The organism is Bifidobacterium sp. LH_449, assembly GCF_056356755.1.
In genome coordinates this window covers 1-56,184 of record NZ_JBKEUV010000013.1, presented here as the reverse complement: position 1 = coordinate 56,184, position 56,184 = coordinate 1, and the positions used below count along the sequence as shown (strand labels likewise).

Annotated in this window: 38 protein-coding genes, 2 tRNA genes, 1 rRNA gene and 1 pseudogene; 31 read left to right on the top strand and 11 right to left on the bottom strand. The window is 60.9% G+C overall.

Going from position 1 to position 56,184, the window contains the following annotated elements:
* Window positions 1-80: ribosomal RNA gene (gene rrf, locus AC1AX7_RS09170) — 5S ribosomal RNA — on the top strand; the annotation flags it as partial.
* 580 nt (window positions 81-660) lie between these two features.
* Here rrf and AC1AX7_RS09165 read toward each other — a convergent pair.
* Together AC1AX7_RS09165 and AC1AX7_RS09160 are read right to left on the bottom strand one after the other, a co-directional pair.
* A complete protein-coding gene (locus tag AC1AX7_RS09165) occupies window positions 661-1,692 on the bottom strand; it encodes an alpha-arabinofuranosidase (RefSeq protein WP_476509778.1) in 1,032 nt (343 codons plus the stop codon).
* 173 nt (window positions 1,693-1,865) lie between these two features.
* Window positions 1,866-2,939 (bottom strand): LacI family DNA-binding transcriptional regulator, encoded by a 1,074-nt coding sequence (locus AC1AX7_RS09160; protein WP_476509777.1) that lies wholly within the window; start codon window positions 2,937-2,939, stop codon window positions 1,866-1,868.
* Between the two features lie 349 nt (window positions 2,940-3,288).
* Here AC1AX7_RS09160 and AC1AX7_RS09155 point away from each other — a divergent pair, with 349 nt between their 5' ends.
* From AC1AX7_RS09155 to AC1AX7_RS09140, 4 genes are all read left to right on the top strand, one after another.
* Window positions 3,289-4,653, top strand: a complete 1,365-nt coding sequence (locus AC1AX7_RS09155; protein ID WP_476509780.1) for a glycoside hydrolase family 27 protein — start codon at window positions 3,289-3,291, stop codon at window positions 4,651-4,653.
* A 182-nt stretch (window positions 4,654-4,835) separates the two neighbouring features.
* On the top strand, window positions 4,836-7,226 hold the full coding sequence (locus AC1AX7_RS09150; RefSeq protein ID WP_476509776.1) for an alpha-L-arabinofuranosidase C-terminal domain-containing protein: 2,391 nt from the start codon (window positions 4,836-4,838) through the stop codon (window positions 7,224-7,226).
* Window positions 7,227-7,289: 63 nt separating this feature from the next.
* Window positions 7,290-8,855, top strand: coding sequence for an MFS transporter (locus AC1AX7_RS09145; protein WP_476509775.1), 1,566 nt, complete (start codon window positions 7,290-7,292; stop codon window positions 8,853-8,855).
* A 1,602-nt stretch (window positions 8,856-10,457) separates the two neighbouring features.
* A complete protein-coding gene (locus AC1AX7_RS09140) occupies window positions 10,458-11,831 on the top strand; it encodes an ATP-binding protein (RefSeq protein ID WP_476509774.1) in 1,374 nt (457 codons plus the stop codon).
* 123 nt (window positions 11,832-11,954) lie between these two features.
* On the opposite strand, the gene AC1AX7_RS09135 is transcribed toward AC1AX7_RS09140, so the two are convergent.
* Window positions 11,955-13,379 carry an MFS transporter gene (locus AC1AX7_RS09135; protein ID WP_476509773.1) on the bottom strand — a complete coding sequence of 475 codons (1,425 nt, stop codon included), beginning with the start codon at window positions 13,377-13,379 and terminating at the stop codon, window positions 11,955-11,957.
* Window positions 13,380-13,743: 364 nt separating this feature from the next.
* Between AC1AX7_RS09135 and AC1AX7_RS09130 the strand changes: the two genes are divergently transcribed.
* Together AC1AX7_RS09130 and AC1AX7_RS09125 are read left to right on the top strand one after the other, a co-directional pair.
* Complete coding sequence (locus tag AC1AX7_RS09130; protein WP_476509772.1) at window positions 13,744-14,403, top strand: histidine phosphatase family protein; 660 nt, start codon at window positions 13,744-13,746, stop codon at window positions 14,401-14,403.
* 33 nt (window positions 14,404-14,436) lie between these two features.
* Window positions 14,437-15,387: a hypothetical protein gene (locus tag AC1AX7_RS09125; protein ID WP_476509771.1), complete on the top strand. Its 951-nt coding sequence runs from the start codon at window positions 14,437-14,439 to the stop codon at window positions 15,385-15,387.
* 160 nt (window positions 15,388-15,547) lie between these two features.
* Here the strand turns inward: AC1AX7_RS09125 and AC1AX7_RS09120 are convergent, their stop codons facing one another.
* Window positions 15,548-16,861 (bottom strand): DUF805 domain-containing protein, encoded by a 1,314-nt coding sequence (locus AC1AX7_RS09120; RefSeq protein ID WP_476509770.1) that lies wholly within the window; start codon window positions 16,859-16,861, stop codon window positions 15,548-15,550.
* A 135-nt stretch (window positions 16,862-16,996) separates the two neighbouring features.
* Here AC1AX7_RS09120 and gltX point away from each other — a divergent pair, with 135 nt between their 5' ends.
* From gltX to AC1AX7_RS09095, 5 genes are all read left to right on the top strand, one after another.
* On the top strand, window positions 16,997-18,517 hold the full coding sequence (gene gltX / locus AC1AX7_RS09115; RefSeq protein ID WP_476509769.1) for a glutamate--tRNA ligase: 1,521 nt from the start codon (window positions 16,997-16,999) through the stop codon (window positions 18,515-18,517).
* A 234-nt stretch (window positions 18,518-18,751) separates the two neighbouring features.
* A tRNA-Glu gene (locus AC1AX7_RS09110) sits at window positions 18,752-18,824 on the top strand.
* A gap of 42 nt (window positions 18,825-18,866) precedes the next feature.
* A tRNA-Gln gene (locus AC1AX7_RS09105) sits at window positions 18,867-18,941 on the top strand.
* Window positions 18,942-19,101: 160 nt separating this feature from the next.
* A complete protein-coding gene (locus tag AC1AX7_RS09100) occupies window positions 19,102-22,188 on the top strand; it encodes a glycoside hydrolase family 2 protein (protein ID WP_476509768.1) in 3,087 nt (1,028 codons plus the stop codon).
* 94 nt (window positions 22,189-22,282) lie between these two features.
* The gene (locus tag AC1AX7_RS09095) at window positions 22,283-23,683 is read left to right on the top strand and encodes a metallophosphoesterase family protein (RefSeq protein WP_476509767.1); all 1,401 of its coding nucleotides are present in this window, start codon (window positions 22,283-22,285) and stop codon (window positions 23,681-23,683) included.
* A 99-nt stretch (window positions 23,684-23,782) separates the two neighbouring features.
* Here AC1AX7_RS09095 and AC1AX7_RS09090 read toward each other — a convergent pair.
* Window positions 23,783-24,511, bottom strand: a pseudogene (locus AC1AX7_RS09090) (IclR family transcriptional regulator); the annotation flags it as partial.
* A 297-nt stretch (window positions 24,512-24,808) separates the two neighbouring features.
* Here AC1AX7_RS09090 and leuC point away from each other — a divergent pair.
* Window positions 24,809-26,212: a 3-isopropylmalate dehydratase large subunit gene (gene leuC / locus AC1AX7_RS09085; protein ID WP_476509766.1), complete on the top strand. Its 1,404-nt coding sequence runs from the start codon at window positions 24,809-24,811 to the stop codon at window positions 26,210-26,212.
* Between the two features lie 53 nt (window positions 26,213-26,265).
* Window positions 26,266-26,946, top strand: a complete 681-nt coding sequence (gene leuD / locus AC1AX7_RS09080) for a 3-isopropylmalate dehydratase small subunit (RefSeq protein WP_476509765.1) — start codon at window positions 26,266-26,268, stop codon at window positions 26,944-26,946.
* 598 nt (window positions 26,947-27,544) lie between these two features.
* Here leuD and AC1AX7_RS09075 read toward each other — a convergent pair.
* Together AC1AX7_RS09075 and AC1AX7_RS09070 are read right to left on the bottom strand one after the other, a co-directional pair.
* The gene (locus AC1AX7_RS09075; protein WP_476509764.1) at window positions 27,545-29,170 is read right to left on the bottom strand and encodes a PH domain-containing protein; all 1,626 of its coding nucleotides are present in this window, start codon (window positions 29,168-29,170) and stop codon (window positions 27,545-27,547) included.
* Entirely contained in the window at window positions 29,167-29,664 is a 498-nt protein-coding gene (locus AC1AX7_RS09070; RefSeq protein ID WP_476509763.1) for a PH domain-containing protein, read from the bottom strand. The genes AC1AX7_RS09075 and AC1AX7_RS09070 overlap by 4 nt, the downstream gene beginning before the upstream one ends.
* A gap of 402 nt (window positions 29,665-30,066) precedes the next feature.
* Here AC1AX7_RS09070 and AC1AX7_RS09065 point away from each other — a divergent pair, with 402 nt between their 5' ends.
* Window positions 30,067-31,170 carry a diguanylate cyclase gene (locus tag AC1AX7_RS09065; protein ID WP_476509762.1) on the top strand — a complete coding sequence of 368 codons (1,104 nt, stop codon included), beginning with the start codon at window positions 30,067-30,069 and terminating at the stop codon, window positions 31,168-31,170.
* A gap of 149 nt (window positions 31,171-31,319) precedes the next feature.
* Window positions 31,320-32,645, top strand: coding sequence for a UDP-N-acetylglucosamine 1-carboxyvinyltransferase (murA, locus tag AC1AX7_RS09060; protein WP_476509761.1), 1,326 nt, complete (start codon window positions 31,320-31,322; stop codon window positions 32,643-32,645).
* 153 nt (window positions 32,646-32,798) lie between these two features.
* On the opposite strand, the gene AC1AX7_RS09055 is transcribed toward murA, so the two are convergent.
* Window positions 32,799-34,088 carry an MFS transporter gene (locus AC1AX7_RS09055; protein ID WP_476509760.1) on the bottom strand — a complete coding sequence of 430 codons (1,290 nt, stop codon included), beginning with the start codon at window positions 34,086-34,088 and terminating at the stop codon, window positions 32,799-32,801.
* A complete protein-coding gene (locus AC1AX7_RS09050; protein WP_476509759.1) occupies window positions 34,085-34,795 on the bottom strand; it encodes a TetR/AcrR family transcriptional regulator in 711 nt (236 codons plus the stop codon). The genes AC1AX7_RS09055 and AC1AX7_RS09050 overlap by 4 nt, the downstream gene beginning before the upstream one ends.
* A 197-nt stretch (window positions 34,796-34,992) precedes the next feature.
* Between AC1AX7_RS09050 and AC1AX7_RS09045 the strand changes: the two genes are divergently transcribed.
* The 9 genes from AC1AX7_RS09045 (at window position 34,993) to AC1AX7_RS09005 (ending at window position 45,700) form a co-directional block, all read left to right on the top strand.
* Window positions 34,993-35,895 carry a lysophospholipid acyltransferase family protein gene (locus AC1AX7_RS09045; RefSeq protein ID WP_476509758.1) on the top strand — a complete coding sequence of 301 codons (903 nt, stop codon included), beginning with the start codon at window positions 34,993-34,995 and terminating at the stop codon, window positions 35,893-35,895.
* 163 nt (window positions 35,896-36,058) lie between these two features.
* A complete protein-coding gene (locus AC1AX7_RS09040; RefSeq protein ID WP_476509757.1) occupies window positions 36,059-37,057 on the top strand; it encodes an NAD(P)H-dependent glycerol-3-phosphate dehydrogenase in 999 nt (332 codons plus the stop codon).
* Window positions 37,058-37,239: 182 nt separating this feature from the next.
* Window positions 37,240-38,370 (top strand): D-alanine--D-alanine ligase family protein, encoded by a 1,131-nt coding sequence (locus tag AC1AX7_RS09035; protein ID WP_476509756.1) that lies wholly within the window; start codon window positions 37,240-37,242, stop codon window positions 38,368-38,370.
* A 321-nt stretch (window positions 38,371-38,691) separates the two neighbouring features.
* On the top strand, window positions 38,692-39,855 hold the full coding sequence (locus AC1AX7_RS09030) for an ABC transporter substrate-binding protein (protein ID WP_476509755.1): 1,164 nt from the start codon (window positions 38,692-38,694) through the stop codon (window positions 39,853-39,855).
* A 183-nt stretch (window positions 39,856-40,038) separates the two neighbouring features.
* A complete protein-coding gene (locus AC1AX7_RS09025; RefSeq protein WP_476509754.1) occupies window positions 40,039-40,956 on the top strand; it encodes an ABC transporter permease in 918 nt (305 codons plus the stop codon).
* Between the two features lie 17 nt (window positions 40,957-40,973).
* Window positions 40,974-41,852 (top strand): ABC transporter permease, encoded by an 879-nt coding sequence (locus AC1AX7_RS09020; protein ID WP_476509779.1) that lies wholly within the window; start codon window positions 40,974-40,976, stop codon window positions 41,850-41,852.
* A gap of 2 nt (window positions 41,853-41,854) precedes the next feature.
* Entirely contained in the window at window positions 41,855-43,069 is a 1,215-nt protein-coding gene (locus AC1AX7_RS09015) for an ABC transporter ATP-binding protein (RefSeq protein ID WP_476509753.1), read from the top strand.
* A 284-nt stretch (window positions 43,070-43,353) separates the two neighbouring features.
* Window positions 43,354-44,478 carry a DUF4854 domain-containing protein gene (locus tag AC1AX7_RS09010; protein WP_476509752.1) on the top strand — a complete coding sequence of 375 codons (1,125 nt, stop codon included), beginning with the start codon at window positions 43,354-43,356 and terminating at the stop codon, window positions 44,476-44,478.
* Between the two features lie 115 nt (window positions 44,479-44,593).
* The gene (locus AC1AX7_RS09005) at window positions 44,594-45,700 is read left to right on the top strand and encodes a lysostaphin resistance A-like protein (RefSeq protein WP_476509751.1); all 1,107 of its coding nucleotides are present in this window, start codon (window positions 44,594-44,596) and stop codon (window positions 45,698-45,700) included.
* Window positions 45,701-45,858: 158 nt separating this feature from the next.
* Here the strand turns inward: AC1AX7_RS09005 and AC1AX7_RS09000 are convergent, their stop codons facing one another.
* Window positions 45,859-46,629 (bottom strand): mechanosensitive ion channel family protein, encoded by a 771-nt coding sequence (locus AC1AX7_RS09000; RefSeq protein WP_476509750.1) that lies wholly within the window; start codon window positions 46,627-46,629, stop codon window positions 45,859-45,861.
* A gap of 173 nt (window positions 46,630-46,802) precedes the next feature.
* Here AC1AX7_RS09000 and AC1AX7_RS08995 point away from each other — a divergent pair, with 173 nt between their 5' ends.
* On the top strand, window positions 46,803-48,071 hold the full coding sequence (locus AC1AX7_RS08995; RefSeq protein WP_476509749.1) for an Mbeg1-like protein: 1,269 nt from the start codon (window positions 46,803-46,805) through the stop codon (window positions 48,069-48,071).
* A gap of 60 nt (window positions 48,072-48,131) precedes the next feature.
* On the opposite strand, the gene AC1AX7_RS08990 is transcribed toward AC1AX7_RS08995, so the two are convergent.
* Window positions 48,132-49,322, bottom strand: coding sequence for a DUF2974 domain-containing protein (locus tag AC1AX7_RS08990; protein WP_476509748.1), 1,191 nt, complete (start codon window positions 49,320-49,322; stop codon window positions 48,132-48,134).
* A gap of 177 nt (window positions 49,323-49,499) precedes the next feature.
* Here AC1AX7_RS08990 and AC1AX7_RS08985 point away from each other — a divergent pair, with 177 nt between their 5' ends.
* From AC1AX7_RS08985 to AC1AX7_RS08965, 5 genes are all read left to right on the top strand, one after another.
* Complete coding sequence (locus tag AC1AX7_RS08985) at window positions 49,500-50,690, top strand: pyridoxal phosphate-dependent aminotransferase (RefSeq protein ID WP_476509747.1); 1,191 nt, start codon at window positions 49,500-49,502, stop codon at window positions 50,688-50,690.
* 533 nt (window positions 50,691-51,223) lie between these two features.
* Window positions 51,224-51,934 carry a DNA (cytosine-5-)-methyltransferase gene (gene dcm, locus AC1AX7_RS08980; protein WP_476509746.1) on the top strand — a complete coding sequence of 237 codons (711 nt, stop codon included), beginning with the start codon at window positions 51,224-51,226 and terminating at the stop codon, window positions 51,932-51,934.
* A gap of 86 nt (window positions 51,935-52,020) precedes the next feature.
* Window positions 52,021-52,506: a DNA cytosine methyltransferase gene (locus tag AC1AX7_RS08975; RefSeq protein WP_476509745.1), complete on the top strand. Its 486-nt coding sequence runs from the start codon at window positions 52,021-52,023 to the stop codon at window positions 52,504-52,506.
* A gap of 8 nt (window positions 52,507-52,514) precedes the next feature.
* A complete protein-coding gene (locus tag AC1AX7_RS08970) occupies window positions 52,515-53,978 on the top strand; it encodes a Sau3AI family type II restriction endonuclease (protein ID WP_476509744.1) in 1,464 nt (487 codons plus the stop codon).
* 79 nt (window positions 53,979-54,057) lie between these two features.
* Window positions 54,058-55,800, top strand: coding sequence for a DUF262 domain-containing protein (locus tag AC1AX7_RS08965; protein WP_476509743.1), 1,743 nt, complete (start codon window positions 54,058-54,060; stop codon window positions 55,798-55,800).
* Window positions 55,801-56,184 lie beyond the last annotated feature (384 nt).

Genomic DNA, 56,184 nt, shown 5'->3' with positions numbered 1-56,184 from the left:
TTCCGAACCCGGAAGCTAAGCCCTGGCACGGCGATGGTACTGCACTCGAGAGGGTGTGGGAGAGTAGCGCGCCGCCGCATTGTTCTTTTGGGGGCCGGTCCCGTTGGGGGCCGGCCCTTTTTTTGTTTGTTTCCCCCGGGGGCTTTGACGGTTTCCCGGCCCGTTCGGTCTCCCCGGAGGGGGCGTGTTTCCGTGTTGACGGTTTTGGCCGCCCTCATCGGCGCGTCCCGGCCAAAAGCGTCAGGGGAGGGGCCTGCGTGCCGGTACGCGGCCGCGTTCTCTGACGGTTCCGACCGCTCCCAGCGGCGTGTCGCGGTCAAACGTGTCAGGGGACGGGCCTGCGTTCGGTACGCGGCCGCCTCCTCTGACGGTTTCGACCGCGACACGCCGTTGGATGCGGTCAAAAGCGTCAGGGAGGGGATGCCGGCCGGGTGGGAGCCGGCGTACGGCCGGCCTTTTTGACGTTTTTGGCCGCGGTCATCGGCGTGTCGCGGTCGAAAGCGTCAGGGGGGGGGCACCGGCCGGGGTGTGAACGGGTTATGGTTGGTCCCCCTGACGGTTCCGGCCGGGACACGCCGGAGTCAGCGGCCAAAAACGTCAGTCGACCACAGGCCCCACAGGGCATAGGCACGCGACATGTGCCAGGAGAAAGCAGGGGGTCTACAGCGTGTAGGCGGCTTCGATGGCGTCGTATTCGGCGGCGGTGATCGGCAGGATCGCACCGTGCCGCTTGGTCAGCCCGCCGAAATCAATATCGTCGGCGACCGCCCAATCCTGCGGATCGGCGCTTGCCAGATCGGCGGAACGGAACGGCAGATAGCCCTTCGCCTCAGCGAATTGGTCGCACATCAATCCGAACCGCATCGTGCGCCCATCGATCGTCTTCACGTCCGCATCGTTATAGCGGAACAGTTCCGGGCCTTCCAGATAATGCCAGGAATAGCGTCCATTGCCCAGCAGGCCGGTCAACGTTCCGACATAGCTCCATGCGTTCTCGTCATCCGTGCGCAGTACCTCATAGGTGGTCGCGTACGGGTTGCGTGTGCGTTCGATGGTGATCTCGGAATCCTTCGAAGCGCGGTACCACCAGCCATCATCATCGCGCAGCATCGTCGTGTCGATGATGCAGTTCTTGCGATCGATCCACTTCACCGGATCGGAGAACGTGACGAAATCGGTGGTCGTCGCATAATACATATTCGTCGGATCGCCCAATTCATTGCACAATGGATTGCCTGCTTCGTTCGTATTCGTTTTCGTCGCCCAGAACACGATCCATTGTTCGCGCTGCGGATCCCAGCAGGCTTCCGGCGCCCATGCCATGCCGGCGCCGGGAATTTCGGAGGCGACGTCGACCAGTCGAGGCTCGCTCCAATGCACGAGATCGGGGGAATCCCAGATCACCAATCCGGTGGAGCCTTCGGTGTCGGCGCCGTCATTCGGACCCCAGCCGCCGCGATAATAGATGCTCAGATCGGTGGCGACGATATGGAAGCCGCCACGCGGGTCGCGCACGATATGCGGGTCGCGAGTGCCGCGTTCACCGCCGTCCCACGTCAGTGCGGGAGAGCCCGCCGGGCGTAGATCCTTCCAGGTGACGCCGTCGCGGCTGAGCGCGAAATACAGCTGTTCGTCGGTCGGCGTCTTTTCGACGCCGGTGAAATGCACGAACAGATATGCTTCGGTTTTCATGTGGCTCCTTTGCTGTTTGTTGACTGGAATTGGAGGTTGGAGATTGGCGGGTGATTGCGATTGCCGAACAGTGGCGGGGGACGGCCATTCATTGAAGGCGACTCGTCAGCCGGCCTCGCGCCGAAGCCGCACGGCACTTTGTTGCGCAGCCTCCCGTCATACGGCGCCGCCGATCACATCGCTGAAGATTCCCGCGCGATCAATCGGCATCCGATGGCCATGCGCGCCGGCGGCTCATCCGGCATTCCCGCGGTGCGGCGTTCTATGCGTCGCGTCAGCAGGTCGAGCGTGCATCGTGCGAGCTGCGCGAAGTCGACTTGTATGGTGCTCAGTGACGGCGTGCTGTAGCTTCCGGCGCTGACGCCGTCGAATCCGACGACCCTGACGTCTTGCGGCACGCGGATTCCATGATCGGCCAGCCCGCGGATGACGCCTGACGCGACGTAGTCGTTGGCGCAGAAAACGCCGTCGATCGGCTGCCGGCCCGCCGATACCGCCTGAGCGATCCGCGTCGCGATATCATGGCCCGCCTGTATGCCTTCGACGCCGCCGCCGGCTTCAAACACCAATTCGGGCCGGTATGCCAGTCCTGCGTCCAGCAGCGCGCCGCTGCATCCGCGCAGACGCAGCAGATAGGAGTTTTGCGCGTGGGCGAGGTCTTCTCGTGCGACGTATTTATGCCCGACCAGCGCGATGGAGCGGCATTGCCGCCCGATAAGATGCTGGACCGCGATGCGCGCGCCTTCCTCGTTCGGAAAGTTGACCTGATCGGTGGTCGGCTGTTCTTCGCAGGAATCGATGAGCACGAACGGGCGGCCGCTTACCATGCTGTTGATGGGCGTGCTGGGGTTCAGTCCTGAAGCATGCAGTATTTCGCCGTCGAAAAGCTGGTCGGAGAACGGACTGGATTGCAGTGCATGTTCGGCGGCGTCTGGCGAATAGCTGGTCTGTTCGATGAACGGGGTGAGGCCGCGGGCCATGGTTTCGGCGGACAGCGCCTGCGCGAGTTTGGAATAGAAAGGCGAGTCGAATTCGTTGATGACGATGTGGATGATGTTGCTGCGGCCTGATTTGAGCATGCTGGCCGTGCGGTTGATGCGATAGTCGAGTTTTTTCGCGGTTGCGATGACCTTGTTGCGGGTCGATTCCTTGACTCCTGGCTTGCCGCGTAAGGCGTTGGACGCGGTCATGGGGGAGACGCCTGCCGCTTCTGCTACGTCGCGCAACGTGGGCCTGCGATCGGTCATGACGCCTCCTTTGTATGAAGCGGTATATTACATCGCCGTAAATATATCGATACATATAACGATACCGATTAAAAAGAAGAATGCAAAATCGGTATTTTGTACCTGAAATCGTTGATATTACAAGAAACTCTCCGTAAAGGCGACAAAGTTGTTTTGAGAGCAAACCAGCATAAAATATGTATCGTTACATATTGATTGCGCAGTACAGGACCGCAACGATGTCACGGCAGGTCGCAGCCTTCACGGGCTGATGCGGTAATCGTTGCATGCGTGTGCTGCAGATTCAGCATGGAGAAATGCAATGACGAATTCGACACGCAACGAAGCGATGCAGGCATGGCGTCCGCCGATGGGCTGGAACAGCTGGGATTCCTACGGAACGACCGTGACGGAAGACGAAGTGCTGGCCAACGCTGAATTCATGGCCAAGTATTTGAAGGACGCCGGCTGGGATACCGTGGTCATCGACATCGACTGGTATGACCCGACCGCGCGCGCCCACGGCTACAATACGAACGCGCCGCTGATCCTCGACGGATACGGACGCCAGCTTCCCGACCCGCAGCGCTTCCCCAGCGCCGCGGACGGCAAGGGATTCGCGCCATTGGCCGAAAGGATCCACGCGATGGGCCTGAAACTCGGCGTGCATATGATGCGCGGCATTCCGCGTATCGCCGTCGATGAAAACCTGCCGGTCAAAGACACCGAATATACCGCGCGCGATGTCGTCGATCTTGACCACGTCTGCCCGTGGAATCCGGACAACTACGGCCTGAACCACAACCATCCCGGCGCGCAGGCCTGGTATGACGCGCAGCTCGACCTGTTCGCATCGTGGGGGCTTGACTTCCTGAAGGTCGACGACATGCAGACGCCGTTCCACAGCGAAGAAATCGCCGCATACCACCGCGCCATCGAAAAAGCCGAAGCGAAATACGGCCGCGCCATCGACCTGTCGCTGTCGCCGGGAGGCTGGGTCGCCACCACATATGCCGACTTCCTTCGTGAAAACGCCCAAATGTGGCGTATCTCCGACGATCTGTGGGATCGTTGGGAAGACATCTACCAGCAGTTCGCCCGCCTTGCCCGCTGGGCCCCCTTCCAGCAGGCCGGCCATTGGGCGGACGCCGACATGCTGCCGCTCGGACACATCGGCCTGCGCGCCGAACGCGGCGACGACCGTCAGTCGCGCCTGACCTTGGACGAAAGCAAAACGCTGCTCGCCCTGTGGTGCATGGGACGCAGCCCGCTGATGGTCGGCGGCGACCTGCCCACCAGCACATCCGACACGATCGCGCTGCTCGCCAATCCGGCCTTGCGCGAAGTGACCGCGGGATCGTGCAACAATCGCGAAACCGTCCGCGAACGCATCTTCGCCGAATGGGGGAACGAGGATTCCTACCGCGGCGAGCTGATCGTATGGGCCGCCGACGCCGCCGATTGGGCCGACGGCACCGCAAGCGCCCATGCGGGAGGCCATTACGCCGCATTGTTCTGGACGGGCGACGACGATTTCAAGTTGGGCGGCAACATCGAACTGCGGTCCATCGTCGGCTTGTCCGATCGCAATGATGATTGGACGCTGACCGACCTGTTCGCCGGCATGCCCGGCGCGCCCGCCGACGTGCGCATCGAAGGCGAAGGCGCCGATCGCGTCATCGCCGGCACCATCCCGGCGCACGGCGCGCTGTGGGTCGCTCTGGACCGGCGGTAACGGCAGCGGCGACGCCAATCAGTCGTCATCCGTAAAACGTCACATCGATGCGCGGCGGTCCGTAATACAAGGCGGCAGGCTGCCCGGTTGCAGGCTGCCGCGCATCGGTCATCGCAATGAATAATCAGCAAGCACCGGCAATAGGGTGCACAGCAGCGTATATGAATCAAAGGAGACGCATTATGCGCGACAAACTCGTCGCACGTCTGGACGCCGCGTCCAAGCGCGCCATCAGCACCGACCTGTGGGGCGTGTTCTTCGAAGACATCAGCCATTCCGCGGACGGCGGCCTCAACAGCGAACTCGTCCAGAACGGCGCATTCGAATACAACCGCATGGATCGCGCCGACTGGAGCAACTACACGGCATGGCGCAAAATCGTGCCGGAGGGATCGTTCGCGGCATTCGGCGTCCGCAGCGTCGATCCGGTCGCCGAAGAAAACCCGCACTATGCGGTCGTCGAAGTGGAACATGCGCCGGCGGCCTTGGAAAACATCGGATTCGACGGCATGGTCTTCCGCGCCGGAGAACAGTACGATTGTACGCTGTGGACACGTGCGGAGAAGACGCTGCCCATTGCGGTCGCGCTTGTCGGCGATGACGGCGATGTGCTGGCGCAGACGCAGGTGACGACCGTCCCTGATGGCCGGTGGACGCAGCTGAAGGCCGTGCTGCAGACCGCAGCAGCAGCCGGCGATGTCGGCAATACGACCGCCGTCAATGGCGATGATGACGTATTCGCGGGCAAGCCGGTCGTCGCGAATCAAGGCATGCTGCGCCTGACCTTCCTTGAAGAAGGCGTGATCGACCTCGATTTCGTCAGCCTTGAACCGCGCACCACCTACAAGGGCCTCGCGCATTTCCGTCCCGACCTGGTCAAGGCGCTCGACGACCTGAGCCCGCGCTTCATGCGCTTCCCCGGCGGCTGCATCACCCACGGCCTCGGCATCGACAACATGTACCACTGGGACGCCACCATCGGACCGGTCGAACATCGTCCGCACAACTTCAACCTGTGGGGCTACCACCAGTCCTTCCGCATCGGCTACTACGAATATTTCCGCCTGTGCGAAACCATCGGCGCGAAGCCGCTGCCCGTACTGCCGGCCGGATACGGCTGCCAGAACACCAGCCAAGGCCCGGTGCCGATCGCCCAGGAAGACATGCCCGCATACATCGACGAAGTGCTGCATCTCATCGAATTCTGCAACGGCGACGCCGAAACCACGCAGTGGGGCGCCAAACGCGCCGAACTTGGACACCCGGAACCGTTCAACCTCGAATATCTCGGCATCGGCAACGAAGACCTCATCAGCGACGTGTTCAAAAACCGTTTCCAGCAGATCTTCGACGCCGTCAAAGCCGCATACCCCGACATCATCGTCGTCGGCACGGTCGGGCCGGCCCCGAGCGGCCAGGACTACGCTCTCGGCTGGCAGTACGCGCGCGAAGCCGGCGTTCCCATCGTCGACGAGCACTCCTACCAGTCCTCCAGCTGGTGGTTCCATAACCTGCACCACTACGACGACACCGATCGCGAAGGCCCCAAAGTCTATCTCGGCGAATACGGCTCCTGGAACACCCAGCTGATCAACGGCCTGTCCGAAGCGGCGTTCATGAGCCATATGGAACTCAACGGCGACGCGGTCGTCATGTCGTCCTACGCGCCGCTGTTCGCCAAAAACGGCCACCACAGCTGGAACCCCGACCTGATCTACTTCGACAACGAACACGTCTACCGCCCATACAGCTACTGGGTGCAGCGTATGTTCGCCACCACCACATGCGATACGGCATGGGCGGTGCAGGTCGAAGGGCCGACCACATTCCGCCGCGAACTGCCGAACACCGTAGGCCTGAACATCAGCGGCGGCGCCAGCGCCGACATCACCGATTTCAGCATCGACACCGCCGACGGCACCCACATCGGCCTCGCCGACGTGCGCTACACCGGCAACGGTCCGGTCGACACCGGCGTGAACATCAATGCAGACGCCTACACCATCAACGCCACCGTCACCTACTACGAAGGCATGTGGGGCGTGCAACTCAACTGCGGCGATGTGCACGGCAAGAACCACAACGTCATCTCGCTCGGCCGCGGGCACAGCGTGCAGGTCGTGCGCGACGGCAGCGGCTACGCGCTCGCCGGCACCGAAGTCTCCATGGACATGGTGCGTCCCGGCACGGTATGGCATATGCGCGCCGAAATCAGCGAACGCGGCGCCGCAATGCGGCTGTTCATCAACGATGAACTGATCGCGGACGGCCGTGAAGCCCCGGACGAACCGCGCCGCACGGTCACCGTCGCGCGCGCCGCCGACGGCGTCGTCTATGTGCGCGTCGTCAACGCGATGGACCAGGCCGTCGACGTCGATCTGCGCGATATCATCAGCGAATTGCAATTGCGCGGCGACGCCGCCACCGCGAATGTCCTTTCCGGCGGCGACCCGTACATGGGTGAGGTCGGCAAGGAATCGCCGACTGCGCCGCACAACGTGGCGGTCGACCTGTCCGACGGCGTCTACGCCGCTCCGGCATGGTCGTTCACGACATTGGCCTTCCGGAGCTGACGCCGCGGCGAACGGTCATTCGGAGAGCATCACGGCAACAATGGAGTCAGGAATCGACTGATCATGGCAACAACGTCATCATCCAGCAAGGCATTGCGTGCGGCGTCCGAAACCGCCGGCACGCGCAAGATCACCCTACGCGAAGCCATCGGTTTCGGCATAGGCGACTGTTACGGAGGCGGACAGCTGGCCATTACGGCCACATATCTGTCGCTGTTCTGGACGCGCTTCTGCGGATTGGACATCAGCGTCGCGCAAGGCGTAATCGGCATGAGCGCCATCATCAGCGCCGTCGCGGCGTTGGCGTTCGGCGTCCTTGACGACAACCTGTACCGCTTCCGCATCGGCCGACGATTCGGGCGCCGTCGTCTGCTGCTGCTGATCACGTCGCCGCTGCTGCTGACAGGCGTGTTCCTATGGCTTCCCGGAATGCCGCTGGGCGTGTATTTCCTCGCCTACACGCTGTGGGTGGTGCTGGCGCAGCTGTTCGCCACCGGATACAATCCGCTGCCGGGTGAAATGACGGATGATTTCAACGGGCGCACCATGCTGTCGACGGTTCGCCTGACCATTTCGACGGCATCCGGAACGCTGATCCCGGTGGTCGGCGGCGCCATCCTTGCAATGGTCGGCGACGACGTGCCAACCGGGTACATGGCGCTGGGCATTACGGTGACGGTGCTGTTCTCCTGCGCGGTGCTGGCCTGCTGGCATTCGACGTGGGAGATGACGCCGGAACAGGCCGGTTTCGGCGCGTATGCGCGCGGCGAAGTGAAGCCGGTGCGCGTGGGATTCTCCGGATGGTGCCGCCGCGGGGTGCGCATGCTGCGCGAATACTGGTCGACGCTGCGGATCGGCGAATTCCGCAAGCATCTGTCGATCTATCTGCTGGTGCAGATGTCGATGGATGTGTTCGGGCAGACGTTCATTTTCTTCGTCGTGTACAACTGGAACAAGACGGCGGCGTTCGCGTCGCTGCTGATCGGCTGCACCGCGGTCTCGCTGCCGTTGATGCCGGTGTTCGGCTGGGCGATGACGAAACTGGGGCCGAAGCGCCTGTACACGATCAACTTCGCGGGATGCATCATCGGCGCGGTCTGGCTCCTGTCCGCATGGCTGCTGGTCGGATCGATGCCCGCTGCGGGATGGGGCGTGTTCGCGGTGGCGGGCGCCTTATGGTTCTTCGTGTTCAAATCGTTGTGCGGCTACATGCCGTGGGCGGTGTTCCCGTACATCGCCGACATCGACCAGATCGTGACCAAACGGTACCGTTCCGCCACCTTCTCCGGCATTCAGGCGTGCCTGCGCCAACTGTGCTCCGGCATCGCCACGATGCTGGTCGGCTTGGTGCTGGGCGCGGTCGGCTTCGATTCGACGTTGGCCAAGCAGTCCCTTCCGGCGCAGATCGGTCTGGCGGCCGTACTGCTCGGCTGGTTCATCCTGGCCATGAGCATCTGCTGGATCGTGTCCACGCGCCTGACGGTCAGCAAGGAGACCGATTCCATGGTGTTGAAGGAGATCACGCGACTACGCAACGGCGGATCCAAGGCCGACGTGGATCCCCGTACAAAGGCGGTGGTCGAGCGTCTGACGGGCCTGCGATACGAGCGCTGTTGGAGCGATAAGTAATCCAATAATCGCGCAACCATCTTCGATCGTCTACCGACGTCGAATCCCGGCTGCCGGCCCGATTTTCGGTCTGATGCTCCCACATTCCAGGTCTCAAACGACCAAAACTGCCACTTTGGACGAAGTCACTATGCAGAAGTGGTCGTTTTCGGCGCCGAAAACGACCACTTCTGCGCAGTAGCATCGTGGAATGTGGCAGTTTTGGTCGGAACCCAATCCAATGGCGGCCGAGCACTCCCGCAAAAACTAAAGGACACTATTAACCCCATTTTGTTGCTTATGCTGCTTGTCAATGGACGCGAACAGACTACCTTTATTTTGTTGACAACATAGGGGCAGGAACTGTTCCTCATTGCTGCTACTGCTTCGTTGAAAGAGATGCTGTAGTCTAGTTGCGAATATGCACGATGGCCTCGAATGCCATATTTACCAGAATAGACGAAATTGATTCATAATTTGTTGCATTAGCTAATTGTGCAATTAGAGTACAAGGATTACAGATGTGTGGGATTATGCTCGGCTTACACAAATTGCCAAAAAATGCGGGGGCCCTGTGGGGTTAGTGGTGACTATCGCGGTATGCGGTGTAGCGATTGGAAGTGCCGGCACACAACTTGTCCAAAAGATAAAAAAAGAAAACACTATGAAACAAGGAATATCGGATAAAGATTCCGATGAATAAAGTGGGGTTATTTTGTAGGGGAGAGATATAAGCGTGAATAACAGCGGATATGATTGATGCTGCGATGGTTGCGGTATTGAGTTGAATCCTCAATCCGATTTTACTATCGAAAATGAGAGCTGGATATGTGAGGTATGCGGTTGCGTCAACGACGTCTCTGCGAACAGCATTGTTAGCTCCGAAAAAAGCAGCTGCCTGGCGTGATTCATTCAAACAATGCCGCGTATACGCAGATGGTTGGAGGACTAGCCATGACGCAACAGAAGCGTTGGTGGCATCGTTTTCATATGCCCTTATTGCCATTCAGAAACTTCCAATATGCTCTCTGTCCGAGCATCAAAATCCGAACTTCTGAATCTGACTTTGAAACAGACCAACGCTGCGATCAATGCGGGCGAGATGTCATTGTGTTTTGCACTCTTAGCAACTTTCTTGGGGATTGCTTTTAACATAAAGTACAAATGATTAAACTCATATCATTTATGTTGGTATCGCGATTCAAGCATGACTACGTCAGTTCCACTCAAGGCCACCGCTTACATTTTACAGCTGGAGGCTTTTTCATTTTCCGTCAATAAGCTGAGCCGTGGACTTCCAATTCCAGCTTCACGCACTCAATTCCAGATTTCAAACGACTGCTTTTGTACAGTAGCTTCGTGGGATATGGCAGTTTTATTGAAAGCTAATCAAATGGCGACCGGAAGTTGTCTTTGGTTGGGTTGCTGTAGATCTTTTGGAAGACGGTGTCTGGCATTGCCGGCAAAGCTGCCTGTTGTGTTCCCTCCAACATCCAAACTCGTCAAATCGTGTGGAATCGTCCTGTCTTTACTTGTCAATCCGTGTAAAAACAGTCCTACCAAACTCGTCAAATCGTGTAAAATAGTGACTGTCAAATTCGTCAAACCGTGAAGGCAGTGCCGATGTTCACTAGAAAAGCGTATGAACGCCTCAAAACTTGGAAGATGCAACGGCAAGGCTCAACGGCGCTTCTTATTCAAGGCGCGCGTCGTGTGGGCAAAAGCATGCTGGCGCAGGAATTCGGGCAGCGCGAATACGCGCAATGTCTGCTAGTCGATTTTGCGCAGGCTCCGGACAGCGTCATTGACCTGTTTTCCGAACAGCGGCACGACATCGCCACGCTGCTGCGATATCTGTTTGCGTATTATGATTTCACGCCGGTCGAGCGCGATACGCTTATTATTTTCGACGAGGTGCAGCTATGCCCGCAGGCGCGGGCGTCGATCAAGCAGCTGGTCGCAGACGGGCGGTACGACTACATCGAAACCGGATCGCTGGTATCGATTCGGGAAAACGTCAAGAACATTCTCATCCCCTCGGAAGAGGAATGTTTCACGCTGTATCCGTTCGATTTTGAAGAATTCCTCTGGGCAGTTGACGCGGCGCCGCTAAGTGCACTCATCAGGGACTCCTACAACACTCTGTCGCCCCTGCCCGAGGCGTTGCACAGGAAATCGGAGCGCCTGTTCCGTGAATACATGCTGGTCGGCGGCATGCCCCAAGCCATCCAGGCATATGTCGACAACAACAGCTTCCAGGCGGCGGATGCGGTGAAACGCAACATTCTCAACTTGTACCGCAATGATATGGCGAAATACGGTGGCATGGAATCGGCCCGCCTGGCGGCGATATTCGACGCCGTACCGGCGCAGCTTGCGCAGCATGAGAAGAAATTCCACATCACCGCGCTGGGCGACAATGCGCGCAGGCGCGAATACGAATCTGCGTTTTTTTGGCTGGCGGACGCAGGCCTGGCGAATATGTGCTTCAATTCCACCGATCCGAACGTCGGATTGGGCATGAATATGGAGCAGTCCTCGTTCAAATGCTACATGTTTGACACGGGGCTGCTCGTATCGCATGCCCTTGCAGACAACCAGTTCACGTCGGAAAACATCTACGGCGACATTCTGTCCGGAAAAATCGGTGTGAATGAAGGCATGCTGACGGAAAACGTGGTCGCCCAGCAGCTCAGCGCCGCCGGACGCCGCCTGTTCTTCTTTTCGAAGACGGACAGGGACACGTCGCGCAATCGCATGGAAATTGATTTTCTGATTTCCCGCCCCTTCGAAGACGCGGCCGGCAAGCAGCGCATCTGTCCGGTTGAGGTCAAGTCGGGGAAACGCTATACGACCACGTCGCTTGACAAAATGCGTTCCATGTACGGCAAGCGGCTTGGTCGGGAATATGTGCTGCATCCCAAGCCGCTGAGTAGACAAGGCGATCGTGTTTTCCTGCCGCTTTATATGAGCTTCCCGCTCAGTTTTGATTATTAGCGATTAGGACATAGGCCAAAACGATTGCGGCGACATTGCGATAAAAAGCGGCGGCGGCCAATTTTCCAGGCCGTCGCCGCTTTGCTATTGCTATGATTTTCGGATTTCGCCCAACGATTTTCGTCAGACGTGAACGGTGGTCAGCGTCGGCGTCTCCGTGCTGCTCTTGATCTGCTTGAAGCCGACCAGCGCGATCGCCAGCGCGACCAGCGCCAGCGCCGTGACGACCATGAAGCCGCCGTGGGAGCCCATACGGTCGATGAACTGGCCGGCGATGGCGGAGCCGACCGAACCGCCGATGGAATTCATCGCGCCCATCCAGGCCATGCCTTCGGTGAAGCGGGTCGGGGGCACCAGATGCAGCATCAGCTGGTTGCCGTTCACCCAGGTCGGCGACTGGCATACGCCGATAAGCAGGTAGATGATCATGATCACCCACAGGTGGTTGGCGAACATGAACGAGCCGATGCCGATGTTCACGACGGCCAGGCAGAAGTAGAAGCGCTTCCACAGAGGAATCGTCCAGTTCTTCGCGCCGTATACCAGCGCGCCGATCAGCGAGCTGAACGAGAAGCAGGCGAATACGAAGCCGGTGTACTGCTTCATGTTCGACTCCGTCGCGAATGCGACGATGGAGATGCCGGCGGCGGACTGGAATGCGCCCAAACCGAACCAGGTCACGCATACGGCGATCAGGCCCGGACCCCAGATGGATTCCTTTTTGCCGCTGTTCACCTCGGCGGCGGCCTTATCCATGGCGGCCTGCACTTCTTCGGGCGAAGCGCCTGACGATTCGGCGCGGTCTCGTGCGTATTCGATGGCGGCTTCGGCTTGTATCGCGCGGGCCCGTGCGGCTTCGCGCTCGCGATACTGCTTGCGCGTCATGCCGGCCTCCCGGGCCAGCTGCGTCTGGGATTTCGGCGCCGTGCTGAGTTCCGTGAGGAACATCAGCGCGCCGATCAGCACGCATACGCCGGCGAAGGAGAACGACAGCACGCCGGAGATGACGGCCAGGGTGGACGCCAGCGGGTTGCCGATCACCCACAGGCATTCGTCGAAGACGCCCGACAGCGACAGGGCGCGGTTCGTGCGGACGGTGTCGCCCTTCAGCAGCGTCGTCCAACGACGACGGCTCATCGCGCCCCATGGCGGAATCGCCGCCATAAAAGGCACGATGCAGAACAGGATCCATGATGGCACGCGGTTCGTGATGCAGGTCACCAGCGAAGTCGCCGCGATCATCCACACGATGATCGTCGGAATCGAAACCTGGCGCTGTCCGAATTTATCAACCAATTTGCCCAGCACCGGGCTGGCGATGGCCAAGGAGATCGCCTGCACGGCCGACAGCATGCCGGCCAGCGAATAATTTCCGTAATAATGCTGTACGGAAATCGTGATGGTCATGCCGACCATCGGGAACGGCATGCAGGCGATCACCGCTCCTACGGCGAATCGTGCCGTATGTGGAATGCGTAATAGTTCGGCATAGCCGCCGAAAAGACGATGGCCCAGCTCTTTTGCGCCAGAGACGAATTGGTTGGCCATTGCGTGCCGCTCCTTTCTGCTCACGGTTTCACGCGACGTCGCGGCTTTGCGTCGCCGTGACGCCAATAAACATTGGAAATTGTCGGACTGGTTGGGATTCGTGGAACAGCCGTGCCGCTGTTACGGCTGCGCGGCAGCCGTGCGACGGCGTCCGCGCTCGCAACAAGCATGCCACTTCAAGTACGCTTGAACGCAAGTGCCCGTGGCGGCGGCATCTGCGGCAAACGGCAGCTTGATTCACGGCCTGTGCAACTCTATGCAGAACCGCGACAAAACACGCGGTAGATTAGAAAACTGGAAGCAAACTTTTCTACGCCGCCGCAACGCCGTCAATCGGAGGGCCGCAACCGGAAGGAGACCGTCAATGCCGGCAACCACCATCCATTTCGTCCGTCACGGAAAAGTGCATAATCCCGATCATCTGCTGTACGAGCGTCTCCCCGGATTCCACCTATCCGAACGCGGCATGCGCATGGCGAAGGCGACCGCGCGCTATCTGGCCGCAAATCCGCAGACCAACACCATTTCCGCCATCTACTCGTCGCCGTTGGAACGAACCCGCGAAACCGCCGGCGCGATTCTGGACGCGATCAATGATGTGCGCGCCTCCCGCGGCGAGGCCCCGCTCACACTCGTCTGCGACGAACGGATCATCGAAGCCGGCAACGAATTCCGCGGCAAACGCATCGGCCATGGCGAAGGCGCATTATGGAAGAACGGCAACTGGAAGCTCGTCGCCAACCTGTGGAAGCCCAGTTGGGGCGAAAGCTACCGTTCCATCGCCTCGCGCGTCCAGAATTTCGCGCTTGAACAGGTCGCGCGCCATCCCGGCGAACAAATCGTCGTCGTCAGCCACGAATCCCCGATCTGGTCGTACCGTCACATGCTGGAAACCGGCCATCCCGAACACAACATGCTGCTGCGCCACACCGCGCTCGCCTCGGTTACGTCGATTACATACGATTGCGATACACGCAAAGTGATGTCAATCACGTATGTCGACCCGGCGGCGAACGTCGAATAGGCGCACAATAGAACGCGTAGCAAAGGAGCGAATATGGCGTTTCAATTCGATAAGGCGACCATCGCAACGGTGGCGGCGATGCCTGCGGTGCGAGAGGCGGCGAAGGCCGGCGCGCAACTGGTGGCCCTGTGGCCGCTGACCGACGCGATGCGCATGGACAACGACGCGAAATATGCGGAAAACCTGCAGGTGCGCATCACGCGTGCGGCGGCGATCGTCATGACCGGCGAGGACGTGACGGTGCCGGATGCGGAATTCGTGTATGAAGGCGCCGACGAGATTCCGGGCCGCCCGCAGACGATCGTCGACGCGCTGCTCGCCGCGAACGATGCGTATGACGGGATGATGGCGTTCGGCGAGGCTGCCGGCGGCGCTGCAGTGGATGACGCCGAAAGCGTCGCCTGTGCGAAGGAAGCCGCCGCCGCATTGGGCGTCGATTGGGATGATGTCGACATCGCCGGCGTGCTTGCGGCGTTTGATGCGGTGAAGGACGCGGATATCGCCGATGCCGCCGGTGACGCCGATAACGGCGATGCCGCTGGCCCTGATGCCGCCGATGACATTGCGGCGACGCGGCTGGCATGGCGGTTCGCCGCGGCGTTGTGCGTGTGCGACGAATTGCTGCGCGATACCGCCGACGCGGATGACGCGCGTCAGGCGGCCCTGCGTGCGCTGCCGGTCGTGCTGCTGGTCAACGAGCTGCGCGAATGCTGCGCCGTACCCCGCATCTGCCTGACGGCCGACCAGCTGAACGGTCTGATCGCCGCGCGTGTCGCCGCCGCCGATACGCTGACGGCCACCGCCGAATACATCGGGCCGCTTGCCGCCGCCGAATGGAACCGCCACCGCGAAGACGTGCTGTGGGATCCCGACGAAGCCAAGAAGCGCGCCAAAGAAGAGGACGAGCGCAAAAGCAAGGAGGCGCTCGCCGCCAAATTCGCGCATGTAAAGGACGATCCGAACAAGCCGCCGGTGGAGCTGTGATCGAACCGGCTGCTGCCGGACCGATATCTCAATTGGAGCCATAACGAATTGGGCCATCTCATCCGAGATGGCCCAATTCGTTATGTGTTGTATGCGATTATGCGATTGCGTTGTGCGGCGGTGCGCGTATACGCATCGCCGCACAACGGTCAGCGGCTGATCATTGCTTGTCGTCCGGCTGCGGGTCAAACGGATTCACCGGCGGCTGCGATCCGAACTGCGGCTGCGCCATGCCCGGTTGTGCGGCGCCTGGCTGTGACATGCCTGGCTGTCCGGCCGGGGTCGGCGCGTTCTGCGGCATGCCGTTGCCGTTATACGGCGGATACGTGGTGGGCGCCGGCGTGGCGGAGGCATCGGCCGGATGCTGATATGCGGCGCCGTTCATCGGCATCGCCGAATAATCCGATGCGGCGTAATCCGTCGTGGCATACGGCGCCGCCGCATATGCCGGTGCGGCGGTCTGCGCGGAATTCTGCGAGGCATCCTGCGGGCGCGCATCAAAGCGGGCTCCTGCAGGATTCGTACGTCCCGTCATCAGCACGATGCCGGAAATCAGGAACACCAGGCTGAACACGGTGATCAGGGCCATCGGCGCCGCAACCTCCGCCAGCACGCGTTCGGCCAGATACTCCAGCTGATCGGTCGTGATGGAAATGTACGAATCCTCCAGCCGTCCGAACAGTCGGAACACCTGATCGATGATCGGCATGAACCAAATCCAGCTGATGAGCTCGGTCAGCGCATACGGGATGACCGGCAGCAGAATCCAGGCGCTTGGCTTGTTCGTATCATGCAGTCTGCGAACGCCTACGGCGATGAAGGGAATGATGCATGCCAGCATCCAGAGGGTCGACACCACGGTGTTCAACGTTGTGGAGAAGACCATGGTGACCATGTCGAGAACGATGTCGACGAGGACATACATCAGCACCGCCCACCAGAATTCGCTGCGCGACGCGCGGCCGGTGAAGGTGAGGTATTTCTGGAAGAAACGTTTGCAGGCTTCCGGGAACGGGCACTTGTAGTAAGGCTGGTCCAAAGCGGGCGCCGCCGCGGGATCGGCGCCGTAGCCGTAGGCGGCGGTGCCCTGCGGCAGCGGCGCGCCTGGCTGCTGCGCGCCATATTGCGTGCCGCCATACTGTGGTGCGCCATACTGGTCATATTGTCCGTATTGGGGCGCCGCATACTGCGGGGAACCGGCATACTGCGGTGCGCCGTATTGCGAAGTCCCATACCGCTGTCCGCCGTCATCATGGGGCGTCCCATACTGCGGCGCGGCCCCATACTGCGCGCCATGCTGCGGTTGCGCCGCATTGCCATAAGGATCGCCGTACTGCGGCGCCCCGGCAGGCTGGGGCGCGCCGTATTGCGCGTCGCCGCTTTGAGGGGCGTCATATTGCGGCGCTTCGTTGTGCGGGATCTCATGCGGGGACGCGGAATTATCGGAAGTGTTCATCTGATTCGGATCGCTCATGAAAGCTCTTTCTCGCGATTGTTCTGCATTGATATTGTCTCAAAGTTTGTGATGTTTTGCTGGGAATTTTCGCAACGACTTGTGAATGGTTCCGCAAAGATCCGCACGTCCGGTTTGCGGGGCACAATGGAGCCTATGACTGAAGCTGAAAACACCAAACCCGAACTTCCGAAGAACGTTCGCGTGCGTTTCTGCCCGTCCCCGACCGGCACGCCGCATGTGGGCATGGTCCGCACCGCACTGTTCAACTGGGCGGAAGCCCGTGCCACCGGCGGCACCTTCGTCTTCCGCATCGAAGACACCGATGCGCAGCGCGACTCCGAGGAAAGCTACAACCAGATCCTCGATGCGCTGCGTTGGCTGGGCCTGAACTGGGATGAAGGCATCGACGTCGGCGGTCCGGACGGCCCGTACCGCCAGTCCCAGCGTTCCGACATCTACAAGGATGTCGCCGCCAAGCTGCTGGAAGCCGGCTACGCCTATGAATCCTTCTCCACCCCGGCCGAAATCGAAGCCCGCAACATCGCCGCCGGCCGTCCGAAGGAATTCGGCTACGACGGCTACGACCGCGACCTGACCGAAGAGCAGAAGGCCGCCTTCCGTGCGGAAGGCCGTGAGCCCGCCCTGCGCATCCGCATGCCCGACGAGGACATCGCCTTCGACGATCTGATCCGCGGCCGCATCGAATTCAAGGCCGGCTCCGTCCCGGACTATGTGATCGTGCGTCCGAACGGCGACCCGCTGTACACGCTGACCAATCCGGTCGACGATGCGATGATGCGCGTGAACGTCGTGCTGCGCGGCGAGGATCTCCTGAGCTCCACCCCGCGTCAGATCGTGCTGTACCGTTACCTGATGGAATTGGGCATCGCCAAGGAGATGCCGGTGTTCGGCCACATGCCGTACGTGATGGGCCAAGGCAACAAGAAGCTTTCCAAGCGCGATCCGGAATCCAACCTGTTCCTGCATCGCGAGAACGGCTTCATCCGTGAAGGCCTGCTCAACTATCTGGCGCTGCTCGGTTGGTCCATCGCGCCGGACCGCGACGTGTTCTCGATGGAAGAGATGGTCGAGAAGTTCGACGTGCGTGACGTGAAGGCCAATCCGGCCCGATTCGACATCGACAAGGCCATCTCCATCAACGCCGAACATATTCGCATGCTCGAACCGCAGGATTTCCTGAACCGTTCCGTGCCGTACCTGCATCGTGACGGCGTGGTCTCCGCCGATTCCTGGGATGCGCTGACCGACCGCGAACGCGAGGTGCTGGGCGCCTCCGTCGAACTGGTGCAGCCGCGCGTGCGCCTGCTGGGCGAGGTCGCCGGCATGGTCGGCTCCCTGCTGAGCGCCGACGAATACATCGAGCCGGATGCCGATGCGCGCAAGCAGCTGAAGGATTCCGCCGGCGAAGTGCTGGACAAGGCCGTCGAGGCCCTTGAAGGCGTTTCCGAGGATGATTGGAAGACCGATTTCCTGCACGAATTGCTGAACAAGGCGCTGGTCGAGGAAGGCGGCTACAAGCCGCGTCTCGCCTTCGGTCCGGTGCGTGTGGCCATGTCGGGCCGCCGTGTCTCGCCGCCGCTGTTCGAATCGATGGAAATCGTCGGCAAGCGGATCTCCGTCGCGCGTCTGAAGGGATTGCGCGAGCATCTGTGATGCCGTGAGCCTGTGATGCGGCGTGCTGTGCGACGCGCGTCGATCTTACGTTGATTGGGTGTGAAATCGTTGGAATTGCAGCGTTTTCACACCTTGTTGCCATGTGTGGGGCGTATGCTCGCCGCGCATGTTTCGTGCGCGACACGCCGAGAGTTGCGTGATGCGGAATGCTCGCGTATATTAAACACCTGTTGCGCCAAACGGTTCACGCCGGGAAGTGCAGCGGATAATTTAGCCCCCATCGTCTAGCGGCCTAGGACTACGCCCTCTCACGGCGCCAACACCGGTTCAAATCCGGTTGGGGGTACGAAGACGCCGCAGCTGGTTTCCAGTTGCAACGCCTGTCAATTGGGATGTGGTGTAATTGGCAACACAGCTGATTCTGGTTCAGCCATTCTTGGTTCGAGTCCAGGCATCCCAGCCAATGACCCTCGCTTCGGCGAGGGTTTTTTGTTTTTCGCGCACCTGTTCCTTGGCCCTCCGTGCATGTCGCGGCTCTGTGACACTATGCGGGCAACAATCAAGAAAGCGACAGCCGGGAACGTCGATGTTGACGTTGCTTGACTGATTGCATATTGAAGGCAATGATGCAGGATCTCGCGCAAGGAGAACGCCAGGTGGAACAGCTTCAGGCACAGTCCGTCAACATGGAAAGCAAGGTATGGGATACGCCGTCGATTCGGCCGATACCAGACATGACGGCCGGCGCAAAACAGGCAGTGATCGACCTGAACGATAGAGAAGGCACGGGAAGCTGGGAATTTCTGTTCGATGCAGTGCCGGGCATTCCCATGCCGGGAGCGGCACGGCAGGATTTCGACTGCGCCCGTCTGCCGGAAGACGGCTGGACGAATGTGGCGGTGCCTTGCGAGCTCGCCATGCAGGGGTTTGACATCGAGAACAACCGGGAATACTACTATCGCAGAACGATTGCGATTCCTCGGGACTTTGCGGGCAAACGCATTTTCCTGCGCTTCGACGGCGTATACAGCGACGCCCGCTGCTGGATCGACGGCCGGTTCGTTCGCGGTCATACGGGCGGCTTCACTTCCTGGGATTGCGAGATCACGCATCTGGTCAAAGCCGGAGAGGACGCGACGCTGCTGGTGGGCGTGGCCGATCTGGAAGGAAGCGCGTCCGGCAATTACAATCCGGACGGCGGCATACAGGGAAGCCCCGCCTGGGCAAGCTATTACGCCCATCACAACATCGGCGGGATCCTACGGGATGTATCGTTATTCGCCTTGCCGAGCGTCGCGTTGGAGCGCCTGCAGATCGATACGCGATTCGACCGGAATTTCCAGGACGCCGTCCTTTCGACGCGTGTCCTGACCAGTGCGTCGGATGATGGAAGCGCGCCGTCGGCATCGCGGCTTCATATGATATTGACGGACCGGGGCGGAGACGTTGCCGCGGAAGGCTTCGCGCGAATTCCGTGCGGCCAGGCGGTTGAACTGAACGTTCCCGTCACCGCGCCGAAGCATTGGGATGCGGAACACCCGTATCTGTATACGCTGACGGTCGATGTGGAAAAGGACGGCGTTACGCTGGAAACCGTACGCAGGAAAGTGGGCTTCCGCGAACTGCATTTCGGAGGGCGTGACGGCACGGCCGCAAACAAGCTGTATGTGAACGGCAAAGAGGTGAAACTACGCGGGACCTGCCGCCATGACGTATCGCTGCGAGGCGGCCGCTCCACGACAAAAGAAGAGGATTGGGCGGAAATCCAAGCTTATAAGGAGTCGAACATCAACCATATCCGCACATCGCACTACCCGCCGTCCAGACATCTGCTGGAGGCCTGCGACGAGTTGGGCATGTATGTGGAAGAAGAGAACAGCGCCTGCTTCCAAGGTGCGAACGGATATGACATTCACGCCGGAACGGAGGATTTCGTCACGCCTTTCACGGAAATGGTGGAGCGCGACAGGAGCCATCCCTGCGTGATTCTTTGGTCGCTGGGCAATGAATCGGGTTTCGAACGTACTCCTGCTTATCGAATCGAATACGACTACATCAAAGATGTCGATCCGAGCCGGCCTGTGATTTTCAGCTATCCCGAAACGGTGGAGACGTTCCCGTTGCCGTACGACGTGTTCAGCCGGCATTACGAGCCGTGGAACGGCAGCTTGGGCGGCCCGGATATGCCGGTGCTTCACGACGAATTCGCGCACGTTCCCTGCTACGACATCGAAGAGCAGCGGCGCGATCCGAACGTGCGCAATTTCTGGGGAGCCGGCCTGAAAAAGGCCTGGGAGAACATTTTCCGCACGGACGGCGCTCTCGGCGCTGATCTGTGGGGCGGAATCGACGACGTCTTCCTGCTGCCGGAAGGCGTGAACGAACGGTGGCAGACCCATTCGGAAGGCATGGCCGCCGGCTACGGCGAATGGGGCAGCGTGTTGGACGTATACCGCCGCAGAAAACCGGAAGCGTGGCTGACAAAGAAGGCGTATTCCCCGATACGCGTGCAGGAGGACGCCGTCTGCATCGTCGGCGACCTGCTGACGGTGCCGATCGGCAACTGGTTCGACCATACTCGTTTGGATGAGATCACGCTGCAGTATCGCGTGGACGACGGCGCGACGAAAACGGCGCCGCTTCCTGCCATCGAGCCTCACGAGAACGGGCGACTTTCGGTGCAGGGCGATTGGAAACAGGCGAAATCCGTGGAGCTTGTCTTCCTGCAGGACGGGTACTGCATAGACGTTTTCCGATTGACGCTTCCCGCAGGGAGGGCGACGAACACGAAGCTGCGGCAGTGCGGCGGCGATGCCGTGCGGAAGCCGCAGCCGCCTGTGATCCATGCGCGGGCGGACGAGCTTACGGTGGAATGCCCCTCCGTCGGGGTGCGCGTACGCTTCGATGCGAAGCAGGCCCGATTGCTTGACATCTCCTGCCACGGCCAGTTGCTGGTTTCCGGCGGCGTCGACCTGCGGGCGGGCGGCATGAAGCTGCTGCCTTGGAAAACCAGTCGTCGCGTGTATACGGCGATGGAAAACGGCAAAGCGATGGTCGGACTGCACGGTCGTTACGGGGAGGCCGTGGGCGTGATGCTGCTGTTCCGTATCGCAGGGGACGGGCGGACCACGGTGGAGTACCAGATCCGCAATCCCCACCTTCCGGATGACCTGTACGAGTTGGGCTTGTCGTTTCCGCTCGCGCAGGACGCCGATCGCATACGTTGGGAGAGAAAAGGCCTGTATTCCTGGTATCCGTCGGACGAGATCGGGCGCGATAGGGGAGAGGCCTTCCGTTTCCCGGCCGAGCCCCAGCCCGCCGGCTACGGGCGCGACGTGGTGCCGACGTGGGATTGGAAGGATGACGTTTGCGACGCATTCCTCGACACCCCGGAGTCGACGGAAGCCGGCATCAATACGGCGACGCGGGATTTCCGCGCGATGCGGGAGAACATCTATCGCTATACGGTAGGCTTCGCCTCCGGGCCGGCCACGGTGACGGTGAAATCGGACGGGGACGCCGCGGCCAGGATTTCGTGCGATGAAGGAGCCATGAAGCTTATCGTCGACGGCCAGTGGTGCTATCCCGATCTGGGGTGGGGCAACGACACGGGACGCCCCGTGTATACGGCTTGGACGAGCAGCACGGGCTATGTCCGGCTGCGATTCGGAGGCGACGCCGATATGACCGAGCATTCCCGCAGCCTGTGATTGCCGCCTATGCATTCCTTGCTTTGCCGGCGTTCGGCCCCGCATTCCGTAATTCCCGCACTGCAATTACGGTTTGGGGCGGTAAGGTAGGCATATGACCGATTTGCAGCATGATTCCAATCCGGCCCACTCCGGTACTGCGCAGTCTCAGCAGAATCGCGGCGGCGGCCGCGGCGACGCCCGCCCGCTGTCCGTCTCCGCGCGTCTGGGCCGGCTGCAATTCCATCACTCCGGCAAATTCCGCGTATTGCAGCTCGCCGACATCCAGGACGGGCCCAAAGTCAGCGGCGACACCATCAAACTGATCGAAGCCGCACTCGACGCGGCCCGCCCCGATGTCGTGATCTTCACAGGCAATCAAATCGCAGGCTACGATCAGGCATACTCGTCCACATTCCGCAAGCGGCGCTGGTCGAACGGCAAAAACAAATCATCGCGCAGCACCGGCATCGGAGCCAATCCGGGCGCATCTTCGAATACCGGCCCCGGCGCGGGATCCGCGCAATCCGCGGAACGCGCCATCATCGAACATGACCGCGCGCGCGAAACCGTGCGCGCCACCATCGCGAAATTCTTGCAGCCACTGATCGCACGCGGCATCCCATGGGCGGTGACATACGGCAATCATGATTTCCAATGCGGCCTCGACAATGCCGAAATGGACGCGATCTATCGCGAATTCCCCGGTTGCTTGAATCCCGAATCGACCGCGGCGCAAATGGGGACGCCACGCACGATGCCCGGCAGCGGACTGCCGGATCAGCAGGTGTTTCCTTGCGAACCCGGCACGCTGGCGCTGCCGGTGATGGATGCCGAGCGTCGCCGCGTCGTATTGGGCTTGGCATTGTTGGATTCCGGCGATTACGCGCGTTTCGGCGGCTACGGATCGCCGTCGGCGCGAGGCATCCGATTTTTGGAAATGCTGCCCGGCGTGATGGGCGAAGGCGTGCAATCATTGGTATTCCAGCATTTGCCGCTGCCGCAATACTATGACCTGCTCAGGGAAGTGCCGTCGACGGCTGCGCGCGCGATCGAAGGATACCGCGAATTCGCGGGCCGGCATTTCGTATTGGATGACGCGCTGATTCAGCCCGGCAGTTATCTGGGGGAGGGCATCAGCTGCCCCGATGCGGACAACGGCGAGTTCGCGATTCTGCGCGGCGGCGCCTTCTTCGGCGTCGTCGCCGCGCATGATCACCGCAACGCGTTCGTCGGCACGTTGGATGGCATGATGTTGGTGGCGTCGCCGACCTGCGGTTTCGGATCGTACGGCCCGGTGCCGGAAAAGCGTGCGGCGCGCCTGTTTGAATTCGATATCCGCCATCCGTTCTCGCCGCGCACGCAGTTGCTGGAATACGGCGATCTGATTGGCAAGCCCGGCTCCCACAAGGCGTACGCGTACGGCATGACCAGCGAATCCCGTCCGGAAAGCGAAGGCATGGACCTGCTGCACAAGCCCAATTGGTGGCGTCGCCTGCTCGCCATGCTGCGCTGATATAAAAAGACCCTGCACGAAGCGGTGTGCAGGGCTTGAAGCGGGATGCGGCGGCACGCGCGCCAGCGCGGCGTCAGCACGCCGGCGTTGCGTTGCCGATCAGTGGCCGGCGGAGGCTTTGATCAGCGCGTCGGTCAGATATTTGCCGGCGGCCATGACGAGTGGGGCGTAGCGGCGGCCGGGATTGGCGCCCATTCGCCCGTTCGGGCCGGAAATGGAAATGGCGGCGATCACCTGGCCGGAAGCGTTGCGGATCGGAGCGGAGATGGAGCATACGCCCTCATCGCGCTCGTTGATGGATTCGGCCCATCCGCGCTTGCGCACGGCGGCAAGCTTGACGGCGGTGAACTTGGCGTGGCGCAATCCCTGATGCAGACGTTCGGAGTCCTCCCATGCCAGCAGGATCTGCGCGGCGGAGCCGGCCTCCATCGAAAGCATCGCGCCCACCGGAATGGAATCGCGCAGGCCGCTGGCGCGTTCGACGGCGGCGATGCATACGCGCTGGTCGCCCTGACGGCGGTAGATCTGCGCGGATTCGCCGGTGCGGTCGAGCAGCGTCTGCAGGATCGGGCCGGCGGCGGAAAGCAGTCGGTCTTCGCCTGCGGCTGCGGCAAGCTCGGCGAAACGCGAGCCAAGAACGAAACGTCCATGCTGGTCACGAACGACGAAACGGTGACGTTCCAATGCGATCGCGAGGCGGTGCGCGGTCGGGCGGGCCAGTCCTGTGGCCGCCACCAGCTGTCCGAGCGTGGCCGGACCGGATTCGAGGGCGTCGAGAATCTTCACGGTTTTGTCGAGCACGCCGACGCCGGAATGGATTTCATTGTCGTGTTCGCGTGCGCCGCCGTTCTCCTGCATGCCGGTGACCGGCTGATCGCCGTTGAGATCGTCTTCAACCGCTTCGGTGGTGTTGTTCGTATTGGAAGTCATAAGTCGCATTATTGCATCTCATATAGTGAAATGCAAAATATGCACGCCGCATAAAAGGAGTATGGCGCGTCAGCATATCTCATATACCGGCATGCGTGCCCCTCGCAATGTGGACGGAACCATAGTCTATACCTCAGCACGACGCGCAAATGTGAATGAGTAAGCGCGTGAAGACACATAATTAGGAGGTCCCGCATGGGAACGACATTGGCCGAGAAGGTCTGGGCCGATCATCTGGTACGCAAGGGTGGTGATGGGGCGCCCGATCTGCTGTACATCGATCTGATGCTGATGCATGAAGTCACCAGCCCGCAGGCGTTCGAAGGCCTGCGCCTGGCCGGTCGCAAGCCGCGTCATCTTGATCAGCTGATCGCCACCGAAGACCACAACACGCCTACCGTCAACATCGATTGCGCGAATCCGGATAAGACGTCCGCACTGCAGCTGACCACGCTGGAACGCAATTGCAAGGAATTCGGCGTGCGCCTGCATGCGCTTGGCGACGCGGATCAGGGCATCGTCCACGCCTTCGCGCCTGTGCTGGGCCTGACGCAGCCCGGCATGACCATTGTCTGCGGCGATTCGCACACGTCCACGCATGGCGCGTTCGGCGCGCTCGCTTTCGGCATCGGCACTTCCGAAGTCGAGCATGTGATGGCGACGCAGACGCTCAGTCTGAAGCCGTTCAAGACGATGGCCGTCGACATTGAGGGCGAGCTGCCGGCCGGCGTCACCGCGAAGGACATCATTCTGGCGATCATCGCCAAGATCGGCACGGGCGGCGGCCAGGGCCATGTCATTGAGTATCGCGGCGAAGCCATTCGCAAGCTTTCGATGGACGCGCGCATGACGATCTGCAATATGTCGATCGAGGCCGGCGCGCGCGCCGGCATGATCGCGCCGGATGAGACGACGTTCGAATATCTGAAGGGCCGCCCGCATGCGCCGGAAGGCGAGATGTGGGATAAGGCGGTCGAATATTGGAAGACGCTGAAGACCGATGACGACGCCGTTTTCGATAAGGAAGTGACGTTGAACGCCGCCGATCTGGAGCCGTATGTCACCTGGGGCACGAATCCGGGCCAGGGCGCTCCGATTTCCGCCTGCGTGCCGGACCCGGCTTCGATCGCCGATGAGACGAAGCGCGTCGCCGCCGAGCATGCGCTCGAATATATGGGCCTTGAAGCGGGCACGCCGATCAAGGACATTCCTGTTGACACAGTGTTCATCGGATCGTGCACGAACGGCCGCATCGAAGACCTGCGCGCAGCCGCCGCGATCATGAAGGGCCGCCATAAGGCGGAATCCATTCACCGCGTGCTGGTCGTGCCGGCATCCTCCCGCATCCGCCTGCAGGCCGAGCGTGAAGGGCTTGACAGGATCTTCAAGGATTTCGGCGCGGAATGGCGTAACGCCGGCTGCTCGATGTGCCTGGGCATGAATCCGGACAAGTTGGTGCCTGGCGAACGTTCCGTCTCCACTTCGAACCGTAATTTCGAAGGCCGTCAGGGCAAGGGATCCCGCACTCATCTGGCGTCGCCGGCGGTGGCCGCGGCGACGGCAATCCGCGGCACCATCAGCTCCCCGGCCGATCTGTAAACGAAACACGCCATAAGAGCCATACAAAAGCCGTATAAAAGGATTTGCCTACGATGGAAAAACTCACCACACTCACCGGAACCGGCGTACCGCTCCGCCGTTCCAATGTCGACACCGACCAGATCATTCCCGCCGTCTTCCTGAAGCGCGTCACCAAAACCGGCTTCGAAGACGCCCTGTTCTATGCATGGCGACGCGATCCCGATTTCGTGTTGAACCGCCCGGAATACGCGGACGGCAAGATTCTGGTGGCCGGCCCCGATTTCGGCATCGGATCCTCCCGCGAACATGCCGTGTGGGCGCTGCGCGACTACGGTTTCCGCGTCGTCATCGCCCCGCGTTTCGCCGACATCTTCTACGGCAACACCGCCAAGAATGGTGTGCTGGCCGCGATCATGCCGCAGGAGTCCGTCGAACTGCTGTGGAAGCTGCTTGAAGAGGAGCCGGGCATTCAGATGACGGTCGATCTGGAAGCGCGCACCGTCACCTGCGGCGACGTGACGCTGCCGTTCGAAGTCAGCGACTATGTGCGCTGGCGTCTGATGAACGGTTACGACGACATCGACCTGACGCTGCAGCATGAGGACGATATCGCCGCCTACGAGCGTATGCGTGCCGAGCGTTTCCCGTTCAAGCCGAAGACCATTCCGGCGAAGCATCTGCCGGAGGAGAAGGTCGAATCCGCCCGCGAACCGGAATCGGATGATTGGAGCGGCCCGATCGGCGGTCGCTGATCGCGCTGTGGACTGCCTTTTGATGCCGGTGGCCGCGAAACGCCGTTTTCGCGGTCGCCAGCGCTGAAACGGCGTTTTCAAACGTGGCCGTATCCGTCAACGACGACGTGATTCAATCCGAATCGGTCGGCAGCGCAATGTGATGCCGCTCATCCGATCCATCATCAAAAGCGGAACGTCGCAGAAGCGTCAAACGTCGCCGATGCCTTATTCCCGATGTGCACGTGTCCCATTCCCGTTTTTTGCACAGGCCCTATTCCTTGATTTGCAAAATTCCGCTGGTAAACGGGCGTGTAGACCGCGGCATCGTCCAAATGTGCCATTTATGACGAGGCCACTACGCAAAAATGGACGTTTGGAGTGGTTTTTGCGTCCACTTTTGCGTGGTGGCTTCGTTCAAGATGGCATTTTTGGACGGAACCGCGGTCAGACCACGATTGTCCTTCCACAGGCTTGAATGGGTGCGATGAAGCAGGACTGGCCGGGCTGCCGGAATGGGCGAATTGCAGCATGGTCGGCTGGAACAAGGCCAGGCCGGGGAACGGCGTAATGGGCAAGCTGGGGCAAGGCTTGGCCGGGGAACGTCGGAAGAGGCGGACTACTTCGTGGCCCACCGTTCCAGCGCGTCCCCGTCCTCGCGATGGGCGGCATGCAGGCTGATCGAGGCGATGCCGTTCATCACGAACAACGGCATGACGACGCGTTCGATGCCATGCGGTTCGCGCCAGATCGAAGTGCGGCGCTGCACGCTCTGCACGCGTTGGCGTCTCGTGAACAGCGTATAGAACGACCATCCGGAAGTGCCGGTAACGGCGATGCGATGCGACAGCGCACTCGCCGCGCCGTCCAGCAGCTCGTAGCCTTCCGCCCGCGACTTGCATACGCGCATGGCCGGCCAGAAAACCGCGATGATCAGTTCGATGATCAGCGTCCACCATGGGAGGCCTGCGAACAGCGCCGCAATGATCGTGGCCGCGACGATGCCGCCTTCGACCATCAGCGGCGCAAACAGATAATAACGAAGCAGACCCCGCCCGGTATGCCTTATATGAGGACTCCGCATACCCCATTCCGGCAGCACCTCCTGCAAAACCGCGTATACGCGACGGTCGCCGATCACCGGCAGAATATTCGAACGGCTGGCGTCTCCGCTGTTTTCGCCGCCCGGCATCGATCCCAGACCGACCTGCACGGAACACACATGCAGCGCGCGACGCAGGATATTGGCGCGAATCGCAACGCTTTGCACGCGGCTGACCGGAATCGTCGTTGTGCGACGCGTCAGCAGGCCGCGCGTAATCAGCAGGTCGTCGCCTTGCCGGCGGATTTCAAAACCGTAAAAACGCAGCAGCGACGATACGATGCTGACGGCGGCCACAATCAGCAGCATCGTCGCGACCAGCGCGAAAATTGCGGGCAATCCGGACATGACCAGGTGATTAAGAGAATCGCCGGCAGCCTGCGACCATTGCTTCGGCGCGGCCTCTTCCGCCTGCTGCAGGAAACCCAATACCGCAAGGACCGCGGCGAACACGCCCAGATCGGTGATCGCAAACAGGATGATGTCGGCGAAGGATGCGCGGAATACCAGTTTTGCGGCGTCATCGGACGTGGCGTCGGGCGCGGTGTCCGTCGCTGATTCCCGCGGCGCGGACGAAATATCAATCGCGGGCGCGGCATCCGATGCGCCTTGCACAGGCGAGGACTGCTGCGCGAGGCGGCGTCGCCTTTCCAATTCCTGCTGCAGGGCGGCCGGCACGGCGTTCAGAATGATGTTCGCGTCGGCGACGCCGCCGGCGGATACCGTCAACGAGATCACATCGAAGACGCGCAAATATACGGGACTGGTCGAATCGATGGCATGCATGTGGGCGTATCCGATGGTGCGGCGCTGCCGGAAGAACAGACCGGTCGTGAAGGTCAGGCCGTCGCCGTCAAGCCGGTAGCGCGTGGTCAGCCACTTTATCACCGGCTGCATGATCACTGCGGCGATGATGATGACGGCCAGCAATGTCAGCGCCCATGACGGAACGTCGCTATTGTCGCGAATCGCGGCGAAGACCAGGGCCCATGACAGGGCGACGCCGACCAACGCTTTCACCGACTCCACCAAGGTGACGACCATGCCGGCGGGATGCGGACGACGCCATTGCGTGTCAGTTGCGGGGATGTTTGCTGTGGGGATGTTTGCTGTGGGATCGCTGTGCGTGAGGTGTCCCGTCATAGGTCTTCCTTCGCTTCGGCGACGCGAGCGGCGATCGCCGCCACCACCTGTTCGGCTTCGGCGGTATCCAACGCTTCGATCTCATGCTCGCCGACCGCCGTATGCACGACCACGCCGGTCAAGCCGAAATGCCGCAGCACCGGTCCTTGTTTCGTGTCGACATGCTGCACGCGGTTGAACGGAATCGTCGTGCCGGTGCGGAACATCCAGCCTTTGCGGATATGCAGGCAGCGTCGGCCGATCGCAAAACGGTTGAACGCATACGCATACTTCGTCTGCAACGGCTGCGTGGCGCAGTCCGCGACGGCCGCCGCCGCGATCAGCGCGATCACGAGTCCCTGCGCGAAGCCCCACCAGTCGCAGGCCATGCAGATCAGTGCGGCGGCGGCGCATCCGGCCAGCACGCAGGCGGTGGCGATCGCCTGATTCACCATCCACACGCTGCGCACGCGTTCCGGCAATGGCCGCCACTGCAGACCTTCGTCGTCGGACATGGGTTTTCCTTTCATAAGGCGTCATCGCGTCATCGCCGCTTCGCTGCGTGATCCGTTTGTGTCTCGCGGCCGTGTGGCGCATGCGTGTTACGTATCCGCGTCGCATCCACGTATCCGCGTGCTGCGTGCACGGTTCCGATTGTAGCGTGCGGAGCCTTTCGGGAGGCTGATTTCGGCAATGGTCACGGTGGCGGTCACGGTGGCGGTGTTGATGTTTGGGCGGTGGCGACGGTTTGGGATGATGTCGGTTTGGGACGATGTCGGTTGGGACAGCGGCGACGGTTTGGGCGGTGGCGTCGATGCTTTTCTGAAACGGCGTCGTTCGGGGTGTCGGGCGGACGGGCTATCTAGATACTGGCTGATAGGGTGGTAGGCAACGCGTACTACCGATTGGGAGAACAGATGAGTCAGGAATTCGAGCCGTTCTACGACGTCAATCGCACATATGAGGACAATTATTCGCACGGCCCGTTCGGCGCGTTCGCGCAGGCGCTCGCCGGCGAGGCCGGCAAGGACGCTGCCGTGGCGGGGGAGAAGTTCCTCGGATTCGACGTGGACCTGCCGTTCGGCATTCCCGCGGGCCCGCTGCTCAACTCCAAATACACCACCGCGGCATTCCGCATGGGCTTCGACCTGGCCGTGTATAAAACCGTGCGCTCGCGTGCGTGGGGCTGCAATGCGTTCCCGAACGTGCTTGCCGTGCATCCGCGCAGCGCCGACGGCTCGCTGACTCCCGGCAGCGCCGAACTCGACGAAGGCGTGCTGGCCGACACCAATTACGAACAGCCGGTCTCCATTTCGAATTCCTTCGGCGTGCCCTCGCGCGACCCCGACGAATGGCAGCCTGACATGCGCGACGCCATCGCCCAGGCCGGCCCCGGCCAGCTGCTGGTCCCCAGCTTCCAAGGCTCCCGTGTGGAAGGCATGAGCGAAGACGACTACATCGCCGACCACGTCACCACCGCGCGACTGGTATGCGAAACCGGCGGACAGCTCATGGAAATGAACACCAGCTGCCCGAACGAAGGGCACAACCGTCTGCTGTGCCACGATCCGCAACTGGTCGGGCGCATCACCGAAGCCGTGAAGAACGAGATCGGCGACCGTCCGCTGATCGTCAAACTCGCTTACATCCCGTCCGACGAGGCGCTGGAGACCATGGTGCGTGAAACCGCCGCGCGCGGCACCGTGCAGGGCTTCGCCACCATCAACACGATTTCCGCCAGGCTCGTCGATAGGAACGGCGATCAGGCGTTGCCGGGAGCGGGCCGCGACCGCAGCGGCGTATGCGGCGAGGCCATCCGCGGCGCCGGCCTTGACATGGTCCGTCGTTTGGCGGCGGTGCGCGAAAAGCTCGGTCTCGACTTCGCCATCGTCGGCGTCGGCGGCGTCGTCAAGCCCGCCGATTACCGCGCGTATCGCGAAATCGGCGCGGATGCCGTGATGTCGGCGACCGGCGCGATGTGGGATGCCTATTTGGCTCAGCGCATTAAAGCGGAACGCTGAAAGCATCAAGTGTTCACGAGGTCACTACAACCCTTGTGGCACTATGGTGCGTAGCGCAATCCACTGCAGGCAGAAAGCCGTGGTATGCCGGGTGTCCCCAGGGAATCGCAGAAGGCAGGCCCGGTACGGAGTAAGTGAAAGAGGTAAGTGTGGCTGAACACAACGAGGATGTGCTGCACGTCGTCGGAGGCAAACCGTTGAACGGCACCATCAAGGTGCGCGGCGCGAAGAATTTCGTCAGCAAGGCCATGGTCGCGGCACTGCTTGCGCCCGGCGTCAGCGTATTGAAGAACGTGCCCGAAATCCGTGACGTGCATGTCGTATCCGACCTGCTTCGTCTGCACGGCGTGAACGTCGACGTCGACGGGGACAAGGGCGTCGTCACCATCGACGCGACCAACGTGCAGCTCGCCGACGTCGCCGATGTGGATACGCTGTCGGGCTCGTCGCGCATTCCGATCCTGTTCTCCGGCCCGCTGCTGCACCGACTCGGCGAAGCGTTCATTCCGGCGCTCGGCGGATGCAACATCGGCGGCCGCCCGATCGACTTCCATCTGGAAACGCTGCGTAAGCTCGGCGCCAACGTCGACAAGGAACACAAGGACGGCATCCACATCACCGCGCCGAACGGCCTGAAGGGCGCGAAGATCCATCTGCCGTACCCGTCCGTCGGCGCCACCGAGCAGACGCTGCTGGCCGCCGTGCTGGCCGACGGCAAAACCGAACTTTCCGGCGCCGCGACCGAGCCGGAAATCATGGACCTGGTCGCCGTACTGCAGAAGATGGGCGCCATCATCTCCGTCGACGTCGACCGCACCTTCCGCATCGAAGGCGTCAAGGAGCTCAAGGGCTACACGCACACGTCGCTGACCGACCGCATCGAAGCCGCCTCATGGGCTTCGGCGGCGCTCGCCACGCATGGCGACATCTTCGTCAAGGGCGCCACCCAGCCGGAAATGATGACCTTCCTCAACGTGTTCCGCAAGATCGGCGGCGAATTCGACATCACCGACAAGGGCATTCGCTTCTGGCATCCGGGCGGCGACCTGAAGCCGGTCGCCATCGAAACCGACGTGCATCCGGGATTCATGACCGATTGGCAGCAGCCGCTCGTCGTGGCGCTGACGCAGGCCAAGGGCCTGTCCATCGTGCACGAAACCGTGTATGAGAACCGTTTCGGCTTCACCAAGCCGCTGGTGCAGATGGGCGCGACCGTGCAGCTGTACCGCGAATGCCTGGGCTCCCTGCCGTGCCGTTTCCAGCAGCGCAACTACAAGCACTCCGCCGTCATCTTCGGTCCGACCCCGCTGACCGGCCGGGATATCGACGTGCCGGATCTGCGCGGTGGCTTCAGCCATCTGATCGCGGCTCTGGCCGCCGAAGGCCCGTCCAACGTGCGTGGCATTTCGCTGATCGACCGCGGCTACGCCGACTTCCGCGGCAAACTCGCCGCCCTTGGCGCGGAATTCGAGTAGATTCGGCCACGGGCGGCGTCCCGTCGAATGACGCCCGGACGTTGCCGGCGTGGCGTCCAAGGCCGGGCATCGGCGTTCGTCGGCGGTGCCGCTTCGCCGGCGGCGCTGCGGCCGGTCCGATATCGAACGGACCGGCCTACGACGTCATGGTGCTCATGCTGCATGGGCGACGGTGGTTTCGGCGGTTCCGTCGAAATCTCGGAACAGGGGAGCCGAGGCGGCGGCGATCGCCGCCAGTGCCACGCCTGTGCCGATCAGCACCCATTGCGGGGCCGTCGCGTCATACAGCCAGCCGTAGGCGAGCTGCCCCAACGGCGTCATGCACATGGACAGACTGCCCACCAGCGCCATGACCTTGCCGGTCATCGCCTCGGGAGTGCGTGATTGGATCGCCGGTATGGTGATGATGTTGCAGATGCTGCATGCGAAACTCATGGCGCAGCTGGAAACGGTCAGGACCAGCAACGATGCGGATCTGTCCATGGGCAGCATGAAGGCGAACCCTGCGGGGACGATCGCCGCGCCAAGCGCGACCAGCGAGACGGGCAGACGGTCGATGGTCAGTCTGGCGATCATCAATGTCGCAATGAATGCGCCGGCCAATGCCGCGACGCCGATGGCGCCGTCCGCGATGCCGTAGGCCGTCGCGTCGAATCGCAGCACCGTGCGCACGAGGTACGGCAACCCCACCGACAGGTAGGCGAGGAAGAAGTTCAAGGCGGAGGCGAGCAGCATCAGTTTGAAGATGGATGGACGGTCGTGGGTGAGGAACCGTGCGGCGTCGCGGATGTCCTCAAGCGGGGTCGGCATGGTCGCCGCTTCCTGCCGGCGTGGGGATTCGAGCCGGATGAAGGATTCCATAAGGGCGGTGCAGTAGAAGCAGATGACGGAGACCGTCAGCATCGGGACCAGGCCGAACGATACGTAGAGCACACCGCCGATGAAGCTCGGCAGCAGTCCCGACAGCTGTTGGACCTGCGAGCTGACGGCCATGCCGCGTCGCAGCGTCTCCTCGCCGTGTTCGCGCAGCATCTGCGGCATCGCCGCCTGGACGGTCAGCGTTTCGAACGCGCCGAGTACGGACAGGCCGATGACAAGCGCCGCCGTGACGGCAAGATTGAACCCTTCGTCGTGTGCGAGCCAAAGGACGGCGAGCAGTATGAGCGTGCCGGAGGCCGCGTCGAGGGCGACCATCAGGCTGCGGCGGTTGACGCGGTCGGCCGCCACGCCGCCGAACGGCGACATGATGACGGTCGGCACGATGGATGCGGCCAGCAGGGAGGCGAACAGCGTCGCCGAGCCGGTGGCGTCCAGCACCCACATGGATACGGCGAAGCGCAGCGTCATGTTGCCGAACAGGGAGATGGCCTGACCGGCGATGAGCAGGATGAAGTCGCGGCTGGAAAGGGGGCTGCGGCCGGGTCGCGGTCGGATGGCGGTCATTGTCTTGTCACCTCCATGTCGCTTTTGCCGTCTGCGTTGCCCGCATCGTCGCCCTCGTCGGGGAGCGCGGTGATATGGGTGATGCCGTCGATCAGCAGCGTGCACAGTTCGTCGTCGAAGATCGGCACGTCTATGGCGTTCAGCATGGTCGCCACACAAGTGACCCGGTTCCGTATGGCGTTGGCGTCGAGTCGTTGGAACGGGCTGATGAGCCAGAAGTTGATGAGCAGGGACAGCAGTTCCGCCGCTTCGTGCGGATATGGGGTGGGGATGGAGCCGTCTGCTATGCCCTCCCGGATCAGTGGCTCAAGGCGTTGCGGCAGCGATTGCGACCAGAATGCGATGTTCGCCATCATGATCTTCGCGTCGTCGAGGGACGGCAGGGCCGCCTTGTTGACGTCGAGATGGTCGGTGTTCGTCAGGGAGCGTCGGACCATGAGACGGTATTTTTCCAGCGCGTTGAGGTCCGTGCGGCGCAGGATGTCGTCGAGTTGGCGCCACTGCCATGCGTTGTCTTCGTCGGTGAGCGCGTCGAGGAGCTCCTCCTTGGAGGAGAAATGATGGTAGATCGCGCCTTTGCTGAGGTCGCCGAGCTCGTCGACGATGTTTTGGATGGACGTGTGGTCGTAGCCTTTGGCGGCGAACAGTTTTTTGGCCGCCTGCAGGATGCGGCGTCGCGTCTCCTCCGGTTTGGTGTTGCGTGCCATGCCTTCGTTCCCTTCGTGACGAGGCCGCCGGATGATGTGCCGGTGCGGGATTATGCGGTCTCTTATCCGATATTTTACATACCGACGGTCGGTATGTAAAATTGCGCGACGCGGACGGCGCCGACGACGATGCGGTTGACGGTGCTCTGAAGGGATATGGCCGGGATTCGTTCGCCGGTTGCGGCACAATGGTGGGCATGGCATCCAAAGGAAAACCGTCGCCGCGTTCCGCGGTCAAGCCGTTGGGCGACGCACAGGTCGCGCGTCTCGCGGCCAGGCACAAGCTCGTCGATCCGACCCATTACTACCCGACCGGTCCGCGCACGCCCAACACCGCTGAAATCAACGCGCAGAACCCGAAGGCCACCGAACGGCTGCTCGCCGGAGTCTCGCTGGTGTTCCGCGCAAGCTGCAAGACCAAGGCGTGGGGATTGGACAACATCCCCGAAACCGGCCCGTTCATCACCGCCGCCACGCATGTGACGATGTTCGACGTGTTCGTGCCGATGATGAGCCTGTTCCACATGGGCCGCCGCCCGCGCTACATGGCCAAGGCCGAAATGGCGCGTTGGCCGCTGATCGGCAAATGGTTCCGGCTGGTCGGCATGCAGCCGGTGGAACGTCGCAGCGGTCAGGCGAAAACCATTGAAGAGACGTCCATCAACATCATCACGTCCGGGCGTCCGCTCACCGTATGGCCCGAAGGCACCGTCACGCGCGATCCGCAGAAATGGCCGATGAGCATGAAGAACGGCGTCGGCGTCATCGCGTTGGAGTCGTCGCGCCGCCTCGGCCATCAGGTGCCGCTGTATTGCGCGGTCACCTGGGGCGCCGCCAGCATCAATCATTGGTGGCCGTGGCCCCGCAAGAACGTCGTCATGTGCTACGACACGCGCCTCGACTATTCCGACCTGCTTGAAGACATGGACTCGTGGGGCGACGAGCCGCCGGCCGAGCTGGCCAACGAGCTGACCCGCCGCATCCGTGTGCGGATGAGCGCCGTCATGGAGGAGATCCGCGGCGAAAAGATGCCCGAAGGCGGATATTGGAACTACCGCACGATGAGCCGCGTGAAGGACGACGCGCATATCGATGGCTGATGCGCCGGCAAATCTCGGGCAAGTCGCGCCCGGGAAATGCCTTGCGCGCGGTAGCATAGGCAGATATGCCCGATGACGGCACAATACAGGCGCGCCGCAAGAGCGCATCACAGGCAAAAGCGGTACGCGGGCGGGCGGCGCAGATGAAGGAGACGCAGACAGTATGACGAATATCACGGTATTGGGCGCTGGAGCATGGGGCACGGCATTCGGCCAGGTGCTGGCCGACGCCGGCAATGATGTGACGATGTGGGCGATCGAGCCTGAAATCGTGGAAGGCATCCGCGACCATCATCACAACGGCGTGCGCCTGCCAAGCGTCGACCGTCTGCCCGACAACATGACCGCGACCGGCGACCGCGCCGAAGCCGTGCGCGACGCCGACATCGTCATCGTCGCCATCGCCGCGCAATTCGCCCGCGTCGCGTTGGAGGAGTTCAAGGGCCTCATCCCCGAAACCGCGCTTGTCGCCAGCCTGATGAAAGGCATCGAACGCACCACCGGCAAACGTATGGACGAAGTCGTCACCGAAACGCTCGGCCTCGAAGCCGACCGTTTCGCCGCGATCTCCGGCCCGAACCTGAGCAAGGAGATCGCGGCCCGCGAACCCGCCGCAACCGTCGTCGCCTGCGAGAACATCGACAATGCGCGCATCATCGCGCACGCCTGCACCACCGATTACTTCAAGGCGTTCGTCACCACCGACGTCATCGGACTGGAGATGTGCGGCTCGCTGAAGAACGTCGTCGCGCTCGCCGTCGGCATGGCCCGCGGCGCAGGCTACGGCGAGAACACGGCCGCGATGATCGAAACGCGCGGCCTGGCCGAACTGACCGCCTTGGGCGAGGCCGCCGGCGCGAATCCGAAAACCTTCTCCGGACTTGCGGGCGTGGGCGATCTGATCGCCACCTGCGGCTCGCCGCTGAGCCGCAACTACACCTTCGGCTCGAACCTGGGCAAGGGCATGAGCGTCGAGGAAGCCACGAAGGTGAGCAACGGCGTGGCCGAAGGCGTGCCGACCACCGATGCGGTCGTCGCGCTCGGCAGGCAGTACGGCGTGCCGACGCCGCTGGCCACGGCGATGAGCCATGTGCTGTCCGACGGCATTTCGTGCGCGCAGATGCTCGCCGAACTCTTCGACGACGGCGTGAGCGAAGAGTAGGAGAGCACACGCGAAACGCAACGTTCGCGCGTGCCGATGCGGTTTTGCATACGATGCCGCATGCCGTGTCGCATATTGCGTGAAAATCTGTGAGGAAACGATGCTCCGCGGCCGGTCCGATCCGACCGCGGAGTATTGTTTTTCACGGCAATGAAGGGCTTATCGAGGAGCGTAAAGAGAGCATGACGAAGAAGCGCATTGTGGTGATGTACGGCGGCAAGGCCGACGAGCATTCGATTTCCTGCATTTCCGCCGCCGGTGTGCTGCGTGCGATGGATATGGACCGTTTCGAGCCGATCCCGGTGGGCATCACCAAGGAGGGCCAGTGGATCGTCGGCGGTGAGGATCCGCGCGGATGGAATCTTTCCGACGGTCTGCCGGTCGTCGGGAAAACCGCCGGCGCGCGCGACGTCGTGCTTGACGTCGCCAAGGGCGGCGACGGCTTCTTCGCCCGCGAGGAGGACGGCACGCTGGCTTCCCTCGGCCACGTCGACGCCGTATTGCCGGTCCTGCACGGCCCGTACGGCGAGGACGGCACGATTCAGGGCCTGTTCGAGATGATGGGAGTCCCGTACGTCGGTTGCGGCGTGCTCGCTTCCGCCGCCTGCATGGACAAGCATTATACGAAGGTGCTGCTGGCCGCCGCCGGCATCGCCGTCGCACCCGGCATCACGGTCGACGCGCGTTCGTATGACAAGGCCGGCGAATTCGCGGCGAACGCCGACGAATTGGCGAAGCTGGTCGCCGAAGCCGGATTGGAATACCCGCTGTTCGTCAAGCCTTCCCGCGCCGGCTCCAGCTTCGGCGTGACGAAGGTGGAATCCAGGGATCCCGCGGCGCTGGCCGCCGCCGTGTTCGAGGCGAGCCATCATGATTGGCGCATTCTGATCGAACAGGGCATCGACGCGCGCGAAGTCGAATGCGCCGTGCTGTGCCCGAAGGCCGGCGACGAGCCGAAGGCCAGCTGGCCGGGGGAGATCGTGCTCGACCGTCGCGCTGAGGAGGACCAGTTCTACGATTTCGACAGCAAGTACATGGACGCTTCCGCCAGCCATGTGGAAGTGCCGGCGAACTTGCCGGCAGACATGCTGCAGCGCGTGCGCGAAACCGCGGTGAAGGCCTTCAAGGCGGTTGACGCCGCCGGCCTGAGCCGCGTCGATTCCTTCGTGACCGCCGACGGCCGCGTGATGATCAACGAGATCAACACGATGCCGGGCTTCACGCCGATCTCCATGTACCCGAAGGCCTGGGAGGCGACGGGCCTGAACTACACCGATCTGATCACCACGCTGATCGATGGCGTACTGGCCTGATGCCGATCGTGCATCGTCGCTGATCATGCGGTCGCGATGATCGTTCGCGACAAACGTCGCCGATTGGCCATGCGGGTTGGTTTCACGTGAAACCAACCCGTTTTTCATATCAAATAATTGACGGATTCCGATGATGTGAAAAAGTGGAATCGCATGATTCCGCGTTGATATGCGCAGTTCATCAAGTCTTCATCAAATACCGTCAAAGTACATGCGGAATTCATGCAAAGGCTGACGGCGCTTCAATTTCAGGGTCTACTTTTTCTTCCGGCGGCGGGATGAGCTCCCGCACACGAGGAAAAGGGAAAGGAAATTCCTGAAATGAAATTGCGTAAGATTGCAGCCGGCCTGCTCGCCGTTTCGACGTTGCTTTCCGTTGCGGCCTGCGGCTCCAGTAATGCTTCCGCTTCCGATGACGCCGGCGATTCCGGCAAGAGCGTGGAAGTCGATTCCAAGTCCGCTTCCGCGACCTCCCTTGAGGATTTCGGCACCATGGACGACCTGGTCGCCGCCGCCGAAGAGGAAGGCCAGCTGAACGTCATCGCGCTGCCGCACGACTGGTCCAACTGGGGCGAGGTCATCGAAACCTTCAAGGAAAAGTATCCGGACATCACCGTCAACGAAATCAATCCGAACGCCTCCTCCAAGGAGGAGATCGACGCCGCCAAGACCAATCAGGGCACTGACGCGGCGCCTGACGTCTTCGACACCGGTCTGGCCGTCGCCTCGACCAGCACGGACTATTTCGCGCCGTACAAGGTGCAGGCCTGGGATTCGATCCCGGACGAGCTCAAGGATGCGGACGGCCTGTATTACGCCGATTACACCGGCATCATGGCGATCGGCTGGAACAAGGACAAGTACGGCGACATCGACGGCATCGACGACCTGCTCGATCCGAAATTCGCCGGCACCGTCGCCGTCAACGGCAAGCCCGCCGAAGCGGGCGCCGCGTTCAACGGCTATCTGATGGTCAATCAGCTTGCCGGCGGCGACATCAACGATCTGCAGCCCGGCCTTGACTTCTTCAAGAAGCTCAAGGACGCCGGCAACCTGACCCAGGTGGACGTGACCAACGGCACCATCGATTCCGGCCAGACCGGCGTGGTGTTCGACTGGACCTACAATCAGGCCTCCTATCAGGCTTCCCTGAAGGAAAAGGGCGTCAACTGGGAATACAAGACCTTCAAGGACGCCCAGGTCGTGAGCTACTACAACCAGGCCATCAACAAGGACGCCCCGCATCCGGCGGCCGCACGCCTGTGGATGGAATACCTGTACAGCCCCGAAGCGCAGAACCTGTGGCTTAGGGGAGGCTCCAACCCGGTGCTGCTCGATTCGATGATCGAAGACGGCACCGTCGACCAGGACATTCTGGCCGACGCCGACCGCCTTGACGGCGATCCGATCACCTACGACAACGACGATTCCACCCGCATCACCGAATGGCTGCAGGAGAACTGGGACGCCACGATCGGCAACTGACCCCTGCGGCATGCGTCCAAAACGCCAGACCGCGGTCCCCGCAGGCCGGACACGGCAAAGCCGTAACGATTCCCCTGAACGGACCGACGCAACGGGCCGGACGCAGCCGTGACATCGTGAACGCAAGGCCGGGAACCGGGAAACCGGCTTCCGGCCTTGCGCAACAGAAAAGAACCTATCGCCATGACAGCTGCAATCACCAATTCCATGCCGGTGCATGGCGGCGCCAATCCCATCGCCGCAACCTACGCGAAACATCGCAAGGAAATCGGCACATTCGGCATCGCCATCCCCTTCTTCGCATACAGCGCCTGCTTCCTGCTCGCGCCCACGCTTATCGTCATCGTCGGCGCATTCCGATCGGCCGACGGCTCCTTCACCATCGACAATTTCCGTCGTCTGCTCGAACCGAACACGATCTCCGCATTCGCGACATCGATCCTCGTCTCACTGGCCTCCGCCGCAATCGGCGCGGTCGTCGGCGGGCTCGCCGCCTATTCGCTGGTCATCGGCGCAAAACCGGACGGCCTGCTTCGCCGCATCGTCTCCGCCGTCTCATCAGTGCTCGCGCAATTCGGCGGCGTCATGCTCGCCTTCGCCTTCATCGCCACCATCGGCATCAACGGCATCGGCACAATGCTCATCCAACAGCTCACCGGATACGTGGTCAATCCGAACTGGCTGAGCTCGCTGCCCGGCCTGATCACCGTCTACTGCTATTTCCAGATTCCGCTGATGATCATCATCTTCCTGCCGGCCGTCGATTCGATCCGCCCGCAATGGCGTGAGGCCGCCGAAAGCCTCGGCTGCAACACCTGGCAGTATTGGACGCGCGTCGCAGGGCCGATCCTTGCACCGCGCTTCATCTCCGCGTTCCTGCTGCTGTTCGCCAGCGCCTTCTCCGCATACGCGACCGCCGCGGCGCTGTTCTCCCAACGCTCCATCCTGGTGCCGCTGATGATTCAAGGCGCCATGCGCAACGAAATGGATCCGAACCAGCAAGGCTTCGCACAAGTGCTGGCCTTCGCGATGATCATCGTCGTGGCGGCGGTGATGATGCTGAGCCATGCCGTGGAAAAGAGGGCCGGACGATGGCAGTGAGGAAAACCGAAACGGTTATGGCCGCCGCGGCCGATACGGCTGCCGCATCCGCGACCGCCGCAAAACCGCCGCAACTGCGCGCGCTGCGCGTACGCCGGCAGCGCGTCATCAAAACCGTCGTGCTGACGGTGACGCTCGCATTCCTGCTCATCCCATTGCTTGCGATGCTGCTGTTCACCGTGCGTCACCCGCTGTCGGGCCAGTGGAGCCTCGACGCGTGGACGGCGATCTTCACCGGCAACGGCGAATCCTTGGGCGCCGACCTGACCGTGCTGTGGAGCGGGCTCGGCTCGTCGCTCGGACTGTGCGCGGTCACCGTCGTGCTGATGCTGCTGCTGATGGTGCCGACGATGACCATCATCCACATCCGCTCCAAAAAACTCGAACGCGCCATCGAATGGGTGGCGACCCTGCCTCTGACCATCCCCGCCATCGTGCTCGTCGTCGGACTCGGACCGATCTACCGCTGGCTGAGCGCCGACGTGTTCGACACCGATCCGATCTGGCTGTGCTTCGCCTACGTGGTATTGGTCATGCCGTTCGCTTTCCGCGCGCTTGCGGTGGGATTGAACTCCATCGACGTGAAGACGCTGTGCGAGGCCTCCCGGTCCCTCGGCGCTTCATGGCCGCGCGTGTTCTTCCGCGTGCTCATCCCGAATCTGTGGCAGTCGATCCTGTCCGCATCATTCATCTCCATCGCCGTGGTCCTCGGCGAATACACCGTCGCCTCACTGCTCGGCCGCATGAATCTGCAGGTCGCGCTGTACCGGCTCGGTCAATCGAACTCGCAGATCTCCACCGCAATGTCGCTGCTCGCATTGCTGTTCGGCGTCGTGCTATTGGTCGGCCTCGACCTGGTCTCAGGCGCGATGCGTCATCGTAAGGAAGGAAAATAATCATGTCCATCGCCGACCATAAAGCGGCCGTCGCGCAAGCGGCGGACACATTCCGCGGCATCGTCTCCAACGAAGCGGACGGCGACGTCGTCACCGAAGCGGCGCAGGAGATCCTGCGCGACTCCGCCGAACGCGGCGGCGGCGTGCAAATGATGAACGTCGACAAAATCTACCCCGGGAGCGACGTCAAAGCGCTCGACGGCTTCAATCTCGACATCAAGCCGGGCGAAATGGTCGTGTTGCTGGGCGGCTCCGGCTGCGGCAAATCCACCGCGCTGCGCGCGCTCGCCGGATTGGAAGACATCCAAGCCGGGCGCATTCTCGTCGGCGGGCAGGATGTGACCGGCGTGCCGGTCAACAAGCGTGACATGGCCATGGTGTTCCAGGCCTACTCGCTGTTCCCGCATATGACCGCGCTGCAGAACGTGGAATTCGGTTTGGAGATCCGCGGCATGGGGCGTGCGGAACGTCGACGCGTCGCCATGGAGAAACTGGAATTGGTGGGGCTTTCCGATCAGGCCGGCAAATACACGCAGCAGATGTCCGGCGGCCAGCAGCAGCGTGTGGCGCTTGCCCGCGCATTGGCGGTGAATCCGCGCGTGCTGCTGCTCGACGAGCCGCTTTCCGCATTGGACGCCAAAGTGCGTGTGCAGCTGCGCGACGAGATTCGCCGCATCCAATTGGAGGCCGGTACGACGACGGTGTTCGTGACGCATGACCAGGAGGAGGCGCTGGCGATCGCCGACCGCCTCGGCGTGATGAATCACGGCCGCATCGAACAGATCGGCGTGCCTCGTGATCTGTACATGCGTCCGGCCAGCGAGTATGTGGCGACGTTCATCGGATTGACGAACCGCCTGCCCGGCGCCTCCAACGGGGAGGAGGCCGTCGTGTTCGGCCAGCGCGTGCCGCTGCTTTCGGGGTCCAAGCGCGGCGATTTCGTCGCCGTGCTGATCCGCCCGGAAAACATGATGCTGCAGATGGCCGGCGACACGCAGTCGAACGTCGGCGAGCATGCGCGCGTATCGATGATGCATTTTCTGGGCTCGCTGGTGCGCGTGGACGTGACGATTTCGTCCGGCGAATACCAACGTTGGAACGGCGGCGAACAGCTGTGCGCCACCGTGCAGCTGCCGGCCAATGAGCTGCCGGCGGGATTGGGCGTCGGCTCCGAGGTCGTGGTGACGCCGCGGGCGATTGAATCGCTTGCGGTGTGATGGCACGGTGACGGCGGGGATGACGGCGGCGGTCTTGTCGCGCCGACGGCGTGCTGATGTCACGCTGATGACGCGCTGACGGCGCGGCAAGACCGCTGCCGTGGTCGTTCACGGCTCAGCTCTCCGCGTATAGCGGATTCGGCCTTTATTGCTTACACTGAAACTAGTATGTGTCAAGCGGATTTGCGCGGCATCGTCGCCGTACACCGGCGGCGAACGCATGCGGCATGATGTGAGGCACATGGCGTCGAACGCGGAAGTCACACAGCATGAAGGATACGGCCATGAACGATCACGATAAGCATCCTCCCTCCGGCAATGCCGGGGATTTCCAGGATACCCAGCAATATGCGCGGCCGCCGGCGGACTCGCAGCAGCAGCCCACGCGGCAATACGATGCGCCGCAATACGGATCGCCGCAATATGATTCGCCGTATGCGGCGCCCCAATCATCGCAACAATTCCAATCATCTCCGCAACCCCAGCCGTCCCAGCCATATGACGCGCCTCCGGCGTATCCCATGCCGCCTTATGGCGTCGCCGGCGCGCCTGCGCCGAACGGCCAGCCGAACCCGCCTTATGCGCAGCAGCCCCGCCCGTGGAACGCGTGGGCCATCGCAGGCTTCATCACATCGTTCTTCATCGGCATCGTGGGCGTGGTGCTGAGCGTCATCGGCGTCGTGCAGACGCGCAAACGCGACGAGCGCGGCCGCGGCCTGGCCGTCGCCGGCATCGTGGTCGGTGCGATTTCAACGATTCTGACGATCGTGCTGGGACTGGCTGTTGTCTCCGCCGCGATCAATTTCACGAATCACGCCATCACGGATGCGCGCTCCGATTCGCTTTGGAGCGAGGTCTACGACGATGTTCGCAACGACATCTATGACGATGTACACGGGAATGGCGACAGGCAAGACGGCGGGCAAAGCGGCACGCAGAACGGGCAGGGCGGCGCGCAGGGCGACGCCACCGCGCCGAGCTCGCCGGACTTCACGCTGAATGCGGAATACGTCGAGGACGCCATCGACGAAATAGAAGACAGCATCGACGATTCCGTCGATGATCTGCACGCGTATAACACGTCGTTCGACACGCTGGAGCAGCTGGTCGCTTCCAATGAATTCGTTACGCGGGCGACGCGGGAGGCCGGCAAGCTGACCTCGTACGGCATCACGATGGCCTACAAGGTGGACGGCGGCACCGTTACCTACACCTACACGGTGGACGATGCCTACAACGATTACGCCTCCATGTTCCAGCGGTCATTGGACGACCATGACAACGATGCACAATCCACCGTCAACCGTTTGGGACGCATCTGCGCCACGAACGAGAAGGTGAATCTGCGAATCAACGTGGTTGCGGAATCGGGCACTTCGATTTTCGACAAGACCTATACCGAACGGTGACGGGTATGGTGTGAACAGTGGCTTTCATGAAGGTGGGCCGCGAGACGTCGGTTTTGCGGCCCCGCCTTCATGAAGGAGGACTTCGCGCAAATAGGCATGGAGAAAGGGAATTCCTATGAGCAATCCGCAATACGGGCCGAGTGCCGGGCAACAGCAGGGGGCGCCTGCGCAATTCAATGCACAGCCCGATACGCCGGCGGTGCCTCAGCAGCCTGCGCCGCAGAATCACAATCCGATGCAAACATTCGAGCAGGCATTGCAGACGGCCAAGCGCCGCTTCGCCACGATCGGCTGGTCCTGCACGGCGATGCTGACCATATGGATCGCCCTCAACATCGTGCTCTCGGCCGGGCTGATGTCATTGTTCCCGCAAGGCGATATGCCGATGTGGATGATGCTGCTGGCGTCCGGCCTGCCGCTGTATGCCGTGGCGATGCCGGTCGCCGCGCTTATGATGCGCGGCGTGCCCGCGTTGCCGACGCAGGAATTCCCGATGACCCCGGGCCGTCTGTTCGCCATATTCCTGATGTGCCTGCCGATCATGTACGTCGGCAACATCATCGGGCAGGTGGTCGCCTCGCTGCTGCTCGGCACCGACGCGACTAACGTGATTACGGATCTGGCGATGAACGCGGATTGGTCGATCGTACTGTACATGGTGGTTCTGGGACCGATCATGGAAGAGTGGATCTTCCGCAAGCAGCTGATTTCGCGCATGCGCCGCTACGGCGAAAAACTGACGATCGTGGTGTCGTCGCTGATCTTCGCCCTGTACCACATGAACCTGTTCCAGTTCTTCTACGCATTCGGCCTCGGCCTGATGTTCGGCTACGTGTATATGCGCACCAGCAGGCTGCGCTATTCGATCGTGCTGCACATGCTGGTCAATTTCAACGGTGCGGTATTGGCCCCGTGGGTGCTGTCGCAGCTTGACCCGTCGCTGTTTACCGCGATGGAAAGCGGTGACATGGCGGCCCTTGAGACGGCGATGAACGCCTCCGCGCCGGGGCTGATGATCATGATGGTGTATTTCCTGCTGTATTTCTCCGCGATGATCTCAGGCGTGGTGCTGCTGATCGCCAAGCGTAAAAGCGTCGAATTCTATACGACACCGGAGGAGCTGCCTCGCGGTCTGCGCGGCAACGTCGCCTTCGGCAATGCCGGAATCATCGTATTCATCGTGGTCGCGCTGCTGCTGACGCTGGCCACGCAGATGGTGTGAAAGCTGCGGTATGCGGCGTCGCCCTGTACGGCGTCGCATACCGCAGCCTCATTGCCGAATGCCGTCAATCGGCGTCATCGATTGCAACGTTGCAATCAGGCGTCAGGATGATGACGTCAGGATTATGGCGTCATGACTGTGGCATCAGGATAGTGCCATCACGACTGTGCGGCGCGCAGCTCCAGGAAGTCCGCATCGGCGATCGCGCGCGCCATCGCATCACGCATCGTCGACAGGATCACGCCCTCCTTCGCGCACGCCATCGCCTCGCATTGGATGCCGTAAGGCGAAAATCCGACGATCTTCACAAGCGGCGCCGTGCCTTCCAATGCCAGATCCGCAGTGGCCTCACTGATCGCGGCGACCACGGCGGCGGCGATCTCATCGGGATCGCTGCCGGCCTTGGCCGTGAACGGCACCGTGACGAAGCCCTCATTGCCGGGGGTGAGGCGCTCCAGCGACGTGGTGTTGAGCACCGAATTCGGAATCACCATCTCGTTGCCGTTACGTTCGACCAGCACGGTCTGACGCCAATTGATGTCCTTGATCATGCCGGTGGTGCCCGCGATGCTCACCAGATCGCCAGGCTGCACGACCTTGCCGAGCATCAGGCCGAAACCGCTGATCACATTGGCGATGGTGTCCTTCAAACCAAGCGACACGGCAAGACCGCCGATGCCCAGCGCGGTGAACAGCGTGGTCGGATTGATGCCGAACACCGGCTGCAGCACGACGCAGGCGGCCAACGTCCACACGACCACGCGCATGATGTTGATGAAGATCGACGCGTTCGGCATATTCGACCTGTCCAGCACGCGCCGCAGCAGCCGTGCAAGCGCTTTGGCGACCAGCGCCGCCAAAGCGACCACGACGATCAGAAAAACAATGCGGTACGCATGCTGCTGCAGCCAAGTCGTTATCGTGTCCATTGCCATGCCTTTCTCGTATGGTGTCATCCTTTCGCGCCAGCGCGCCTCACGGTCCGTGCCTTCGGATCACGCCCGCATTCCATTGTCGCATCCGCCTCGTAACTTGCGGGCCGCCGCATAAGCGCATCGGATAAACGCCGTCGTATGCGGCGAGGTTGGGTACAGTGGAAAGTATGGGAAACATCCTCGATTATGTGCGCGGCGAATTCCGCTCCTTCGCCGACCTGCCGTTCAACGCCGTCGATTCGCTGGTCCTGTCGGAATTGTCGTACATTCGACTGCCGAAGTCGGCGCCGCGTTTCGAAACGGCGAAATCGGTGGCGACGGCGCCGATCTCCCGCATGCTGCGCGCCGAGGATTATGCGACGATGTTCAACGCGTTTTCGCGGTCGACTAACGATTTCCGGCTCGACCTGCTGCGCGCGGTATGCGAGTCGCCGCGTTTTCGAGGGCTTCGCGTCGGCGAATACAGCGAACGGTTCGATCTGGAACGTGAACAGCAGTTCGCGGCGATGACCTTCGACCTGAGCGAATGCGCCGGCGTCACGACCTTGCTGTACGTCGCGTTCCGAGGAACGGACGATACGCTGGTCGGATGGAAAGAGGATTTCAACATGGCGGTGCAATGCCCGGTGCCGTCGCAGTCCGCCGCCGACAGGTATTTGCATTCGGTGATCGTGCGTTCCGAAGGATTCCTCGGCGGAGAGGCGCCGCGCGTGATGGTCGGCGGCCATTCGAAAGGCGGCAACCTGGCCGTGTACGCGTCGATGCGCGTGGCGCAGGCGGACATCGACGACGCCTGCGAGCATGCGCATGATTTCGGCCTGCTGCCCACGGTGATGACGGAGGCGACCGGCCGCATCAACAGGATCGAACGAATTTTCACGCATGATGGGCCGGGATTGCCCGCGGCGATGGTGGACACGGTGGCATACCGCACGATCTGCGGCCGCATCGACAAAACCGTGCCGGAATGTTCAATAGTCGGCATGCTGCTGGAATCGGCGGAACGGTACACGGTCGTCGCGGCGAACGCGGCCGGGCCGCTGCAGCATGTGGGCGAATCCTGGCAGGTCGCCGACGGCGATTTCAAGCATGAGCGGGGACTGTCGCCGACCGCGGTGCTGATACGCCGCACGATGAATGCGTGGATGGACGCGGTGCCGGAGCACGTCCGCGCCACGGCGTTCGACCAGATCTACGGCATCTTCGCGGCGAGCGGATACGACGATCTCGCTGCGATCGGCTCCCACATGCGCGAAGCGGTCCCGAAAATCATCGCGGCGGCCCGCAATACGGACAAGCCCACACGCGATCTGATCTTCGGAGTGCTCAAAGCGCTGCCGTCCAGCGTACGGAAAGCGCTGGGCGGCGTCATACCGGACGGCGTCGTGGACGCGTTCGCCGAAGACCCCGCGCCGCGGCGGACTCTTGGCCGGTGATGCCGGCCTTCGGCGAACATGCCGCGCAAGGCATGCGGGTCGCCGCCACGGAGCGGCAAGTCAGGCGTCGCGGCGACGGGCGCGGGAGACGTTGAACAGTATGACGGCGGCCTCGATCAAATGCTTGCGATCTTCATCGGATAGGCCGACGAACGTGCCGATCATATTGGGAACGGCCTTCAAGCCCATATCCATCAATTCCGTGATGCTGTCGGCATTGCTGGAACGCAGAATCTCAAACAGCGCATCAACCGTGCGTTCGCGCTGCTCCGTGCTCATATTCGCCAGCCAGTTGTTCAACGACTCGTTGAACAACTGCGAAGTCGGCGCCACCGACGGCAAATACACGAAATCATTGCCCTTCGTCTGCCAGGAGAACGCCATATGCTGCATCGGGCCGCTCTCATCCGACTCCACCACATGGCAAGGCTCCGGCGTCTGCATCACCATGCCGACAATCGAAGAATCCGGAATGATCTTCTCGATCAACGGCATCACCGACTGGTACGGCGCACTGCCGACAATCGGAGCGGGGAAACCCGGGCCATCCAACGAATAGATCCTCACAATGCGCTTGCGCACATGCTCCGTCGCATTCAATGCGGCATACACCGCCAAATTACCGCCCTTGGAATGTCCCATCAAACGAATCGGGCCACGCCACAAATCAGCGACCGCATTCAAATATTCCGACGCCGTATGCTGCGCGGGCACCGGATACTGGAAGGCCATATTGAAATCCTCCTTCCAGCCGACGAACGAATCATCAGTACCGCGGAACACCACAGCCAGCGAGCCGTCAGGAAGCATCATCGTCACCGCGGCGAACTGCGTCTGCTGTTCGGCGCTGAAACGCTCATCATAACCGTCCAAACGAATCGTCGAAAAACGCGGATTATCCCCAACGGCCGCATACAAGCCCCTCGTCAGCCTCGGATCAAGCAAGCCGGCATGGCCCGTGCGCATATCAAAATCCTCAGGCTGCAAAGACCGCGCGACATCAGCCAACGTCACCTCGGAAAAAGGCGGACGCACCAGATTCCGCGCGGATTTCAGCGGAGAACGCAAGTCGAAGGCGCGCACGCGGCGAGCAAGCGAGCCGTATTTCGTCTTCGAGGCCGCCAACGTGGGCACCGCGTCCGGCATCCGCTGATAAGCCAGCGACGACAGCACCAGCGCGTCGACCGCGTTGAACGGATCGCTGTCAAACGTGTGACGATGCGCCGAAACATAATCCGTGATATTCGTCATCGACGGTCCTCCTCGTTCTCGCGTGATTCCATAGTAGACAGTCCGCGCGTGCCGGCACGGTAACGCTGGCGGCATAGTCCGGCTGCGACTTGTGAGGGCTTCTTCGGGTGCGCGCTTGCGCGGAACGCATGCCGTCCGCGAGAGGAAACGGCGGTAAGATGCGACAAGGAGGTACCCATGATCAACGAAACATACAAGGCCATGCTCGGCGGCAAATCCGTGATCCGAGAACTCAGCGAATACGCCACCGCACGCGGCGCGCAAGTCGGATACGACAACGTCTTCGACTACTCCCTCGGCAATCCGAGCGTGCCCTGCCCGGCCAGCTTCACCGAAACGATGATCGACCTGTACCGTGACGACGAGCCCGTCGCGCTGCACGGCTACAGCCCGTCGCTCGGCATCACCTCCGTACGCGAAGACATCGCCGCAAGCCTCAACCGACGCTTCGGCATGGACTACACCGCGGCCCACATCTTCCCGGCATCCGGCGCGGCGGGCGCGCTCGCCCACGCGCTGCGCGCGGTCACCAAGCCCGGCGACGAAGTCATCACCTTCGCGCCATACTTCCCCGAATACCAGCTGTATGTGAGCGGCACCGGCGCACGCCTGACCGTGATCCCCGCCGACACCGACAACTTCCAAATCAACTTCGACGCGTTCGAGAAGGCGCTGAATCCGAACGTGATGGCCGTGCTCATCAACACGCCGAACAATCCGTCCGGCGCAGTGTATTCCGAGGCCACCCTTGAACGGATGGCCGGACTGCTGCGCGCGAAGCAGGCCGAATACGGGCACGACATCTTCCTGATCAGCGACGAACCGTATCGCGAAATCGTGTTCGACGGCAACACGCAGCCGTATCCGAGCCGCTTCTACGACAACACCATCTCCTGCTACTCGTTCTCCAAGTCGCTGTCGTTGCCGGGCGAACGCATCGGCTACCTTGCGGTCAACCCGCGCGCCACCGACGCCGACCTGATCGTGCCGATGTGCGGGCAGATCAGCCGTGGCACCGGCCATAACTGCCCGGCGTCCAGCGTGCAGCTCGCCGTGGCGAAAATCATCGACGCAACCAGCGACCTGAGCGTGTATGAGACGAATATGAACCTGCTGTACGACGCGCTCACCTCGATCGGCTTCGACGTGGTGCGTCCGGGCGGCACGTTCTACATCTTCCCCAAGGCGCTCGAAGAGGACGCGAACGCGTTCTGCATGAAGGCCAAGGACTACGACCTGATCCTCGTGCCGTCCGACAGCTTCGGCGTGCCCGGCTACTTCCGCATGGCCTACTGCATCGACACGGAGAAGGTCAAGCGCTCCATCCCGGTGCTCGAGCGCTTCGCCCGCGAGGTGTACGGCCTGTAGGCTGCGCCGCCGCGGGTGGTGTGGGTGCGGTGCCCAATTGACGGCCCTCTTCTGACGCTTTTGACCGCAACACGCCGGTGACGCCGGTCAAAAGTGTCAAGGGGCTGGCCGTTGCCGCCTGCCGCTCTCGGTGTCGTCTTGGGGCGGGTCCTCTTTCTGACGCTTTTGACCTCCAACTACGGCGTGTTGCGACCAAAACTGTCAGGAGGGAGGCCGTCCTTGGCTGGTGTCGTCCTTTGTTGGGTCTCCTGTTGACGCTTTTGACCGCAACACGCCGGTGACGCCGGTCAAAAGCGTCAGGAGGATGGGCTCGCCGACCAAAAGTGTCAGAGGGGCGGCCGCTGCCGGTCAAAAACGTCAGTCGGCGAGGACAGTTTGCGGCGCAGCAGCCTTCCGATTGACGTTTTTGACCGTGGGTCACGGCGTGTTACGGTCAAAAGTGTCAGAGGATTGGACGAATCGCTGACGGCGGATCGTCCCGACGATGGATCACTATCAAAGCTGATTTGTGTTCTTATCTGAGTGGAGTCGCCGTGACGGATGCCATTAAAGTCATCGAACTGTTTGCTGGTGTCGGCGGCTTTCGTCTTGGACTGGAAGGCTACAGTAATCCGCTTCACCCGGAATTCTATAAAAAACCAGCCGGGCCGTATTCTACTGTTTGGGCAAACCAGTGGGAACCGCCGGGAAGTGTAACGCGTCAGTTTGCTTGGCGCTGCTACGAAAGCAGATTCGGAGCGGGAAGCTGCGTCAATGAGGATATTGAGCGCGTATTGGATTCGTACGAGGCCGGGGAAATCGATATTCCAGACTGCGACATGGTCGTTGGCGGATTCCCCTGTCAGGATTATTCCGTAGCGAAGCCGCTTTCGCGTGCAGGCGGCATTGAAGGCAAGAAAGGCGTCCTTTGGTGGCAGATCAGACGTCTGCTGACAATGAAAAAGCCGAAATATGTGCTGTTGGAGAATGTCGACCGTTTATTGAAGTCTCCGGCTGCGCAGCGTGGACGCGATTTCGCCATTATGCTGTCGTGCTTGGCGGATTTGGGATATTCGGTGGAATGGCGTGTGATCAACGCCGCTGATTACGGCATGCCGCAGCGTCGTCGTCGCGTATATATTTACGCCGTGCAAACGCAGCATCGATGGGACCTGCACGAGCGTCTGATTTCTTCCGGCGTTATGGCTCGTGCCTTCCCGATTTCCGAGCCGGAAACAATCGGGGGGGGGGGTATCGCTCTGTAGACCTTGATCCGTACAAGGTCAGCAGCGAATTCGGCATCGGAGAGAAAACCTCGTTTTTCCTCAATGCCGGCGTCATGCAGGATGGCATGATTCATACGTGCAAGGTCGATGCCGATTATCACGGCAAGGCTGCCACCTTGGCGGATATCCGTGTGCCCGACGATGAGGTGCCGCAGCAATATTATTTGTCGGGCGACACCATCCCGCAGTGGCGGTATCTCAAGGGCGCCAAGCGTGAGGAACGCATGTCGTCGACTGGCTTCGCCTACACGTATTCCGAAGGCGGCATGGCTTTCCCGGACGCGCTTGATAGACCCGCGCGCACCATTCTGACCAGTGAAGGCGGCTCCGGGGCAAGCCGTATGAAGCATGTCATTGAAGCGCATGATGGTCGGCTTCGTCGGTTGACGCCCGATGAACTCGATCAGATTCAGATGTTCCCGAAAGGATGGACGAACAGTGGCATGACGGACGGCCAGCGCGCCTTCTGCATGGGTAACGCACTGGTCGTCGGCATTCCGCATGCCATCGGCATGGTGATCGCCGAAGACCATGCGTCTGGTCGCGATTGAGGATTGCCGTGGTGCAGGCGCTCCTATCCCAGGCGGAACATCGCTTTCGCGATATCGCTGATGTGATGCGTCTGCTTGATGGTGTGCGGGGCCGGACATTTCGCGAGATCGATCGCACAGGCCGGGGCGAGAAAGCCGGCAACAAGGGATCCTTGGGACAGATCATCGAAGAATCCGTATTGGGCTACTCCATCAATTCGGATCCCAATCCCGATATCATCGCAGGCGGCCGCACATATGAATTGAAGGTCACGCCTTTGCGCCATGCCAAGCGCAAAAGCGAGCATGTCATCGCCAAAGAGCGGCTGGTGCTGGACCTCATCGACTATATGCATCTGCCGGATGAGACCTTTGATACGTCTACATTTTGGCGTAAATCGCAGCGCATTATTCTTGTGTACTATTTCGATGACCGTACCGATAAAAAGGCGGAATCCCGTTTGGATTGTGCCGTGTATTGTTCGGTGGTATTGGATTACGAAGATGATGATCTGGCGACCATTCGTGCCGACTGGGAAACAATACGGCAGAAAGTGTCGGATGGTTTCGCCGATCAGCTCAGCGAATCGGATACCAATTATCTTGCCGCCTGCACAAAGGGCTCCTCTTCCAAGGATATGCGTGTAGCGCCGGCGCCGGAAGGCAGCGAGCTCAAGACCATACAAGCCAAGCAGCGTGCCTTCAGTTATAAGACGTCCTATATGAGCACGGTCGCCGATAAATTGTTGCGCAAATCGCGTTTGTATTCGCGTCTTCCCATGACGGCGGAACAGACATTGGAAGAGTATATCGGCCGCAGTTTTGACCGGTATGCGTTGCAGCGATTAGGTGATATTTTGCAGCGACCGGAAATGGAAGGCGTGAATCCGGAGGCGAAGCAGCTTAATTCACTGGTTGCGTTACGTATGCTTGGTGCGCGGAAATCGTCGGTTGTCGGTATTGAGCAATTTCGCAAGGCGAATGTCACTCAATTAAAGACGATAGTGCGATATGAATTGGGCGTGCCTGCTGAAAATATGTCGTTTCGGCAGATTACATACGAGGAATGGCGGGAATGGGCGAATCCTGCAATAGGATTTGAGGATTCTTTCCTATACCGCTTTTTCGAGGAAAGCAGATTCCTTTTTGTTGTTTTTCAAGCGTCGGGAAAGCGGCGTGAAAATTCGTCAAAATATAGTGACATATTTGAAGGCGGTTTTCTATGGAATATGCCGGAAACTGATATTGAACAATATGTGTATCCGGCGTGGAAGCATGTCCATGATTTGCTGATTCGCGGTAAGAGCCTGCAATACTACGAGCGCGGCCATAATCAGTTGCCTGGCCAGCAGTTCAATCAGGTATTTCATCTGCGGCCGAAAGCGCGTGACGGTGAGGATCGGGTACTGCTGCCAAACGGAGAAAGCATCACCAAACAAGCGTTTTGGTTGGATCGGCGGTATGTGGCGTCAGTGATTGAATACAAGTTGTAGCACGGATGCTTTGCGCTTTCTGGGCTTTTGATCGGCGGTGTGATTTGTGAGATCATAAGACTGCCCGGAAGGAGAGACCATGGCGTTGTACCGTATTGAAAACTTGAGCGTCAAGCAGCTCGATCGTATCGTACTGCCGAAATTCCAGCGCGGATTCGTATGGACGGAAGCGAAGAAAAACGATTTTGTACAGACGCTGCATGACGGTTACCCGTTTGGCACGTTGCTGGTGTATCCGCTAAACGACAATAGCGATGATTCCAAATTACAGCTGTTGGACGGACAGCAGCGATTGTCCACGATTCGTCAGTACAAACAGGATTCGCTGCATTTTTGGAAGCCCTTGAATCGCGACGAGTATATGCGCAGCTGGCGATTGGCCAATTCGTTGTTGGACGGCGATTCGAAACTGACGGAAGCCGCATTTGATGAGCTCGTCAATATGGAAGATGGTCAATCTCTTGCATTATGGCTGGTGCAACATAGTGATCGCATGATCGACTCATCCGCTTTCGCGAATTGCATATACGATTTGAAGAACAAGATCACGCAATTTGTGGATTTGGACCGTCTTATGGTGCCTATGGTGGTCTATCTCGGCGCGGAAGAACATCTGGCTGATGTCTTCGCCAATCTGAACAAGGGCGGGATGCCATTGTCCAAATATGAAGTCTTCAATGCGTCATGGGTGAACGCGACCATAACTTTGGCTTCCTCGGATGAGTCTGTTCTGCAGGAGCGAATGCTGCAATACGTCAAGCAGTATTACATGGACATGCAGCAGAAAGCCGAATTCGAGCTGCAGGATTTCTCTGAAGATGAGCTGTCGAAAAGCCGTACGGTGACGTTGGCGGAATTCGGCACGGCTCTCGGTCAGTATGTCGTCGATCATTTGACGGCGCTTGTTCCGACAACCGCGAATGTCGTGCAGGAGCTTGGCTTCGGCCTTTTGGGCGTGGCCGTCGGTTTGGATAATCGACGACTCAAAGAGCTGAACAGCGCAGCCAATATGCAGTTCATTACCGATAATCTGGAATCGATTCTGCAGAAGGCCGAGCGGATCTGCAATAACCTGCAAAGCTTGTTTGCGACGTTGCTGAAACGTTTCAAGGATTCCGGCGACAATTATGAGAATGGTCTGTCGGCCACATTTAAAACGCTGTCATATTTTGCGGCATTGTGGGGTTTGGAGCCATCGTCTGACGAATACAAGCGTTCATTACGCAATATCAAGGCCGCATATGTGTTTGATGCCATTACGCAAACATGGTCATCTCATGGTGATCAGCGTCTGTTGGAATACCAGTCAGGCAGCCGTGATTATTTGGAAATGGTATCCCGCGAGCAATTTCGACAGGCATTTGACCAGTGGATTGACGATCAGACGCCGGGCATTAATTTCATGAAGGACGTGAAATGTCTGGTGACCATTCACGCCAATCTCAGCTACCTGTCGGCATCGGTGCCGGATGGCGAAACATTTGAGCTGGAACATATCATTGCCCGCAAACGAATCAGTGCCGTGGATGGGAAAAGCGGCGCCCGTCGAATTCTGGGCAATGCGCTGGGCAATTGCATGTATTTGCCGAGAACCGCCAATAACGCGAAGAAGGACAAGACCTTATATGAGGTGAACAACTACGGTCAGTATTCGCAGCTTATTGAGGAATCCCAATATTTTTCGGAAACGGATATGTCTCGTATCGGGGACGCATTGGATTCTTCGGACTTTGCCGCAGTGAACGCATTCATCAAGGAGCGCTCTCGCCATGTGGCGTATTTCCTGGTGGATAATCTGCTGAAGGACTCAGTGGTCGGCTGACATGTGATGCCAGACGAACCCGGCGCAGCTTGTGCGGCCAATGCCTATCGGCTTCCCACTTTGCTGACGCTTTTGGTCGCGGTCGTCGGCGTGTCTCGGTCAAAAGTGTCAAAGGGATAAGGTGCTGTTGCTGATACCGCTTTTTGGTGGCTTGTTTCCTTGACACTTTTGGCCGCAACACGCCGGTGTTGGCGACCAAAAGCGTCAGAAGGATGGGACGCCGCCGCTAATGGCGTCTTCTGATCGGCCCTTCCCTGACACTGATGTGTACCCCGAATTCCGCACATCGTGTTTAGCCGGCTAGTTGTCGTGCGTATTCCTTTGGGGTTTTCCATCCTAGCCTGGCCTGTCCCCGGCCGTGGTTGTAGTAGTGGATGTATTCGT

Excerpts from the sequence above, each read along its gene's own strand:
- AC1AX7_RS09165 (WP_476509778.1), bottom strand. The coding sequence starts at position 1,692 with ATGAAAACCGAAGCATATCTGTTCGTGCATTTCACCGGCGTCGAAAAG.
- AC1AX7_RS09160 (WP_476509777.1), bottom strand. The coding sequence starts at position 2,939 with ATGACCGATCGCAGGCCCACGTTGCGCGACGTAGCAGAAGCGGCAGGC.
- AC1AX7_RS09155 (WP_476509780.1), top strand. The coding sequence starts at position 3,289 with ATGGGCTGGAACAGCTGGGATTCCTACGGAACGACCGTGACGGAAGAC.
- AC1AX7_RS09150 (WP_476509776.1), top strand. The coding sequence starts at position 4,836 with ATGCGCGACAAACTCGTCGCACGTCTGGACGCCGCGTCCAAGCGCGCC.
- AC1AX7_RS09145 (WP_476509775.1), top strand. The coding sequence starts at position 7,290 with ATGGCAACAACGTCATCATCCAGCAAGGCATTGCGTGCGGCGTCCGAA.
- AC1AX7_RS09140 (WP_476509774.1), top strand. The coding sequence starts at position 10,458 with ATGTTCACTAGAAAAGCGTATGAACGCCTCAAAACTTGGAAGATGCAA.
- AC1AX7_RS09135 (WP_476509773.1), bottom strand. The coding sequence starts at position 13,379 with ATGGCCAACCAATTCGTCTCTGGCGCAAAAGAGCTGGGCCATCGTCTT.
- AC1AX7_RS09130 (WP_476509772.1), top strand. The coding sequence starts at position 13,744 with ATGCCGGCAACCACCATCCATTTCGTCCGTCACGGAAAAGTGCATAAT.
- AC1AX7_RS09125 (WP_476509771.1), top strand. The coding sequence starts at position 14,437 with ATGGCGTTTCAATTCGATAAGGCGACCATCGCAACGGTGGCGGCGATG.
- AC1AX7_RS09120 (WP_476509770.1), bottom strand. The coding sequence starts at position 16,861 with ATGAGCGATCCGAATCAGATGAACACTTCCGATAATTCCGCGTCCCCG.
- gltX (WP_476509769.1), top strand. The coding sequence starts at position 16,997 with ATGACTGAAGCTGAAAACACCAAACCCGAACTTCCGAAGAACGTTCGC.
- AC1AX7_RS09100 (WP_476509768.1), top strand. The coding sequence starts at position 19,102 with ATGATGCAGGATCTCGCGCAAGGAGAACGCCAGGTGGAACAGCTTCAG.
- AC1AX7_RS09095 (WP_476509767.1), top strand. The coding sequence starts at position 22,283 with ATGACCGATTTGCAGCATGATTCCAATCCGGCCCACTCCGGTACTGCG.
- leuC (WP_476509766.1), top strand. The coding sequence starts at position 24,809 with ATGGGAACGACATTGGCCGAGAAGGTCTGGGCCGATCATCTGGTACGC.
- leuD (WP_476509765.1), top strand. The coding sequence starts at position 26,266 with ATGGAAAAACTCACCACACTCACCGGAACCGGCGTACCGCTCCGCCGT.
- AC1AX7_RS09075 (WP_476509764.1), bottom strand. The coding sequence starts at position 29,170 with ATGACGGGACACCTCACGCACAGCGATCCCACAGCAAACATCCCCACA.
- AC1AX7_RS09070 (WP_476509763.1), bottom strand. The coding sequence starts at position 29,664 with ATGTCCGACGACGAAGGTCTGCAGTGGCGGCCATTGCCGGAACGCGTG.
- AC1AX7_RS09065 (WP_476509762.1), top strand. The coding sequence starts at position 30,067 with ATGAGTCAGGAATTCGAGCCGTTCTACGACGTCAATCGCACATATGAG.
- AC1AX7_RS09055 (WP_476509760.1), bottom strand. The coding sequence starts at position 34,088 with ATGACCGCCATCCGACCGCGACCCGGCCGCAGCCCCCTTTCCAGCCGC.
- AC1AX7_RS09050 (WP_476509759.1), bottom strand. The coding sequence starts at position 34,795 with ATGGCACGCAACACCAAACCGGAGGAGACGCGACGCCGCATCCTGCAG.
- AC1AX7_RS09045 (WP_476509758.1), top strand. The coding sequence starts at position 34,993 with ATGGCATCCAAAGGAAAACCGTCGCCGCGTTCCGCGGTCAAGCCGTTG.
- AC1AX7_RS09040 (WP_476509757.1), top strand. The coding sequence starts at position 36,059 with ATGACGAATATCACGGTATTGGGCGCTGGAGCATGGGGCACGGCATTC.
- AC1AX7_RS09035 (WP_476509756.1), top strand. The coding sequence starts at position 37,240 with ATGACGAAGAAGCGCATTGTGGTGATGTACGGCGGCAAGGCCGACGAG.
- AC1AX7_RS09030 (WP_476509755.1), top strand. The coding sequence starts at position 38,692 with ATGAAATTGCGTAAGATTGCAGCCGGCCTGCTCGCCGTTTCGACGTTG.
- AC1AX7_RS09025 (WP_476509754.1), top strand. The coding sequence starts at position 40,039 with ATGACAGCTGCAATCACCAATTCCATGCCGGTGCATGGCGGCGCCAAT.
- AC1AX7_RS09020 (WP_476509779.1), top strand. The coding sequence starts at position 40,974 with ATGGCCGCCGCGGCCGATACGGCTGCCGCATCCGCGACCGCCGCAAAA.
- AC1AX7_RS09015 (WP_476509753.1), top strand. The coding sequence starts at position 41,855 with ATGTCCATCGCCGACCATAAAGCGGCCGTCGCGCAAGCGGCGGACACA.
- AC1AX7_RS09010 (WP_476509752.1), top strand. The coding sequence starts at position 43,354 with ATGAACGATCACGATAAGCATCCTCCCTCCGGCAATGCCGGGGATTTC.
- AC1AX7_RS09005 (WP_476509751.1), top strand. The coding sequence starts at position 44,594 with ATGAGCAATCCGCAATACGGGCCGAGTGCCGGGCAACAGCAGGGGGCG.
- AC1AX7_RS09000 (WP_476509750.1), bottom strand. The coding sequence starts at position 46,629 with ATGGACACGATAACGACTTGGCTGCAGCAGCATGCGTACCGCATTGTT.
- AC1AX7_RS08995 (WP_476509749.1), top strand. The coding sequence starts at position 46,803 with ATGGGAAACATCCTCGATTATGTGCGCGGCGAATTCCGCTCCTTCGCC.
- AC1AX7_RS08990 (WP_476509748.1), bottom strand. The coding sequence starts at position 49,322 with ATGACGAATATCACGGATTATGTTTCGGCGCATCGTCACACGTTTGAC.
- AC1AX7_RS08985 (WP_476509747.1), top strand. The coding sequence starts at position 49,500 with ATGATCAACGAAACATACAAGGCCATGCTCGGCGGCAAATCCGTGATC.
- AC1AX7_RS08975 (WP_476509745.1), top strand. The coding sequence starts at position 52,021 with ATGATTCATACGTGCAAGGTCGATGCCGATTATCACGGCAAGGCTGCC.
- AC1AX7_RS08965 (WP_476509743.1), top strand. The coding sequence starts at position 54,058 with ATGGCGTTGTACCGTATTGAAAACTTGAGCGTCAAGCAGCTCGATCGT.